Annotated in this window: 60 protein-coding genes and 1 tRNA gene (1 of these 61 running past the window's edge); 34 read left to right on the top strand and 27 right to left on the bottom strand. The window is 40.3% G+C overall.

The genetic code is table 11. The features are described 5' to 3' along the window. Positions 1-258 precede the first annotated feature (258 nt). The 4 genes from R2800_14930 (at position 259) to R2800_14945 (ending at position 1,734) form a co-directional block, all read left to right on the top strand. Positions 259-486, top strand: coding sequence for a hypothetical protein (locus tag R2800_14930; GenBank protein MEZ5018352.1), 228 nt, complete (start codon positions 259-261; stop codon positions 484-486). A 123-nt stretch (positions 487-609) separates the two neighbouring features. Further along, positions 610-828, top strand: coding sequence for a hypothetical protein (locus R2800_14935; protein ID MEZ5018353.1), 219 nt, complete (start codon positions 610-612; stop codon positions 826-828). A 188-nt stretch (positions 829-1,016) separates the two neighbouring features. Continuing rightward, positions 1,017-1,343, top strand: a complete 327-nt coding sequence (locus R2800_14940; GenBank protein MEZ5018354.1) for a hypothetical protein — start codon at positions 1,017-1,019, stop codon at positions 1,341-1,343. A 97-nt stretch (positions 1,344-1,440) separates the two neighbouring features. Further along, a complete protein-coding gene (locus tag R2800_14945; GenBank protein ID MEZ5018355.1) occupies positions 1,441-1,734 on the top strand; it encodes a hypothetical protein in 294 nt (97 codons plus the stop codon). Positions 1,735-2,065: 331 nt separating this feature from the next. Here the strand turns inward: R2800_14945 and R2800_14950 are convergent, their stop codons facing one another. The 3 genes from R2800_14950 to R2800_14960 form a co-directional block, all read right to left on the bottom strand. Next, a complete protein-coding gene (locus R2800_14950) occupies positions 2,066-3,076 on the bottom strand; it encodes a T9SS type A sorting domain-containing protein (protein MEZ5018356.1) in 1,011 nt (336 codons plus the stop codon). Between the two features lie 138 nt (positions 3,077-3,214). Further along, entirely contained in the window at positions 3,215-5,383 is a 2,169-nt protein-coding gene (locus R2800_14955; protein MEZ5018357.1) for a hypothetical protein, read from the bottom strand. A 12-nt stretch (positions 5,384-5,395) separates the two neighbouring features. Then, a complete protein-coding gene (locus R2800_14960; GenBank protein MEZ5018358.1) occupies positions 5,396-5,983 on the bottom strand; it encodes an RNA polymerase sigma factor in 588 nt (195 codons plus the stop codon). Between the two features lie 226 nt (positions 5,984-6,209). Here R2800_14960 and R2800_14965 point away from each other — a divergent pair, with 226 nt between their 5' ends. Beyond that, complete coding sequence (locus R2800_14965; GenBank protein MEZ5018359.1) at positions 6,210-10,925, top strand: SBBP repeat-containing protein; 4,716 nt, start codon at positions 6,210-6,212, stop codon at positions 10,923-10,925. A gap of 350 nt (positions 10,926-11,275) precedes the next feature. Then, the gene (locus R2800_14970) at positions 11,276-12,049 is read left to right on the top strand and encodes a hypothetical protein (GenBank protein ID MEZ5018360.1); all 774 of its coding nucleotides are present in this window, start codon (positions 11,276-11,278) and stop codon (positions 12,047-12,049) included. Between the two features lie 4 nt (positions 12,050-12,053). On the opposite strand, the gene R2800_14975 is transcribed toward R2800_14970, so the two are convergent. The 7 genes from R2800_14975 to R2800_15005 form a co-directional block, all read right to left on the bottom strand. Continuing rightward, entirely contained in the window at positions 12,054-12,743 is a 690-nt protein-coding gene (locus tag R2800_14975) for a hypothetical protein (protein ID MEZ5018361.1), read from the bottom strand. 3 nt (positions 12,744-12,746) lie between these two features. Continuing rightward, positions 12,747-15,038 (bottom strand): hypothetical protein, encoded by a 2,292-nt coding sequence (locus R2800_14980; GenBank protein ID MEZ5018362.1) that lies wholly within the window; start codon positions 15,036-15,038, stop codon positions 12,747-12,749. An 18-nt stretch (positions 15,039-15,056) separates the two neighbouring features. Next, positions 15,057-15,836, bottom strand: a complete 780-nt coding sequence (locus tag R2800_14985) for a hypothetical protein (GenBank protein MEZ5018363.1) — start codon at positions 15,834-15,836, stop codon at positions 15,057-15,059. Between the two features lie 356 nt (positions 15,837-16,192). Continuing rightward, the gene (locus R2800_14990) at positions 16,193-17,554 is read right to left on the bottom strand and encodes a replicative DNA helicase (protein MEZ5018364.1); all 1,362 of its coding nucleotides are present in this window, start codon (positions 17,552-17,554) and stop codon (positions 16,193-16,195) included. A 12-nt stretch (positions 17,555-17,566) separates the two neighbouring features. Further along, the gene (locus R2800_14995) at positions 17,567-18,424 is read right to left on the bottom strand and encodes a DUF4373 domain-containing protein (protein MEZ5018365.1); all 858 of its coding nucleotides are present in this window, start codon (positions 18,422-18,424) and stop codon (positions 17,567-17,569) included. A gap of 15 nt (positions 18,425-18,439) precedes the next feature. Further along, positions 18,440-18,640 carry a hypothetical protein gene (locus R2800_15000; GenBank protein MEZ5018366.1) on the bottom strand — a complete coding sequence of 67 codons (201 nt, stop codon included), beginning with the start codon at positions 18,638-18,640 and terminating at the stop codon, positions 18,440-18,442. 46 nt (positions 18,641-18,686) lie between these two features. Next, positions 18,687-18,959 (bottom strand): hypothetical protein, encoded by a 273-nt coding sequence (locus tag R2800_15005; protein MEZ5018367.1) that lies wholly within the window; start codon positions 18,957-18,959, stop codon positions 18,687-18,689. A 130-nt stretch (positions 18,960-19,089) separates the two neighbouring features. On the opposite strand from R2800_15005, the gene R2800_15010 reads away from it, so the two are divergent. Next, the gene (locus R2800_15010) at positions 19,090-19,509 is read left to right on the top strand and encodes a hypothetical protein (protein MEZ5018368.1); all 420 of its coding nucleotides are present in this window, start codon (positions 19,090-19,092) and stop codon (positions 19,507-19,509) included. Between the two features lie 4 nt (positions 19,510-19,513). Here the strand turns inward: R2800_15010 and R2800_15015 are convergent, their stop codons facing one another. The 4 genes from R2800_15015 to R2800_15030 all read right to left on the bottom strand — a co-directional run bounded on the left by R2800_15015 (position 19,514) and on the right by R2800_15030 (position 21,481). Next, positions 19,514-20,230 carry a hypothetical protein gene (locus tag R2800_15015; protein MEZ5018369.1) on the bottom strand — a complete coding sequence of 239 codons (717 nt, stop codon included), beginning with the start codon at positions 20,228-20,230 and terminating at the stop codon, positions 19,514-19,516. Further along, the gene (locus R2800_15020) at positions 20,230-20,496 is read right to left on the bottom strand and encodes a hypothetical protein (GenBank protein ID MEZ5018370.1); all 267 of its coding nucleotides are present in this window, start codon (positions 20,494-20,496) and stop codon (positions 20,230-20,232) included. The genes R2800_15015 and R2800_15020 overlap by 1 nt, the downstream gene beginning before the upstream one ends. A gap of 112 nt (positions 20,497-20,608) precedes the next feature. Beyond that, positions 20,609-21,019, bottom strand: a complete 411-nt coding sequence (locus R2800_15025; GenBank protein ID MEZ5018371.1) for a hypothetical protein — start codon at positions 21,017-21,019, stop codon at positions 20,609-20,611. A 42-nt stretch (positions 21,020-21,061) separates the two neighbouring features. Beyond that, entirely contained in the window at positions 21,062-21,481 is a 420-nt protein-coding gene (locus R2800_15030; protein ID MEZ5018372.1) for a hypothetical protein, read from the bottom strand. Positions 21,482-21,715: 234 nt separating this feature from the next. Here R2800_15030 and R2800_15035 point away from each other — a divergent pair, with 234 nt between their 5' ends. The 6 genes from R2800_15035 to R2800_15060 all read left to right on the top strand — a co-directional run bounded on the left by R2800_15035 (position 21,716) and on the right by R2800_15060 (position 25,539). Then, positions 21,716-22,447, top strand: a complete 732-nt coding sequence (locus R2800_15035) for a S24 family peptidase (protein ID MEZ5018373.1) — start codon at positions 21,716-21,718, stop codon at positions 22,445-22,447. A gap of 66 nt (positions 22,448-22,513) precedes the next feature. Further along, a complete protein-coding gene (locus R2800_15040; GenBank protein ID MEZ5018374.1) occupies positions 22,514-22,753 on the top strand; it encodes a hypothetical protein in 240 nt (79 codons plus the stop codon). Beyond that, on the top strand, positions 22,750-23,367 hold the full coding sequence (locus tag R2800_15045) for a hypothetical protein (protein MEZ5018375.1): 618 nt from the start codon (positions 22,750-22,752) through the stop codon (positions 23,365-23,367). The genes R2800_15040 and R2800_15045 overlap by 4 nt, the downstream gene beginning before the upstream one ends. A gap of 85 nt (positions 23,368-23,452) precedes the next feature. After that, a complete protein-coding gene (locus R2800_15050) occupies positions 23,453-24,016 on the top strand; it encodes a hypothetical protein (GenBank protein ID MEZ5018376.1) in 564 nt (187 codons plus the stop codon). 93 nt (positions 24,017-24,109) lie between these two features. Further along, positions 24,110-24,769: a hypothetical protein gene (locus R2800_15055; protein ID MEZ5018377.1), complete on the top strand. Its 660-nt coding sequence runs from the start codon at positions 24,110-24,112 to the stop codon at positions 24,767-24,769. A 62-nt stretch (positions 24,770-24,831) separates the two neighbouring features. Further along, complete coding sequence (locus R2800_15060) at positions 24,832-25,539, top strand: hypothetical protein (GenBank protein MEZ5018378.1); 708 nt, start codon at positions 24,832-24,834, stop codon at positions 25,537-25,539. Positions 25,540-25,650: 111 nt separating this feature from the next. Here R2800_15060 and R2800_15065 read toward each other — a convergent pair whose 3' ends face one another. Further along, positions 25,651-27,828 (bottom strand): T9SS type A sorting domain-containing protein, encoded by a 2,178-nt coding sequence (locus tag R2800_15065; GenBank protein MEZ5018379.1) that lies wholly within the window; start codon positions 27,826-27,828, stop codon positions 25,651-25,653. A gap of 307 nt (positions 27,829-28,135) precedes the next feature. Between R2800_15065 and R2800_15070 the strand changes: the two genes are divergently transcribed. The 12 genes from R2800_15070 (at position 28,136) to R2800_15125 (ending at position 36,122) form a co-directional block, all read left to right on the top strand. Beyond that, positions 28,136-28,576, top strand: coding sequence for a helix-turn-helix transcriptional regulator (locus R2800_15070; protein ID MEZ5018380.1), 441 nt, complete (start codon positions 28,136-28,138; stop codon positions 28,574-28,576). A gap of 123 nt (positions 28,577-28,699) precedes the next feature. After that, on the top strand, positions 28,700-29,533 hold the full coding sequence (locus tag R2800_15075; protein MEZ5018381.1) for a glutaminyl-peptide cyclotransferase: 834 nt from the start codon (positions 28,700-28,702) through the stop codon (positions 29,531-29,533). Positions 29,534-29,651: 118 nt separating this feature from the next. After that, entirely contained in the window at positions 29,652-29,900 is a 249-nt protein-coding gene (locus tag R2800_15080; protein ID MEZ5018382.1) for a hypothetical protein, read from the top strand. 109 nt (positions 29,901-30,009) lie between these two features. Next, the gene (locus R2800_15085) at positions 30,010-30,483 is read left to right on the top strand and encodes a hypothetical protein (protein ID MEZ5018383.1); all 474 of its coding nucleotides are present in this window, start codon (positions 30,010-30,012) and stop codon (positions 30,481-30,483) included. Between the two features lie 61 nt (positions 30,484-30,544). After that, positions 30,545-31,129: a hypothetical protein gene (locus R2800_15090; protein MEZ5018384.1), complete on the top strand. Its 585-nt coding sequence runs from the start codon at positions 30,545-30,547 to the stop codon at positions 31,127-31,129. A gap of 3 nt (positions 31,130-31,132) precedes the next feature. Further along, positions 31,133-31,912 carry a histidine kinase gene (locus tag R2800_15095; GenBank protein ID MEZ5018385.1) on the top strand — a complete coding sequence of 260 codons (780 nt, stop codon included), beginning with the start codon at positions 31,133-31,135 and terminating at the stop codon, positions 31,910-31,912. Between the two features lie 14 nt (positions 31,913-31,926). Further along, complete coding sequence (locus R2800_15100) at positions 31,927-32,574, top strand: response regulator transcription factor (protein ID MEZ5018386.1); 648 nt, start codon at positions 31,927-31,929, stop codon at positions 32,572-32,574. A 2-nt stretch (positions 32,575-32,576) separates the two neighbouring features. Beyond that, positions 32,577-33,113: a hypothetical protein gene (locus tag R2800_15105; protein ID MEZ5018387.1), complete on the top strand. Its 537-nt coding sequence runs from the start codon at positions 32,577-32,579 to the stop codon at positions 33,111-33,113. Positions 33,114-33,165: 52 nt separating this feature from the next. Beyond that, on the top strand, positions 33,166-33,498 hold the full coding sequence (locus R2800_15110; GenBank protein MEZ5018388.1) for a metalloregulator ArsR/SmtB family transcription factor: 333 nt from the start codon (positions 33,166-33,168) through the stop codon (positions 33,496-33,498). Between the two features lie 278 nt (positions 33,499-33,776). After that, complete coding sequence (locus R2800_15115; protein MEZ5018389.1) at positions 33,777-34,616, top strand: arsenite methyltransferase; 840 nt, start codon at positions 33,777-33,779, stop codon at positions 34,614-34,616. A gap of 22 nt (positions 34,617-34,638) precedes the next feature. Then, a complete protein-coding gene (arsB, locus tag R2800_15120) occupies positions 34,639-35,727 on the top strand; it encodes an ACR3 family arsenite efflux transporter (GenBank protein ID MEZ5018390.1) in 1,089 nt (362 codons plus the stop codon). 2 nt (positions 35,728-35,729) lie between these two features. After that, positions 35,730-36,122, top strand: coding sequence for an arsenate reductase ArsC (locus R2800_15125; GenBank protein MEZ5018391.1), 393 nt, complete (start codon positions 35,730-35,732; stop codon positions 36,120-36,122). An 80-nt stretch (positions 36,123-36,202) separates the two neighbouring features. Here the strand turns inward: R2800_15125 and R2800_15130 are convergent, their stop codons facing one another. The 7 genes from R2800_15130 to R2800_15160 form a co-directional block, all read right to left on the bottom strand. Further along, positions 36,203-36,601 carry a hypothetical protein gene (locus tag R2800_15130; GenBank protein MEZ5018392.1) on the bottom strand — a complete coding sequence of 133 codons (399 nt, stop codon included), beginning with the start codon at positions 36,599-36,601 and terminating at the stop codon, positions 36,203-36,205. A 31-nt stretch (positions 36,602-36,632) separates the two neighbouring features. Then, complete coding sequence (locus R2800_15135; GenBank protein MEZ5018393.1) at positions 36,633-37,412, bottom strand: MbnP family protein; 780 nt, start codon at positions 37,410-37,412, stop codon at positions 36,633-36,635. A gap of 48 nt (positions 37,413-37,460) precedes the next feature. Next, the gene (locus R2800_15140; protein MEZ5018394.1) at positions 37,461-37,865 is read right to left on the bottom strand and encodes a hypothetical protein; all 405 of its coding nucleotides are present in this window, start codon (positions 37,863-37,865) and stop codon (positions 37,461-37,463) included. An 11-nt stretch (positions 37,866-37,876) separates the two neighbouring features. Further along, positions 37,877-38,794 (bottom strand): hypothetical protein, encoded by a 918-nt coding sequence (locus tag R2800_15145; protein ID MEZ5018395.1) that lies wholly within the window; start codon positions 38,792-38,794, stop codon positions 37,877-37,879. 65 nt (positions 38,795-38,859) lie between these two features. After that, positions 38,860-39,246, bottom strand: a complete 387-nt coding sequence (locus R2800_15150; protein MEZ5018396.1) for a hypothetical protein — start codon at positions 39,244-39,246, stop codon at positions 38,860-38,862. 219 nt (positions 39,247-39,465) lie between these two features. Beyond that, complete coding sequence (locus tag R2800_15155) at positions 39,466-39,882, bottom strand: hypothetical protein (GenBank protein MEZ5018397.1); 417 nt, start codon at positions 39,880-39,882, stop codon at positions 39,466-39,468. Between the two features lie 163 nt (positions 39,883-40,045). Then, complete coding sequence (locus R2800_15160) at positions 40,046-40,213, bottom strand: hypothetical protein (GenBank protein ID MEZ5018398.1); 168 nt, start codon at positions 40,211-40,213, stop codon at positions 40,046-40,048. 314 nt (positions 40,214-40,527) lie between these two features. Here R2800_15160 and R2800_15165 point away from each other — a divergent pair, with 314 nt between their 5' ends. The 3 genes from R2800_15165 (at position 40,528) to R2800_15175 (ending at position 43,361) form a co-directional block, all read left to right on the top strand. Then, positions 40,528-41,082 carry a hypothetical protein gene (locus R2800_15165; GenBank protein MEZ5018399.1) on the top strand — a complete coding sequence of 185 codons (555 nt, stop codon included), beginning with the start codon at positions 40,528-40,530 and terminating at the stop codon, positions 41,080-41,082. A 183-nt stretch (positions 41,083-41,265) separates the two neighbouring features. Then, positions 41,266-41,967 carry a hypothetical protein gene (locus R2800_15170; protein ID MEZ5018400.1) on the top strand — a complete coding sequence of 234 codons (702 nt, stop codon included), beginning with the start codon at positions 41,266-41,268 and terminating at the stop codon, positions 41,965-41,967. A 50-nt stretch (positions 41,968-42,017) separates the two neighbouring features. Next, entirely contained in the window at positions 42,018-43,361 is a 1,344-nt protein-coding gene (locus tag R2800_15175) for a zinc-dependent metalloprotease (GenBank protein ID MEZ5018401.1), read from the top strand. Here the strand turns inward: R2800_15175 and R2800_15180 are convergent. Beyond that, complete coding sequence (locus tag R2800_15180; protein ID MEZ5018402.1) at positions 43,348-44,160, bottom strand: hypothetical protein; 813 nt, start codon at positions 44,158-44,160, stop codon at positions 43,348-43,350. The genes R2800_15175 and R2800_15180 overlap by 14 nt on opposite strands. 100 nt (positions 44,161-44,260) lie before the next feature. Between R2800_15180 and R2800_15185 the strand changes: the two genes are divergently transcribed. The 5 genes from R2800_15185 (at position 44,261) to R2800_15205 (ending at position 49,705) form a co-directional block, all read left to right on the top strand. Next, positions 44,261-45,274 (top strand): tetratricopeptide repeat protein, encoded by a 1,014-nt coding sequence (locus R2800_15185; GenBank protein MEZ5018403.1) that lies wholly within the window; start codon positions 44,261-44,263, stop codon positions 45,272-45,274. 19 nt (positions 45,275-45,293) lie between these two features. After that, positions 45,294-45,719 (top strand): hypothetical protein, encoded by a 426-nt coding sequence (locus tag R2800_15190; protein MEZ5018404.1) that lies wholly within the window; start codon positions 45,294-45,296, stop codon positions 45,717-45,719. A gap of 115 nt (positions 45,720-45,834) precedes the next feature. Beyond that, positions 45,835-46,470 (top strand): hypothetical protein, encoded by a 636-nt coding sequence (locus R2800_15195; GenBank protein MEZ5018405.1) that lies wholly within the window; start codon positions 45,835-45,837, stop codon positions 46,468-46,470. Positions 46,471-46,562: 92 nt separating this feature from the next. Then, entirely contained in the window at positions 46,563-47,216 is a 654-nt protein-coding gene (rpe, locus tag R2800_15200; protein ID MEZ5018406.1) for a ribulose-phosphate 3-epimerase, read from the top strand. Between the two features lie 29 nt (positions 47,217-47,245). Beyond that, positions 47,246-49,705 carry a carboxypeptidase-like regulatory domain-containing protein gene (locus R2800_15205; GenBank protein ID MEZ5018407.1) on the top strand — a complete coding sequence of 820 codons (2,460 nt, stop codon included), beginning with the start codon at positions 47,246-47,248 and terminating at the stop codon, positions 49,703-49,705. On the opposite strand, the gene R2800_15210 is transcribed toward R2800_15205, so the two are convergent. Next, positions 49,702-51,276, bottom strand: a complete 1,575-nt coding sequence (locus R2800_15210; protein ID MEZ5018408.1) for a T9SS type A sorting domain-containing protein — start codon at positions 51,274-51,276, stop codon at positions 49,702-49,704. The genes R2800_15205 and R2800_15210 overlap by 4 nt on opposite strands. Before the next feature lie 138 nt (positions 51,277-51,414). Further along, positions 51,415-54,357 carry a T9SS type A sorting domain-containing protein gene (locus tag R2800_15215; protein ID MEZ5018409.1) on the bottom strand — a complete coding sequence of 981 codons (2,943 nt, stop codon included), beginning with the start codon at positions 54,355-54,357 and terminating at the stop codon, positions 51,415-51,417. A 311-nt stretch (positions 54,358-54,668) separates the two neighbouring features. Between R2800_15215 and R2800_15220 the strand changes: the two genes are divergently transcribed. Beyond that, positions 54,669-54,741, top strand: a tRNA-Lys gene (locus R2800_15220). A 592-nt stretch (positions 54,742-55,333) separates the two neighbouring features. Here R2800_15220 and R2800_15225 read toward each other — a convergent pair. Beyond that, entirely contained in the window at positions 55,334-57,235 is a 1,902-nt protein-coding gene (locus R2800_15225) for a DnaJ domain-containing protein (protein MEZ5018410.1), read from the bottom strand. After that, on the bottom strand, positions 57,225-57,671 hold the end of the coding sequence (locus R2800_15230; GenBank protein MEZ5018411.1) for a DUF4407 domain-containing protein. Its footprint extends 588 nt past the window's final position; only the last 447 of its 1,035 coding nucleotides appear in the window; its start codon lies beyond the right edge, outside the window; its stop codon occupies positions 57,225-57,227. The genes R2800_15225 and R2800_15230 overlap by 11 nt, the downstream gene beginning before the upstream one ends.

A 57,671-nucleotide genomic window follows, 5' to 3' on the forward strand; every position in this document is an offset into this window, starting at 1 on the left:
GGACTTGATCACTGACGGTGACCGTGGTGGTAACCAAACTTTCTCTGTAAAGTACAAAGCTACTCCTGGTTTCGCTTACCCTGCAGGTACTTACACTGTAGATGTAGTTTACACTGCTACTCAAGACTAAGAAGTCTCTCTCTCAAAATATAAAAGAGCAGTCCATATGGGCTGCTCTTTTTGTTTGAACAGTCGGCTGGGAAGCAATACCTTTTTTCAGATCAGATAACCTACCTTTGTTGCTCTATAACAGCTAGTATGAAATATATATTATCAGTTGCCATAATACTATCAGTAGCTTTTGCTGCCTGCAAAAAGGACAGCTTTTCTTACACCTGCAAATGTGTAGATGCTACCAAACAGAGAGTAGATACTTTTATCAACTACCAACTACCCACATCGGGCGAGGCCTATTACGAGTGCAGGCGCTTTCAAGACACTGCCAATAAGTATGGCAGGCCATATGAATGTGATTTGACGAAGTAATTGGCGTTTTCCTCCCCTAAATGTCATATTTAATAAAAGCATTCTAACTTTTAACAGTTTTTTTTACCTTTACTAACTACATCTGTTTAATAACAGTAATACACAAAATTCAATTGGAAAAAGATGAAGAAATTAATATTCATTGCTATTGCTAGTTTGGCTATCACATCTTGTACTAAAGAGTATAAGTGTAACTGTGTTGACCCTGATAATTCAGCGAATAACGGCGTATTGCCTTTGAAAACTAACAAAAAGAGTGAAGCTACTCGTTTTTGCGACGATTACGAGTCTAAAGTACGTGGTGCCGGTATCTCTACCAAGTATGAGTGCAAAATAGACTAAGTACCACTACATTATATTATTGAAAGCCAGCTGCAAAATATATTTGTAGCTGGCTTTTTGTATTTCAGTCGGTCTAGTATTAACGACGGTATTCTAATAATTGTGCATAAGTTGGTAATAATTACTTAACGCTACAGCGGGGAAAATGAGGCTAATGACATAAATTGCAATATTGAAACTTTGAAGATATGACCACACCATATACTTACTCCAAAGCGTTAGATATTTGCTTAGAATACCAATATCTGGTAGACTGTGCCTTAAGTAGCGAGTACAGAGATCTGGGGCGTATTGAACATGTAGCGATATCACCGGCCAGCGAAAAAGAGAAAAATGAGTTTATAGAATACTTTAAAGCCTTCAACGATGTAGAAAAAGCACTTAGCTTTTTCGATACCAAAGAATATGATGTTGTACTGATCAGCCGAAACAAGCAAATGCAAGTGTCAGTTAGAGACCTAAGCGCCCATATTGCCTATCAAAAAGATAATAGAACCCAGATAATACTGGATTAATAAGCCCTATCCACAGCTGTTCCCGCACCATTATTGTTATACCGTTTGGACTTATTACAGATTAATGGTAAATTAAGTCATATATATTACGTTATATATGCCGCAACCTGATTTACAACAAAAATTAACCTCATCTTTCAAAGATCTGGTAACAGCAATTGCTGACCAGAACCTTGCGGAGATAGATATACTCGTAACCGTAGGAGGAAAACGTCCTGAATTTGACGATCTGATGCTACGCCTCAAAAAAATGCAAGGAATACTCACCGAAAAAGCTGTTGAACTCATAAAACTCTACAGAGCCAATGGTGGAGAAAATGAACAGCAAGTAACTGATGAGTGCAAAAGCATTATAGAAGAAACCATACAACGGTTCGTTAAACAGATATAGCCACCACATATTTATCGCATTAACATAAAAAGGATACAAACCTTTTAAAAGTTTGTATCCAGTGAGTTGACATGGATAATGTGTCTTAAAAGGGCTGGCGGCGCTTTACCGAAGTAATTAACCTAAAATTACTATTGTTTATTGAAACGAAAGGGAGTGTTTTCACCCTTTTTTATAAAAATCTAATACTTCAACTACTGATTATCAACAGTTTTCAAAAAACACATAACAAACATTTAAAATACATCGCCCATTCAGCAAGCTATAAACAAAAAAGAGAGGTGACTAGTCACCTCTCTTTGGTTTGCCATTCTCAACACCTATTAACCACCTATTTGGTAAGCTTAAACGTAGCAGTACCTTCTGTAGTTTTCACTTGCATCAGGTAAAGACCACTAGCCATGTCACTAGTAGACAATACTACATTAGCCCCCTCTGAGAATGTGTTAGTATAAACCACTGCTCCCGAAACATTAGTAATAGTTACCAGCTTATCACCAGCTATATTTTGTAAACCTGCCACTTTAACTTCTCCCTTCATTGGGTTAGGATAAACTGTTAAGTTGCTTAGGTTACTGTTTACGTTGGTCACATTAGTTGCCCATACAAAACGACCAGAGAATTTAGTGCTGGTTTCCTCAAAAACTATATTGTTGATGTTTTGATTGTTTGCATCTACAGTTATAGTAAGTGCAGGGTTGTCTTTACCCCATTGGTCGCCAAACAATTTGTACACACCATTAGCCAAGCTGCTGAAGCTGAATTTACCTGTTGCATCAGTAGTTGTAAAAGCCACGGCATTGTCCTTCATGTCTGTTAGTAACATAGTACGCCCTTCCAATGGATCGCCGGCAGCAGTACCTTTATTAGCACCTTGCAATACTGAACCACCTACAAAACCAGGACCACCAGGATTAGTACCTTGTACCATAGTAAAGTTCCAATAAGTTGGATTAGACTGCGTTGCAGCAGTTACAGGTGCAGCCCCAGACCATAAAAGGCTACCTACTCCTGATGTACTACCCGAATAATAAGTAGGCAAATAGTTATTATAATGCGGTGAGTTTGTCTTAAATGCTGCTTTAACTAACAACTGGCAGTTAGTACCTATTTGAGGATTAGGGAAACTAAATGCATGTATACTGTCGGCAATATCAGCACTATCAATGGCTGTAAGCGTGTAGCTGTTCCCTACTTGGCATTTTTTAATTAGCCATACTTTCATGTCCAGTATATTACCCTGACCAGAATTAGGAGCTACTGTCCCCCAAATATAAGACTGTGCATAAGATGCAGTAAGTGCACCGAACAGTACAGATAGTGTAAGAATTATTTTTTTCATCTATTAAAGTTTTATTGTGATTATAAAAAGCTGCGCAACTGCTTGTCAATTAAATTGACGAAACCAAGTGTAAAAATGTTAGTGCGAAAAACTAAAAAACTGTAATAAGTATCAGCTTTTTAACCAGTAGTTACTATATCACTTAAATATCTTATACCCAAGCGTAATGCGCATATATGGCTGGCTATATATTTTTTGCAACTCGGGGTCGGTAATAACAGTTTTGTTAACTGCAGACTGTTGCAACAATACATCTACCATATACCGCTCTGCAAAGGTGTAACGGAAGCCTAGCATAAATCCAACACGAGTAAAACTGTTTTGTGTATTGTTCGTATATGGTTTGTACTGACTTATAGGGCTGCCATAATTAGCAAAATAACTAGCAGGGTCTTGTGGTGGAGCAGGCAATGGTGGTGGAAGACTAGCAGCATACGTTTGCTTCGCCACTATAGTGTCCATGATCGTCATCCCTGTATAATCCAGTCTATTTTGCTGCACAGACAATACCTTACTAAAGTTAAAAGACACACCTCCATAAACAGAAAAGCGGGATGAAATATCATATTGCAATATCAATGGCAATTCTATATTCCAAAGCTGTTTTTGTTTTAGTTGATAGCTAACACGGGTAGAATCATACACCTTACCATAAATATAAGTTGCAATAAGGGTATCGGGTTTAAAGTCTATAGTATCTCCCTCTCTTATCACCAAGGTAGAATCAAAAGAAGTGCTAACAACGTTGTAATAAACTTCATCTGGTTTTGCAGAAGTGAACTTTGCATTACCCCATAGATAACTAGGCTGAAACACTAAAGAAAAGTGCGGTGCTACCATATATTGTAGATATGGTGACAACACAAACTTATCCGCTTTTGCCTGAGTATTAAAGCCGTATTCATAGCCTGCCTTAATACCTATCTCCCATCGGCGTGGCTTAGGAGGTGGGGGCGTTAAAGTATTGAATTCGTTAATGCCTAAGTTATCTTCATTTGCTGTTTCTTGTTCTTCTTTTTGTTTTTTCTTCCTTTCTTTTTTGAGTTGCTTCTTATTCTTAGATAAATAAGCCAGCTCGTTCGTTTTTTCTTCTTCCGCTGTCGTCTCTTCTGCTACTTCAAGCGATTGGGTTTGTGGAGTTTCTTCTTCTTGTTTCGTTTCTTGGGGTTGTTCTTTGGCTGCAGCTATTGCTTCTTCACTTGCTGTATTTTCTTCTGTATTAGTTTCTTCTTGTTTGTTTTCAGACTGGTCTGCTACAACTTCTTCTTCCTTCTTAATAGTCTCTTCAGTCTTCGTTTCTTCTTTTACAGGCGCAGCAACTTCTTGTGCTTGTTCTTTTGCGGTTGCTACTACTTGCGGCTCTTCCTCTTTTTCTACTACTTGTTGTTTCTCCTCTTTAGCTGTTGTTTCTTCTTTTTTAGTATCTGTTTTTTCCTCTTCTTTTTGGAGTTCTTCTTTTGGCTGTTGTTCCTGTTCTTTTTCTTGGGTTAGTTGGGGGCTGGCTTCTTTAGTTACTTCTTTCACCTCTGCATGCTCTTCTTCTACTACTTTTTCTTGTTCTTGTGCTATTACATTACTTGTCTGTTTTGTAGTACTCTTGTCCTCCACCTCTTGCAGAGGCGCTTGTTGTTGAGTTACCGTTTGTGTAGTAGTAACTGCACTTGCTTTTGGTGTTGGTGCTATTGCTACTTTTGCATCTGCTTGTTTCTGAGCCGTAGTTGGTGCAGCTACTTTATGCTGCACCTTTTGACTAGAGCTTTTACTTACTACTTCAATAGCAGATGTACGCTCTTCAGTTTCAGTGGTCGTCTTAGTAGCTGGTTTACTTTTTGTTTTGGCTTTGGTAGTAGTGTTTGTTTGTTCGTTTGTGTTATCGTTATTAGGGGGTGTAGTATTATCGTTGGTTGGCAAACCTTTTGGTGCTGCATCACTTTTCGCCTCCTGTTCAGCAGGTGTACTAATATCATTTGTAGCAGATGTGCTCACCTCTGCGGTAGCCTTATTTCTTGTATTAGCATCGGGAGAGGTAGTTACAGCCGTAGTTTGCTCTGTTTTGAAACTGACGAACTTACCAATACCCACAGTAGTACCTATCAACAATAGCAAGCCCAGCAATGCCCACCACCAGCGTATCGGGAAACGCGGGCGGCCGTTATCATTGCCACTGTCGCCAAAGCCACCACCCTTATCGTCCTCTTCATCGAGGCGGAGGGCTAGCGACTCCCACACAGATGCCGGTGGCATCTCGGAGTAGTCTCCTAGTTGCTCTTTGTACAGTTGGTCGATATGTTTACTGCGTTTGCTCATGCTATAGCTCTACTAGCTATGGTTATTAATTTTTTTCATCAATTGCTTACGGGCACTATTCAAATGCCATCGGCTATTACCTTCAGTTATGTTTAATAATGTTCCTATTTCTTTATGGCTATATTGCTCCATCACATGCAGGTTGAACACCACTCTCTGCGTATCAGGAAGCTCATGTATCATAGCCAGCAGCTCTTTATAGCTTATCTGCTCTACTATCGATGCACTTACCTCAACGTTATCTTCGATCTCTCGAGTATCTGACCTGTCTTTTTCTTTTATGTATTTCCTTAAATGGTCGGTAACGGTATACACCACTATCTTATACAGCCAACCTTCAAACGAACCTTTGCCTTGGTATTGGTCTATCTTGGTCAATATCTTAAAAAAGGCATCGTTCAATATCTCATCAGACATCTCCTTGTGGCTAGTATATCTACGTATAATACCATATGCTTGTGGGGCGAATTTGTCGTATAAAGCTTTTTGTGCACTCCTTTTACCGGACATACAGCCGCTTATAAGCACACTCAGCTCATGAGGTGCCACGTACGAAGCTTCTTCGTCTTTAGCCGCTGTATTTTTATTGGTATCGGGCAAGTAACTATTTAGACTTTACACAAAAGGGCTTTCACTATCTATAATGACGACGCCACATGATAAATCGTTAGTTAATCTTTTGAATATTTTTTACTGTTATACATCCCACTACTAACCACCCTTTTAAAGACATTAAAATAGAATGAAAAAGCGCTTATTATTGGCGTTACAGCAATGCTTACAACCTTATTTGAGCTAACTTTAATACCTAGGCAATAAATATTATATGAAGAAAATGTTACTTAATCATAAAGTGACTGGATTTCTATTGCTTTTTCTTTTTGCCAATATCAGCATTACAGCTCGTGAGGTAGAAACAAAAGGCATGCAGAAAACACCTTTTAGTTTTATAGAAAATAGAGGACAAATAACTGACCAACATTATCAAGAGAGAAAGGATGTACAGTTTAAACTACAAACTAATAGTGTAGCTATTTTTATAGGTAATGGTGCTATACACTATCAGTGGAGCCGCCTAAGCAACCCTGAGGAGGTAAACGCCAAACCGCAAAACCCTTGGAACCAATCAGCAGCAGTTGATGATGGCAGCGACTTTAGCACGCCTACAGCAAAATACGATGCCTACAGAATGGACGTAGTACTTCTTGGTGCTAACCCCAATGCCACACTAATAAAACAAGAACAACAAGACTACTACGAGCAATACTACCTTGCCTCTACCACTGCTAAGGCGCGCAGCTTTAATAGAGTTGTATATCAAAATATTTACCCAAATATAGACTGGGTACTCTATACCAACGACGATGGATTGAAATATGACTTTGTAGTGCGCCCAGGAGGTAATATCAACGACATCAAGATACAATACAAAGGAGCTAAAGAACTCAGCATAAAGGATGGTGCTATTATTGCAAAAAACGATTTTGGTAGCATTACCGAAGCAGCACCTTTGAGTTATATGCAAGAAGGCAATACCGTTGCCTCGGCTTATACACTTGAAAAAGACATTATCAGTTTTGATGTAGCAAAATATGATGCACAAGCTACTTTGATAATTGACCCTTCACTAGAGTGGGCTACCTACTATGGCAGCACCAGTGCCGACTATAGCTATGCCTTGGTTGCCGACTCGGCAGGCAATGTATACATGGCAGGCTCTACATACAACTCCAGCAATATTGTTACCGTTGGGTCTTACCAAACCAGCTATGCAGGTAATAAAGATGCCATGGTTGTAAAGTTTACCGAAGCGGGCATACGCATATGGGCTACATACTACGGTGGCACAGGCGAAGATGATTTCTTCTCAGCGACTACTGATGATAGCCATAATATTTACCTAGCAGGCCTTACAGGCAGCACATCGGGTATGACGACTGTGGGCGCACACCAAACTACTTATGGTGGTGGTAGCTCAGACTGCTTCTTAGTAAAAATGACCCCATCAGGTGGTAGACTATGGGCTACCTACTTTGGTGGTGCAGGCAACGAAAAAACAAACGTAGAGTATCAGGTATTTGTAGGTTGCGACTCTTCTAACAACCTATACATGGTGGGCAACACCCGTAGTACTACAGGCATTGCTTCATCTGGAGCACACCAAAATACCAATGGAGGAAATATTGATGGCTTTGTGGCCAAGTTTAATACGAACGGTGTTCGTCAATGGGCTACCTATATTGGTGGTGCAGATAATGACAATATGCGTAAACTAGCATTCGACAATGCAGGCAATGTATTTGTAGCTGGAGAAATGCGCAGTGGTGGTAAAGCAACAACGGGGGCACACCAAACCGCAATAGGGGGAAACAACGATGCTTATCTTATCAAATTCAACAGCTCGGGTGTAGAGCAATGGGCTACTTATTACGGAGGCTCAGGTAGCGACTCCCCGCAAGGACTAAGCCTTGACTATAGCGGTAGCTACATCTTCATGTCGGGCTCTACCAATAGCCAATCTGGTATTGTTACCTCGGGTGCACATAGTACTAGCCTTAATGGTGGTAACAATGCAAGTGCGTCCGATGCATTCTTGGTAAAGTTTACTAATGCAGGTGTGAGGCTTTGGGGTACCTATTTTGGTGGTGCAGCGGTAGACCATAGTGGCGACTTAATTATAGACGGCGCTGGCAACCCCGGCTTTACCGGTACTACCAGTAGTACTTCGGGCATAGCTACAGCTACAGCACACCAGCAAACCAGCGGAGGTAATAGCAACTTCGATGCGATGTTCGTTATCTTCACTCAAGCTGGTACATTAAGCTGGGCTAGCTACTATGGTGGTGGTAGCCAAGACTATGGTTACGGCATCAACAATGCGGCTCAAAACATCATTTACATTACAGGCTTTACCAGCAGTACGAATAATATTGCACTAAGTGGACATCAAAACACCATGGCTGGCGCCTCAGATGCTTTCTTGGCCAAATTTACGCCAGACACAACCTCTTTCATCTTCCAACCATTTACAGACACCGTGCATTGTGTTGAAGATACTTTCACTGTACAATATGGAGTTACTTCAAAGTTTTACAACAATAATACTTTTACTGTACAACTATCTGATGCGAGCGGAAACTTTAGCTCACCAGTGAACATAGGCACAAGAACCGACTCCATTGGTGGTAATATTCTTTGTACCATACCAAGCAATACTACAGGTGGCAGCGGCTATCGTATTCGCATTGTGGGCACAGCGCCGGTAGATACATCTTTTGACAATGGTAATACTATTGACATAAAACCCAAACCTGTAAAACCAATAGCAACGACCAACTCTCCAGCTTGTGATAACGACACTTTGAAGTTGTATGCCAATTCTACCACACCTGGTGTCTCTTATTTATGGACAGGGCCGTTTAGTTTCTTCAGTGGGCAACAAAACCCGATACGTACTAATATTGTAACCGCCTATTCAGGCAACTATATTGTAACTGCCAATCTCAATGGCTGTACCCGTGCTGATACTGCAGTAGCTACCATAGTGCATGCTGCAAATACACCAACCGTTACCGCCAACACACCTGTATGTGGTGGAGACTCTATAAAGCTTAGCGTTTCGAGTACTTCAGCGGGTGTTACCTATTCATGGACGGGGCCGGGAGGTTATACCTCTACCAGTGCTACACCTGCCATACCCAATGCAACAACAGGCATGTCTGGCACTTATATAGGCTCGGCACTTTTAAACGGCTGTACCAGTAGTGCATCGGTAAATGTTACCGTGATACCAAAGATCACGTTCTCACCATCGATACTCGTTACACCCGGCACAACAGTATGCCCTACTACCGACCTAGTATTTAATGTCAACAATGTACCATCGGGCTCTACTATATATAGCTGGTCCGGTCCTAACGGATTCAGCTCTAACCTGAGCAACCCTACCAGATATAACAGTCAAAAAGTAGACTCGGGCTACTATAAGGTAACCGTTACTAAAAATGCCTGCTCTATAGAAGAGGATAGTGTTTTTGTAGCTATTACCGATACTATTACAGCGCCTAACATTACCTCTAACTCACCCGTGTGTGAAGGAGACACCTTAAGCATTATAGTAACTAGCATCTACAGTAATCCTAATTATGTGATCACTGAGGCTAATGGACAGATCAACTCTGGTGTACAAAACATAACTTACAGCAAAGCCACAATGGCTAATAATGGTAGACATACCGTGGTGCTGACAGTAAATGGCTGTACTGCATACGATACCACTTTTGTTACCATAAAACCAACTCCGCCATCACCTACCGTTATCAACAACGGGCCTGTATGTGAAGGGCAGACCGTACAACTTACTGGCACTACTGGAGTGGGCGGCGTTAGCTTCGACTGGATGGGACCTAACGGATTCAGCTCTACCATTGCCAAGCCTACAGTTAGCAATATTACTGCAGCTGGTGGTGGTATTTATACTTTAAGAACAATACTTAATGGTTGTAAATCAGATCCTGCAAGTACAACAGTAGTGGTCAACAACAACCCTAAGCCTAATGTAAGCAGCAATACTCCTGTGTGCGAAAATGCTGCTATTAACTTTACTAATACAGGTGGTGCTGTAGGAACTACCTATACGTGGACAGGACCTGGAGGGTTTACCTCGAACGGTACAGAACCTATACGTAATAATGCTAAGACAGCAGACGGAGGTAACTACGTAGTGACGGCAAAAACTGCCGAAGGCTGTGAAGGTAAAGACACTACTTATGTAGAAGTAGTAAAACTGCCGGAACAACCAAAGATAAGTACCAATAGCCCAGTGTGTGAGGAAGACGAACTGATACTTAGAGAAGAAGCAAATTCTGCCACAGACATTACTTATACATGGACAGGACCAAATAACTTTTCTACCACAGGTAAGATAACAAGTCTTAACCCAGTACAAGCACTTGCGACAGGTAGATACTTTGTAGCAGCTGGCAGAAGAGGCTGTATTTTGACTGACAGTGCCGATGTGTTCATTAAACCAAAACCATTAACGCCAAAACCGTTAAGTAATGCACCGATAACACTGGGGCAAGAAATATTCTTATCTCTAGACAACGAGCAGCCCAACACTACATATACATGGACAGGACCAGGTGGTCTTAATGTAGATGGTACTACAGCAAGCATACCAAAAGCGATCACTTCTTCCGAAGGAACATATACTATTACGGCTACATTGAATGGCTGCACCTCTTTAGCTACGATATATGTAGATGTACTGCCAATCAAACCGAATGAAGATGATCTTATACTGTACCCTAACCCTAACCACGGAAGGTTTAGAGTAAGAGGTGAGCTTACCTTTGATCAAAAACTAAGTATGGAAGTGATCAACTCCTTAGGCATGGTGGTACATAAAGAAGAGACCGAAAGTGTGAACAAACAAGTAGACCATGAAATAGTGGTGGAGGGATATCTTGCCAGTGGTGTGTACTTCTTCCGTACTAATATTAACGGAAAAAACATCACTATCAAATTCACGCTATACTAAGTAGTTCAAATTTTAAAGACTTCCTATAAATGTTAAACCCACTCTGGAAAGAGTGGGTTTAATGTTTTTCATGTGGTATCATGGTTGATGATAGGTGACAGGGAAAGCTGTTCTCACATAGCTTATAATAAATAGTCATGGTTTTGGGTAACTATAGCATTTAGGTGTACTACTTATCAAACCTGCAAGATGCTAACCTTTGTATTACAAATTTAGGAAAGTCTAAATCCACCAGAAAGGGTGTTTTAACCCAATTTTTATTGGTAACAATAGCATAACCTAGGTGATAAAAGTATTTTACTACGGCTTTTTCCTTATTTTTATTGCTAAAGCAAAAAAGAACGATCAATATGCGCCGTACCGTAGTAGCTACCATGATGGTAGTAGTAGCACTAGCTGCTGGATGTAAGAAAAAAGATATAGATAACTCTGAAGTAACCTTTATCAACAGGCTGGACAAACCCATTACTCTGGATATTTACAGCAGCTTTGATGCATACAGTAAAGGCGGTACACCATTGCTACGCAAATCGATGTTGGGCAAAGAAACCACTTACCTACCCGGTAATACTTTCCCTGCAGGCTCTACTTATTATATGGACTGGTATAGCGATGATTTTTATAATAACAACTGGTACAACGATAAGTTTGAAACCAATAAGGTAACCGAGTTAAAACCGGAACCGGGCAACAACACTTACTATATGGACCCGAGACTATATGGTGATGCACGCAAAGCATTTTTAAACAATACAGATGCTGCTACACGTTGGATAGCTATTGGCGCTTATCTATATGCATCAGGGGCTTACACAGACCAGTGGAGCAGTCTTACACCAAATGAACGTACTAAAGAAATAACTATTACCAGAGGTTTTAAAGCCAACTATAAATACAGAAACGCTAACGGGCAAGAACAAACTGCCATCTACGATTTTATGGTACACCAAACAGCAACGCCATATATAGAGTTTAAAGACGGCTCGGGCAATAGCGCAGGTAATATGACCGGAGGTAAACTCCCTACAGCTACTCCTCCCGACTATGTTAGCAATAATACCGACACACTTATGGCATTGTTACCTGGCAACGACTATCTGTTCATGATGGTGAAGCAGAAATAATGCACTAAACAACGGTGTGTAATCGTATACCTACATTATTGAAATACGCCACTGGCAAAGCAGCCATATAGGAAATGTAAGAGCACTCCTGCCCTTCTTCAGTTTTTCCGCCTATGAGTATGCCTATGACATTATGGTCGTAGCTGAATACCAAGCTACCGGAATCTCCACTACAAGAGAAGGGGTTATAGTTAATGCTATGTATCTCATAAAGGTTTTGATAGTAGACAGTAGTACCGTGAAAAGAAAAGATCAAAGGTGCAGCTACCTGCTGCACTATTCTACCTAAGCGCGACGGCATGGCTGCACCTCCTCCCGCATCTTCATAAATATTCATGTACACATTTTCACCAACCATAGGTGCACGCATACCTGTGGGATTAATGATATGTGCGGGCATATTCCATGCGGCTTGGTAGTTGTTATTCAACTCAAAAAAAGCAGCATCCAGCGTATTGGTTTCGTGCAGCTTTAAGTTGTACCACAGAAACAAACTACCAACTTCCGATTTAGCTGCATTGTTGATGCAAATGATATCTCCCTGCGCGCAGTTGTTCAAATTGGCAATAACATGATTGTTAGAAATACCAAAGACCTTATCCTGTTGCCCATGCATGGTAAAAAAGCCACCTACCCTGCCGGCATATCCGCCAGCTTGTCTAAATATTCTCGTGCTGTTATAAAGTATACTCATAATTTAACGAGACAACTTTAGATCGGCCTTAGAAATAAACAATGGTATTACTGTAACATCTACCGCTAGGAAAACTCCATAGCGCAGGGCGTTGGCTTCGTAAGTGATATTGTTATCGGTGATGCTACGTAGCGATGGTGTATAGTTAACACCTCCTCCTACTACTATAGGAGAGTTGGGTAAGTGAACGATCAATGATGCACCCGGTGATATCAATTGCTGAAAACTCACTTCGGGATTATTAGACTCTGTAGAGTCTGCATTCAATCGGTAGTTCATCACAGCACCCAGATCGAAAGCCTGTAGGTATAATCCCAAGCTCATGTTCTTTGTTTTGCTTACCGAAAAGCCCCAGTTGAAATCTACCCCTATCGGCAAATAAAAACTCAAGGATGATGCCCAGTTAACTGTACTGCTACTTTTGTTGAGCGCACCGTTTTGCACAGCATATTTTTTCAACCCCTCAGCACCATAAAAAGCACCCGGATATAAACTAGCCGTAATGGTAAACTCTTTAGAGAACTTCAATTTGTACAAACCTTTAGGCACTATCTCATCCAGCGCTTCTTCTACATCGTCACTATCTTTTGCATCTATCACATTCACCATAAAGCTGCCATACTTGGTTAGGTATTTTATCAGGTTATTATACGCAGTTTTATCACAGGTTGCCCCATCAAGGCTGGCACAATAGATTTGATGTGCACGGTTGATGGTATTCAAACTACCATCCAACACTTTACCATATTGTTGTGTGGTCAATCCCTCACCTATCTCCGCTAGATTAAACAATATAGGCTGTACATTTTTTTCGTACTGCGCTATAATAGCTGCCAGCTTACTGTCTTCTTTGCCAAATATTTTCAAGTAGTCAATACCATTGTCGACTACCTGTAGTTGCAGATCGTAAACACGGGCTACATCTTCTGGGGTTACTTCTTTTATATCTTTAGGCAGTATGGTATTGTAGCTGCTCAATAGGTTCAGGCTTTTGTTGACCGCCAATATCAATTGATTTCTTACACTTTCTTCTTTCAGGTCTATTAGCTTTAGCGCATGCTCGCCCATTACATTATAGATGGCTTCTTTATTGCGCAGGTATACTAGCTTGAAGAATATATCCCAAGCATCGGGTGTCATTTTTTCTAAGCTCTGTAGGCTTGCCATTTTATAACCGTCGCTCGACATATAGCCCAATGCATCGGTTACTATATCAGACATCAACACCACACGTTTGAATACTGGCAGGTTGGCATCTTGCTTAGGGTCCACATAATCGCCCGCCATGTCAGACAATATTTGTATCAGGTTCTTTTTCAGGTATAGGTTGTACACTATCCTATCCCCACCGCTGATAACGGGTGCTAGTTGAAACTTTACATCATCGGCAATTTTCAGTCTGGTAAGTATGGTATCTACCAGCCATTCTTTTTGCATCACTACAGGCATGTTGCGCAGGTCTTCCTGAAAAGCAGCCTTCCATAAACCGCCATACTTGGCCATGCTTATAGAGTTGTCATTTATAAATGCCTCCATCTTGCCCAGCGTGTGGGGTATCAATTGTTTTAGGATGGCATCTTCATTCATCTCTTGGTATAGATATTTCAAGTGTGCTTCCAGTATCTCTTCCTTAGCGCGCGAAATGGCAAAGTCAGTAATACCGTAAATGATCTCAGACTCCAAGCTACCCAAGCCCGCAGGACTCATCAGCGAGCCACCCTGCAATTCATTAACACTACTTCTTTGGGTGAAATATTGATTAGTAGCCGTGAGTATCTGTGTCAGGTTGCTAAACTGTTGGGTATAGTTCTCTACGTCTTTCAGGTCGCTGGCATCATCGGCATAGATGATGGCTAGCAGGTCATTCATTTCTTTTTCTACAGCGCCACTATTCACCAAGCCATTGAGCTGCTGCAAAGAAGGCCCTCCTTTGTACTCTGTTTTAGTGTCTACTGGAGGCTGTTGAGCACCGCCACCTGTGATGGTTGTACTGCCATCGGGCAAAGGTATATTCGTCTGTTGCCCACTTACTTGTCGCTGTTTATTCATTTCAGCTATTACCGCCTGTATCAGCTGGTGCGCTTTAGCACTATCTTTTACTATAGCATTGCCTTCACCATCCATACGCATATCCAGCTCTTTGGCTTTGAGTATTTTTTCTACCAATACTTTAAAGCGGGCTATGGCTATAGACTCGTTGATGTAGTTATCCGACACTGAGGCTGTGCCCGTTTGTGCAGCTATTGTTCCTATACTTAAGCAGCTTATTACCAAGCCGAAGAGTAGCTTTTTCATATACGTGTTTTATGGTGCTTATTGTTGTGGTTGCTGTTGCTCGCCACCTGTAGGCGCTGTAGCAGGTGCTACAACCGGTGGTTCATTTCGGTTTACCTGTGCAGCTGTGGTCATATAATTTACCTGTTGCCCACTAAAAGGATTGCGTGTTACCGAGTTGCCATTCCCTTTTAGCTTGCTGGTCATATATGGTACTATGCCTATGCCCAGAGATATCACCAAACCTATCACCGAAGAAAAATCGGGCATGCCCTTTCCCATCAGGTAGCCATAGATACTACCTGTAACAATACCTAAAGAAATAAGTATAGCTGTGAAGCTGGAGAAGAACAGGATAAGCCTACTGGCACTTTTAGGATAAGTATGCTCCATTTGCATTTGCGGTACATTGTTTACATGCACATGCCTGCCCTGCTCGTCCAGCACGGGTTTTTGAGTAATGGCAATGGGTGCTGCTTCTTTATCGGTCAGTATTTCGGAAAACACTTTGCGCCAGCCCACACTACCTACTATGATAACGAAAAACAAAATGAACAATACCGTTGGCAGCATACTGATGGAATACGCCGCCCATTGTTTTACAGGAAGACCACTATACACATACCCTGTCGGCACGGTTGCCGCCGGAGGCGTGCTTACTTGCTGCACGGGTGTGGTAGCAGGCACCTGCTGTTGTGGCTGCGCTTGGCCGCCTACAGGCACATCAGGCTGTGGCATTTCGCCACCATTAACGGTTTGGGCAAAGCTTTGTGTTAGTACAAACAAACACAATAGTATGGTTGTGGCTATAGCTCTCATAGCATTATGATTTTTAGGTGTTACACATTAAAATGGTACTCATACAAACCTAAGGGTTACACAATGCTTATGCAAGGGTGAAAACACCCTAATTACAAGTTGCTTTTCACGTAGATACACGCAACAACAAGGCAAAACACCCAAGATGTTGATGCCAAAGCTTTATCAGTTTGATGTACAAGAGATTAAAACATTTTTAGGAGATTTTAACCCATAAGCATTTTTCTGTTTTGTACATTTATAACCGATAGTTAAACCTACTATCAAATACTAAGAGTTGACAATCATATAGTGACAAAGCCTCCTTCTGGGGGCTTTTGTTATTGATGGTCTTTCTTATATCTACTTTTAATACGCTACGCCCGCAACTCCCATTCATTATCCTGCCATTCGGTAAAGCGCATCAGCTCTGCATCAAAATGTAGTTTCAAGTTCATGGTAGTGCCGTTGCGCCATTTGGGTATCAGCAGGTCGGCTTGGTGCTCGGTGCTATTACCCTGCTCGTCTTCATACTTGCCCACGCGCCAGTCGCGGTGCAGCAGCATTATAATATCTGCATCCTGCTCTATGGCACCACTCTCGCGCAGGTCAGCCATGCTGGGCTGTTTGTTGGCACGGTGCTCACTCTCACGGTTCAGCTGCGAGAGTGCCAGCACGGGTATCTGTAGGTTCATGGCTATCATCTTCAGTCCTCGGCTTATTTGCGATACTGCCTGCTCCCTACTCCGCGAGCCCTCCACCTCTTCTATCAGTTGCAGATAGTCGATGATGAGCATATCCAACCCATGTGTTCTTTTTAGCTGCTCTGCCTTGGCGCGTATATCAAAAATGGTGACCTGTGCCGCATCGCTAAAATAGATGGGCAGCCCTGCCAGTTGGTTCATACCATTGTACACGGCGGTACGTTCTGCATTTTCCTGCACCCGACCACGGTCTATATCAGCAAAGGGCACACGGCTCTCGCTACTCACCATCCGCCCGAAGATATCTTGTGCCGGCATCTCCAACGATATGATGCCCACCTTGTAGCCCCTGCGTGCTGCTTGTGTGGCAATGCTGCCCATCAGCGCACTCTTGCCCACCGACGGGCGCGCCCCTAACACCACCAGCTGCCCTTTGCGCAAGCCACCGTTCTCTCTGTCTACACTGGCAAAGGTGGTGGAGATGCCTATGAGCTCTTGCCCCTGCACCTCGTCCATATGGTCGCTAAGGCGTATGGCAGCCGTTGAGGCATCTATCCAGTCGTTGGTAGTGCGCACCTCTAGTGCTTTTTGTAACGCCTTTTGTATCTCTTCGGCAGCTTCCAGCACATCCATAGCCTCATCGTAGGCATTGTTTTGCAAGGCTATCATCATACGCTTGGCAGCCAGCTCGCGCAGTAGCAGGCACCAGTGTTGCAGGTGTGCCGAAGACACTACTGTAGCGGTGAACCTCAACAGATAGTCAGCAGGGTGCGTACCGCCTATTACGGCAGTTCCCTTATCATTGAGCTTGCGTGCAACGGTGAGCAGATCTACAGGCGCACCATGCTCCCACACTTCTTCTATAGCTTTGAAGACCAAGAGGTGTTCAGGCACATGAAAGCACTCGTCGGTAAGCAGGCTATACACACTACTAAAGGCGCGGGGCTCTATGAGGCATACGCCCAGTACCGACTGTTCCAGCTCGGGGTCAAAATCTCTTTGAATACGATAGGCTATTTGTCTTTGTGCTTTCATGTTGGTGTGTGTTTATCCTTGTTTTTTCAATAAGCTTTTTCTTTGACGCTCTGCCGCCAGCTGTGCAGGTGTTTTCATAAACTTGGCTACAGGCACAACCTTGGGTAGGGCTACATTTTTAGGTATAGGCGAATAGTCTTCGGGGCGCTGGTTGGCCACATCTCTAAACTTGAACCACGCCGCAAAATGGGTACGGTAATCTTTCTCGGTCTTCACCACATCGCCTATAAAAGACAGGTGCTTGTTGAACGCTCCCAACCATGCTGCCAGCTCTTCTTTCTCCAGCCCGCCTGCACAATAGGGGTAAACAAACCGCCGCTCATCAGCAAGTGCATTTTGCCTTAGCTTTTCGAGAAGTTGTTCTTTGGCAGCAGATACTTCCTTCCCTTCCAGGCTAATGACTACCGCACCTACCGATGGCGCAGACGGTTGTTTTTTTGTTTGTTTCGCGCTCTTATCCCCTTGTTTGTTTTGTTTGGCAATAGCGCGTTTGGCATTGGTTACTGCTGCTCCCTTTCGCCCGCGCTCGCTCATTATAGCTCGCTTCCTATCCAGATGTTCCATTCTTGCATTCAGCCCGGTAGACCATATGCTTACTCCATCTGTTTGCAACAGCTCATACTCTTCTATACAAGCCGCGATAAATTTTTTTGCTCCCTCATTGCTACAGCATAGCTCTTGTGCCAGCACGTTGTAGGCAAATTTGGTATTGATGTTATACTTATAGTTTTGCTCTTTGCGCAGGCGCTCTAGCAGCACCCACCATCTGCCATACCCTTCCATCCCATACTGCTGCATCATGGCTATTATCTTCGCATCGCTACGGGCATTGCTGTCGTGGGCAAACCAATAGCTTTCTTTTTTGTTCATCTGGTGATCTTTTTTTTAACTGGTAATTATTATAGGGTTTGGTTTTGTCATCGCTCTGTACAATTCTTTATAAAAAAAGCCCGATAGCTTATAGAAATACAGACTTGGTATCGTTTTTGTTTTACTACTTAGTAAGATGGAGATGATAGGATTCATAACAACAATGATCGTTTTAATGATGCTTGCAGCACCCTTTATACTTAGTGGTGCCGCCATCTGTTACAACCTATCTCACTACAGCACACTAAGTGCCAAAGCTCGTTTACCGCATTGGGAGATGAGAACCTTGCACATACTCATATACTACCCAATTATCTCTTTCGTGTTTTTGGTTTTGCTCTACTTTATAATACCCGAGCAAACTACTTATATGATGAACACCTACTGCATTAGCCACGCGCTCTTGAGTACGCTGGGGGCAGCCGGCGCGTGGTATTTGCGTAGGCGTAATAAAAGTTATACCCGTTACTTCCTGCTCAACCTGTTGAGCGGTTGTATCTACTTCGCGATATTCTTTTCGTTCATTTTTAATCATAATGCTGTACTCTAGTTATATCTGTTTTTGTTGTTAATAACCCCGCCCTTACGGGCAGCCCTTCTTTTCAGGAGGGCTTTTTTATTGATAGTATTTCATAATCGCTATCTTAGGAGTCTACTACACAACTATGAGTATTGTCTACTTTCTATTTTCTTTGCTGCCGCTATTGCTCAGCATATTTGCCGTAGCAATACTCTACTTCTTACTATTGCAACTAGGCAAAAGCAGCTACCCGTTAACCAAACTCCGATCGAGCCCCGCGCTAACCCAAAAACGCTTACAGCTGATCAGCAGAGCTGTTGCAGGGTATCTACTTTTGTTTCTTTTGTCTTTTATAGTGTATTGCTTTCGCAATTCATTTTATACTTTTTTTGACGTTGGCATACTGTGGGTGTTTGTCCATTTCCTCTTCAGCGTTCCTGTATTGCTGTTGCTTCGCTATCAGGAAAAAGAACTTACCTACCGCATCACCAAACTGCTTTTTGAGTTCCTATTCGGCTTCCTGATCATGCAGGCTGCCATACGCACCTCAGAGCAGTGGTTTTAAAAACCTATGCGGCTATTCTTTGTCGCAACTCTTTTTTCTTTTCCGTGAATGCCGCCTTCAGTTCCGGTAGTTGTTCTACACGCGCTGCATTGTCTTGATACAGTTGCAACAAGTCCTCTTCACTAGTACAAACAGCTACCCGCTTCTTCAATCCATGCGTGCCTAGCAGTATCGATTCGGGAACACCTCCTTCAGTCACTTCCTCTGTAGTATTCAGCTCAAATGATATTGGCTCTGCATCATTCATCAGATCTGTTTCACTCTCGTCTAGCATGCCCAGCCCAAGAAGGTCTAATGTAGCCCTGCGCTTAGCTTTTGTTTCTGCCTTCATCATCGCATTACACAACTGCGCCCCTTGCAGATTGTGTATAGGCACCGCACCAATACTTTCCGTATGCCTTCCTTCCTTGGTATTGGCCTTAGCTGTTACTACATAGCAACCATTGGTCACCTCACGCATTTTTATTTCGTGGCTCACTTTATGCAGCTTGTTCAGTTGCTGTGCACCACCTCTATCGCAATAGAGAATTTCCTTTCCCCTCAGCCTTAATATTTTAAAGGGTTGCGATAGTGGGTCTAACCCCAACTTATCGCATACTTGTTTGTAATAGTTTATTTTTTGTGCCGTTGTCAGCCGGCCGATGTCTCCATTAATTACCAGAGATGATAGAATATCCATAAGTGTGTGTTTTTTATACTTCCCTTTCGGGGTAGTCTTCATTAGCTTAATAATTTTTCTACGAGTTCCTGTTTTAATCTTTTGCTCTCGGCAAATGCCCCTAAATGAAAAGAAGCATAAGCCAGTTCATTAGCCGTTTTCAACTTTACCGACAACACTGCTAGTGCATCGGGATAAGTATTGGTTGCTTCGTGGCTCTGGTCTAAAAGTTCGTTGATCCTGTCTTCTCGGTCTTTGGTAATACCCAATGCTCCTGCAAATGTTTCGTCAGCACTAGGTACGGCCGTTACCAATAAATATTTCTTCATAGCAAATTATTGTACCCACTGCATCGCCTCTGTGAGGGAGAAGCAAGCAGTAAGTCATTTTCGTGATAATAAGGTTATAAGTACAGCTTTGGGTGATAGGCTTAGCTAAGGTTTAAGCTACCAGCGAATGTGCAGTAAGCACATCCAACGGTTGATGCTCATCTATAGGGGCTGACTGTATCAATTGGATCCTGAAAAAAGCAGAACCTTTTATCAGTCGCACATCAAAACCATACTTGCGTAGTTGAATGATCTTGTTCACCGCACTATAGCGAGTAGTAAACACTTCAGGGTAGCCGTTCTGATCCATTAAATATCTGATGTCATCATTCCATTTAGCAAACCAAGGTGTTTTGTTCAGGCAAGCTATCTTACGGTCGATCTCTCTGTAGAGTCTTTGCTTCACCTCTTCGGGTTGTTGGCTATTGTCTACAAAACGGCGCAACCAAGAAAGAGGTCCCGCATCGCGATAGCTGTCTATCCATCTTTTTACTTGCTCGTAATACATTTCGTTGTTCATCATCTTTATATAATTTTTAGTTGTTTAAAAAATTGTGCCTGGTCACTACACTAGTTGTTCTTGCAGTATGTAGGCTTTTAAATCTTTTAGCTTCACTTCAAAATCTGCATGATCCCAATAATCTTCCGATAACAAAGTGCTGACATCCTGAACATATTCGCCGGAGTAGTCTATCGACTCTTTGCACCAATCCAGCCTTCCCGTATCATTCAGCCATTGCTCAAAACAAGGTTTGCACAAAAAAAGTGCTTCGGCTTCTGTGGCGTTATTCCAATACCAGTCGACACTGATGTTTAACAACCCTGTTCTAAAGTCTTCTATTATTAAGTTTTTTGTTATCTTTGTATCGTATTTTTTATTTTTTGTTTTGAAACGCCCGCTTGTGTCTACAGTGGGCATTTTTTTTGCCCCTAACTCACGGGCTGTATTCCTTATTCCTAGCTGCTTTTCTCTTTTACTATTCATATTGTCTTCATTTGGGTGAGGTAATCTATTGCCTGCATACCACTCTGGTAGCCTGCATCTTAGTTCACGATCGGTTATAGAAAAATGTTTTACTCATAGTTGTTAGTGTTTAATATTTTTTATACATTTGTGCAACAAGCTGCATTATTTATTACCATTGTTAAACAAATGTACAAACTATGAACAATTGTACAAATTTATTTTAAAATATTATTTATTATAATACATAGCACTATGCAAATACATCAAGGAGAGGCATTACAAAACGCCGCAAGGATGAGTAAAATGGGCGTACACGGCCTGGCAGAGGCGCTAGGCATACCACGCAGCACACTCTATTACAACTTCAAAAAAGAAAAACTGGACGAAACCATAAAGCTCAGAGCTGCAAAAGCAATGGGCATTACTACCGACCAACTATTTGGCGGCGCCTACAACAACCCTGCTGAGCACTACCAGCATAGCACACACACTACAGGCGATGAGCTGCGTTTGCAAAAAGCACTTGGGCTTAATGTAGAAAATGGATTGAGCGTAGTACCTATTATGGCACAGGCTGGCTATAGCAAACACTACCTAGACCCAAAATTTGTAGACGAGCTAGAGGTAATGAACATACCCAACATGCCTTATCGTGGAGATAAATATCGTGTATTTGAGGTGAGCGGTGATAGTATGGAACCTACTCTTAAAGAAGGCTTCCATGTAGTGGGCGAATCTGTAGAGCCAGAATACTGGAACAGTACGGCACAGTTCTATATATATGTAGTAGTGACAGAAGATCGTATTATGGTAAAACGTCTTTACCGAAAAGAAGGCAACGAGATATTTGTATGCATTAGTGATAATGAAGAGTTCTATCCACAATTTGCCCTACACCGTAGCGAGATAAAAGAACTATGGTTGGTAAAACGTAAAATAGACTGGGAGATGCCACCACCAAAGCGTTTTGAAATAACTGTGTAAATATTTTCGGGTTAGTAACCAGAATGCACCCCACCGTTTATCGGTGGGGTTTCTTATTTTAGCCGCATGATGAAATACTTGTTATCCATAACAATTCTTCTACTACTAGCTGCGTGCGGCGGCAGTAAAGAGTACACCTGCCTGTGTATAGATAAAGGGAACAATGACAAAGAAGTGGCAAAAATCACTTTAAACACAAGCACTAAAGAGACCGCGGCATTTGAATGCCGTCAGAAAAACATGGGCTACCCAACAGGAGAGTTTTATAAAGATGTACGTTGCGAACTGAAAACAGAAGAAGAATGAGAACCTTTCTAGTTTTTATATTAGCTGCCATTACCATAGCAGGTTGCAGTAATAGTGATAGCAGTATTACCGAAGGTGCAAATGGAGAAATGATATTCACCTACCAACCGCTGAACTGGCAAATAAACACTCCCCAAAAATGGTATATACTCAACGATGACGAGCTAAGACATAAGACCTATGCCTCTCAACAGTTTTATGAGCACGACAAAGAAGAAGATAGCGATGCCAACAAGATCATATTTGGGATGAACAAAGAAGAAGGCAAACAAGCTAACTCACTATATGCCTTTATAAGCGGTAATGTAACGGATCATAAAGTGGCGCTTAAAGCAATACTGGATCAACAGTATGCACAATATACCGAACCACTAAGCGGTTATGATGACTATACTGTAGATTCCACTTTCAGACAAAAGGAGATAAACCAGAAAACATTTTACATTGCTACACTAAAAGTACAAGCGCCTAATGGTGGTTATTATGAATACATCACCTATTCTACGATGCTAGACACGCTCAACTTTGGCGCAAGTATCATTTGCACCAATGAGCAAGACAAGCAACTACTGCAAGACCTGTGGCAACGATCTATTGCCACAGTAAAGCCATAAAACACGAGTTTTAACATTGTTATAGAAAGCCTAATAAATAACACGGGCAATAAAACGGTACATTTGTTGCTTGATAATAAATACTATGACTAGACTTTTAACTATACTGGTAGCCATAATACTACCTACAATGATCTTAAGCCCGAATGCACAGGCGCAAACGGTTAGCAAAAACATTAAGACGAAAAAAGCAGCCATATATAAGAACAAGGCTTTAGGCTGGAAGTTTGCCATACCTGCCAGTTGGGAAGAAGTTGAGGTAGATAAAAAGAACAATCAAATACTGGTATTACAAAAAGACAAAAAAAAGAATTTATTCAAGGCATCGCTACACCCTACCCCAAAGGCTGACGACAACACCATAAAGAACTACATAGGTTTTCTGAAAAGAAACATTGAAGCCAATGTAAATCAAATAGACTTGACAACCACTTTTAAAGATGGCGAAAAGACTGTTGAAGGCAAAAAATTCCAATACTTGGACTATGTGGTAACAGATGGACAAGGGCAAGTAGTGGGACTATACAATTCTTATTACAGACTAGTAGACGGAAAAATATTTGAGGTAACTATAAATAGTGAAGACAAAAAAATACAGAACGAAATTGTAGCAGCTTGGACCAAGTCGGTGAAATCGATGAAGAAATAACCAACAAACTCTCCATTTTATAGAAACTACACAAAATAAACTTACTTTTATTTCTGTTATATAATAATACACACAACGCCTAACAGACATAAAATGAAACGTATTGCCCTTATCCTATCCTTCATCATCTTAGCTATATTTAGTGCCTGTAAGAAAAATGAACCCGATGCATCTACGGTAAAAGGCACTTTAGACTTTTGGATGCAAGGTAAAGGGTATGTGTACGAGTATCTATATTTCAACTCCAACCAGCACGAAAGCCTTCCTGTATACTGGAGTTTTAGTGATGGCTACCACAGCTATAACCGTACCGGCACACATAAATTTAGAGACACTGGCACCTTCTACGTTGTGCTAGCTAAAGCTGCTGATACCACAATACATGTAACGAAACAAATACACATTTCGCTAGGTGCTACCCGAATGCAAAAAATAAAGAAATGGCACCTGAGTGGTAGTAAAAAGACAGGTAGCACTACTACACCTATAGCAGAAGATATAGACAACTATCCTATTACAGTATCGAACGACAATAAGTTAACATTACCTCCTAATCAAAATGTAGAAGCCATAGACCCTATAGAGCTACAATTAGACCAGCGAGTAGGAGAACATTACCAATATACAGGTACCGGTAGCAATGACACCGTCACATTACTTTACCTACCCAAGCACGATTCTATTAGTATACAACGTACTCGCACTGTAGGTAACACTACATATACCATCACCTACCAGTCAGAAAAATATTAGAAGAGAAATCCTTAAACATATTGTAATAACTAATTGATGAAACACAATACTATATTTGTATTGTGTTTCGTAGTCTACATTTTACCATACTGCTTATTATACTACCATCAGTTGCTATGGCGCAGAGTTGTGATACCCTGACATGGCCTGTAGTAGTACCTGTAGAATACATGAATCTCTATGACTTGCACGGCGTAAAGACCTATTTTTTCAACGCGGCAAAAAACAATCAGAAGCAAGAAGCCATAGAAAGGCTTAATAAACAATACGACACCCTTACTACAGTAACAATAGGCCATGTAATACGTAGAGAGGTGGTGAACAATGAGGATGAAACCTATGCTGACTCTTGGTTTTGGTGGCTCGTAAAAGAAACAGATAAAACTTACTTAAACTGTTACATACTATCTAATGCTTTAAAGGGTGCTCCTAAAAAAAGTTATTATGAATTGCGCTTTGTAGGAGACACCACTACATACCGATGGGATGAACCCCGTTATAGCCCTTACAATTTTTCTGATGTATTTCTATTACTCAAAGGACAAATGGAGGTAGCAGATGTAGATAATGGTGGCAAAAAAAGAAGCATTAGCCCCAACCAACAACTACAGAACAAGATAATGAACACGCCTATATATATGCTCACTAAGTATAACGGGTATGGCACAGACAACAGCCCTGAAAACACTACTTTCTACCGCAGCCTGCAGTTCATCTTTACCGAAGAGGAGAGCAACCTATTACTAAAGACCTTGCAGTGTATGCAATAACTAATTGTATACACAGAACTGTTTAAACAAAAAATAAACTTTGTAAAAAAAACAGCCTCTAATAAAGAGGCTGTGTCATATTTATATAGGGCGATACGGCTAGTCTTTAAATTATTGTTTTACCCACTTCACTTTATAATCATGGCCACCTGCACCTTGTATATGTATAAAGTATACACCACTTGCTATCTGCGTAGCAGGCAATGCTATCTGATTATTTCCTGCATCAACCATGCGGCTTTCCGTCCATATTAATTTACCAGTAACGTCTACAACATTTACTACCAATTCATCTTGCTCTGCCAGTTGTAAGTGCAGGCTTGCTGTATTGCCTGAAGGGTTAGGCACTACATATGCATTGCTTACTGCTCCCGCTACATTGGCTACCGATTGTTGTATTTGAATAATACCTGTTGTATCTGACATGTTGTAAAGCGTTATCGGCTTACCATCTTTATCTATTAGTATCGGATTTTCAAAACTGAACACAATAGACTCTCCTCCGATCACGCTAGTAGGAATAGTGAAGTCTACCGTTGCAATGGTACCATCACCACTCACATTTTGATGATCTATTCTTGCATATGCCCAGTCTACAACGGTATTACTAATATCTTTATTAAAGTTGAGCGTATTAGTACTATTACCCATCCAGCTGGTAGCTGTATTTATAGCTATTGGGCTAAGCGGCACAGATGTTACCAGTTTTACTCTCGCAGCAAAACCATAGATATCTTTCATTTGGTTTCCTGATGTTCCCATCTTAATAGGTACAGATACATTAAACCCTGCTACCAAAGGCGTACTACTCAGGTCAAAGAATATTTCAGGAGCACCTGTGATTTTATTAGCGGAGTTTCCTTTAGGGTGTGTCAATCCATAATTGGCAACTATCGGCGCAAGGTCAGATAGGTTTACAATACTATCTCCATTACAATCCGCATGCTTTCTGTTTACCGATGTCAATGGTATATTACTACCCCAATCAGGAGCATATTGCGCTACCCAATTATTAGAAGCGTTTGGCCTTGAAGGTCCAATGCTATTATAAGATAAAGCTACAGCCAGTGGATCGAGCAGGTTTACTACATTATCACTGTTCGCATCGCCGGGCCATACACTATCCGCAGAGCATTGTCTTGTTTTTACCAATATAGCATAGGTAGCAAAACCCGTCATAGGGCATCCGTTATCTTTCACTTTAAGGTCTATATAGAAAAATGGCAGGTTCAACGGATTAAGATTGGCTGGAGCTGACCACCATACCGTAGCACTACCTGTAGGGCTGCCCGCCATAGTACTGTTATTAAATGTCCACCCTGCTATTACAGGCGTGTCCACTTCAACAAAAACGGTATCGGTACTGGTAGGGTCTATAAACCAAGTATATGCAGTATCCATACTACTTGGGCAAGAATATACCGTTGTGGTACTGCTTGCTGATATCATAGGATAAGTGATGACGTTATTACTGCTTGCTGCTAATACAGCAATGCCAAAATCTCTTATATAAGAACCTATCAGATTACCATTCCTGTATTCCCTTACTTTGAAAGCCATGGCAAAGAACCCTTGCATGCCGCCTCTTACCGAATAGGTTTGGTTAGCGGCATTGATAGAATATAAACCATTAGCACCAAAAGGATTGGTAGGGCTAAACCCTCCTGCTGAATAAGTAGCATTGGACGTAGCAGATAGTTTTGGCGCTACACGGTCGTAGACAATACTATCTCCATCGGGGTCTATGGTTTGTAACGGCACTACCGTAGGCGTAGTAGATGTTGTGATATAAAAAGACGGAGTATTAGGAATATATGGAGTAGAGTTATGACCGTTGACATTGTTCAACGTTGCCTCCAAATATAGGTTGCCACCCGAAGCTAAGTTGTTAGACGTATTTCTGGCGCTAAGCGAAACAGAAAACTTCCAGTCTGCAGCAAGAACGTTAGGGATATTGATCGTGGCTTTGTATTTAGCCACTCTGTATCCTGGTATTACGGAACTGGAGCTATGGCATTTTGTAGGTGCTGTAGGGCAAGGGGGCGTAACGATCTCCAATGCCGTTTGTGGCAATGTCAGCTGTGCGCTCAAGCTTTTCGACGCCGAGGCTACATCAACTATTACAAATGTGGGCATATTAACCCCCGTACAGTCTCCATACAAAGTAAGGAAGACCGTATAGTTTGTTCCGTTATATTCATACCTAAGTTCTCCACCAGCTAGGTGACTGGCATTGGCATATGGAGCAAAAAAGGCCAATAAGAGCAGAGTATAGAGCGCTTTTTTCATGGAATATGATTTTATTTCATATAAATACTAGGCGTATTTTGTCACAGAAAGGTTGGGTAATATTTAATTTTTCTAAAATTATTAATCAACAGTTATCCTATTGCAAGCGTTTATTAACTGCTTCATTCTCACCAATATAAATTCCAAAAGACATTGACAACAAGCCTACAAATAAGCATTGTAAAGGGGTTTAGAACAAAAAATAAGAGAGTTCACAAAAAAACAACAAGAATTAACACACCAATTTTACATTAAATATTGTTATTTCATGCGTCAGTACCTATCTTTATAACAAATAGTTCCTGATATGCCACCCAAAGCCAAACATGTAAAGGATGTAAAGCCATTGCAATTAAAGCAAGCCGCTGCTATACTCATGAAGCGACGCAACATTGCAACCAAAGGTGAAATGGCGGAAAGAATAAAAGTGACTCCGTATTATTACTCCAAAGTTATTAATGGGGAGACACCACTTACAGAAGCTTTTTTAGAGAAGTTTTTAAAGTATGCTCGTGCTGGTAGCGTCAACGAGATACTGGCGTCTAAAAAACCACCACGTAACATGTATGAGGTGATAGCAGAGGGGTTACAAACCTACATGGAATCTAAAAAAGTAACACAAGCAGAGCTGGCAGTGCACCTAAAAACAGACCAACAGATACTAAGCCGTATACTGCATTGTAAGAAGAAACTCTTCACACCGGATATGATGATAGAAATACTAAAGCTGATCAAATACAAGCTATAAATAGATATATACCTTATTCAAGCTCTATGTTCTCCTTACATAGGGCTTTTTTATTGCAATACCTTTTTACTTTAAACGGAAGCCACTATTTTCGTCCTATTCTAAAATCAATATACATTACCCATGCGCCAATACCGCATTTACATATTGCCTCTTCTGCTACTTGCTGCTGCTTGCGGTAGCGATCCTAAACCTACGGAAAGTACTAACACACCTAAAGAAGACACCAACCCTATACCTGCCCCCAAGCATATCTCCTACCAGCTTGTCAACCAATACCCGCACAGCCCATATGCTTACACCGAAGGCCTACAGTTTGTAGATGGCTATTTATATGAAGGCACAGGGCAGTTTGGCACATCTATACTTACTAAAAACGAACTGGAAACGGGGAAAGTGCTACAACAACACAAGTTGGAAAATAAATATTTTGGTGAAGGTATTACCGTAATGGGTGATAAAATATACCAACTCACCTATCAGGCAAAAACAGGGTTTGTATATGATAAGAAAACATTCAAACTACTAAAGACCTTTTCTTTTGATAGTAAAGAGGGCTGGGGAATGACCAATGATAGCACCCATATTATATATGGTGACGGTACCGACCAGTTATATTTTTTAGACCCCGAAACATTACAAAAAGTAAAGACCATAAAAGTAGTGGACCGCTATGGGCCTGTTAGCTTCATCAACGAGCTGGAGTATATAAAAGGATACATCTATGCCAACCAGTGGCAGACTGAACTAATTTTAAAAATAGACCCTGCTACAGGCTATGTAGTTGGGCGTGCCGACTTGAAAACCTTACGCCAACGCACAGGCATACCTGCGGTCTCTAATAATGAAAGAGCACCTGAAGTGCTCAACGGCATTGCTTATGATAGTAAGGAGAATAGAATATTTGTAACCGGTAAAAACTGGCCTAAGCTTTTCGAAATAAAGCTGGATAATTAATATAGCCATCCATATCTTAAAACACCATACCCAATGGCACGGATAATAAATACCGACACGTGGGTATAAATACGCAGCTTATAATTATAGACTTTTATAATTGTAAATAGCTGCCCTGATGCCTCAACAAGAAAAGAAGCTTACAGCATATCCTATTTCGTCGGGCGATGAACTCAATGTCTTTGCCGGAGGGGTAATGACGCATGTGCGTATTATGGATATGCAAGGTAATGTGCTGATAGAAGCGGAATGCGATAATAAAAAAAGTTATACGCTGAACATAAAACACCTGAATAATGACACCTACCTTGCCGAGGTTGCTTTTAAAGATGCCCATACCGAACGAAGCATATTTGTAAAACTATAAGTACGTGTTTCTACGCATTATTTGCGGGTATCTACTTATATATACTACCTGTACTTCTATTATTACAACCTGACCATTATCTTTAATACAAACAAAACACCTGACTATTATGAGAAACAGAAATGCCGCAAATCTAAACCTACCACAAGCTAGCTGTTTTGATAGAGCAAGCTGTGGCGACCCTGCCTGCCAAGGCTATCTAGCCAGTTATCATCAAATATCGCAACAAGACTATGACGATATGGTCAATGCTTTTTTTGGCAATACCACTACAGCAGTACTCTCGGTAGCTGCCAGTGCTATAGATGTAAATGTAGACTGCCAAAGTCACCGCGTAAAATACATGATGGACGAAAACAATATTGGCGACAACAATGAGGTAACAGTAACGGTAGAGCAAGGTTATGAAATAGAAGGAAAGTATTCTATCGCCTTATTTAAAGGTATCATTACTTTGTACAACCCCGACACTTTTCATTTCTCTAAAGCAAAAGAAGACAATGGCAACTATACCCTAGCCTTCTATGCTACTGCCAATAATCAACCCGTTTATTTTGGCGACCTCTCAAACCTCTACCCATAAACTATAGTATATCAAAGAACTATTACCTTATATAAACACAACTATAGTAGCCCTACCAGTTTTGGTAGGTATCTATAAAAAAAAATATTCCCTACTTTGGTGGTACACCTTAGTAGGGTTTGTTGCTAATTTGCTGGTTGCCATTATCTTTTATGGTAGCCCTGCACGCTTCCCTGTTGCCAATACCTATATTATAGCAGAGTTCATTTTGTTATTCTTTTTTTTCAAGCAACAATTCAATACAAAATTTCAAAAGGCATCGTTTATAGTACTCCCTTTTTTCTGCATTGGTTTGGCCAATATATTTTATACAACCGAGGCAGGCATTAGCCTACAACACTATAAAGATTTTGACGCCTTTAGTGCTGCAATGTTTTCTCTTAGCTATATACTGCTCTGTATACTAGGCTATGTCAAGATATTACAAGAAAAAAGCACGCTCCACATAGAACGGTCAGCCTTCTTTTGGGCAAATACGGCCATATTTATCTATACATCAGGAATCTTTTTTCTATTCCTTTTTACCCGTTACCTGCTCACTCACGAAATGAGTACCTACGTAGGACAGCTATGGCAGATAAACGACACATTGCTTATCTTAAAGTCAGTAATGCTATCGACCTCATTCTTTTGCAAAAGACCTTAACTATTGGATACACATCTTACCACATTGATAATAATAGGCATTGCCGCCATGCTCCTTTTAGCATTAGGGGTTATATTATTTGTTGTATTGTATCAACGTAGGGTCATTAAACATCAGGTAGAGTTGGAACGTATCAACCTACAGAAGCAACAAGAATTATTACAAGCCTCTATACAAAGCGAAGAAGAAGAGCGTGCTCGCATTGCTTCTGAGCTGCACGATGATATAGGTGCTACACTTTCCTCCGTCAGGCTCTTCTTACACAATGCTGCCACTGGTGCCGATAATGAACACTTAGAACAATCGAAAAAACTACTGGACGACAGTATAAAGAAACTAAGAGATATATCTCATAAACTACAGCCTGCTACCCTTTTCCATTTAGGGTTGGAACAATCGATACTTGCTACCGCTGATGTGATCAACAGATCGGGCAGCATGAAGATCAAATTCACTTCCACTAACACGCTACCACGTTTTAATGGACAAGTTGAGCTTTCTGTCTACCGCATATTACAAGAGCTGCTTAACAATATCATGAAGCATGCCAATGCTACAAAAGTGGATATAGAGACAGTTTTGTCTGATAAAAGATTGACCCTATCCCTTACACACAATGGCACAGGATTAACTGAGGACAGCTACCATGAGCTTATTTATAAAAAAGGAGCTATAGGGCTGAAGAATATTGAAAACAGGAGAAAGTCGATACAGGCAGCTATTAGTTTTTATACAGATAATGATGAATACGGTATTTTACTAACAGTTCCCGTAGAAGTATAGTAAATTAGCGTAAGATGCCTACCATAAAATACGCTATAGCAGACGATCATAAAATTTTCAGACAAGGCTTAAAAATTGCCCTTAGCGACGATACTCAACTCGCACTAGCCGGAGAAGCGGGCAATGGACTAGAGCTGTTAGAACTGCTAAAGACCAACGATATAGACGTAGTATTACTGGATATAAAAATGCCGGAGATGGATGGCATTGCGACAACTAAGGAGATAAGAGCACAATACCCCGACCTAAAGATCATCATCCTTACCATGTTTGATGAGGAGCACTTTATCCTGCATCTTGTACAGGCTGGCGCCAACGGTTATTTATTAAAAAACGCAGAGCCTTCAGAAATAAAACTGGCACTACATGCAGCTGTAGAAAACGGCTTTTATTTCAACGATCTGGTGAGCAATACCATGCTGAAAAATGTGGTACAAAAAGCACAAACCCCTACTATTTTTAAACAAGTAGAGCCACTTAACGAAAAAGAGCTTAACGTGCTTCGCCTCATTTGCGAGCAGCATACCGCCGCCGAAATTGCAGAGAAAGTATTTTTAAGTCCGCGCACCGTAGAAGGGATACGCTCTGCCTTGCTAGACAAGATAGGTGTACGCAATACTGCTGGGCTAGTGATGTATGCTGTAAAAAATGGAATAGTGTAGCAATGGTTAGACCTATCTTACTTGCAATACTGGTAACATGTTCCAACTGGTGCTATGCACAAGAACAAGAGCTTTCTCCTCTAGAAGAGGTTACCGAATTTCTACAAGGTAAAGTATGGGTAAATAATATGACCTGTTATGGAGATAGCTGCATCAATCAGAAATACTACGCGTCTTACTATTATTGGGATGGTACTTTGCAAGACTATATAAAAGATGGTATCAACTTCAATGCTTTACAACTGAGCGAAGTAATTTATACAGAAGACTCTATTACCAATCAAAAAAAACCTACTATCAATATGTCTACTCCTATGTTGGTAGTATTGAGCAAAGATGAACAGGAATACCCCACCTACAACTGCCTGTATAAGTCTGAAAGTTTTTCAGGTTTTGTAGAGTTGAAGATGAATAAAAACCTTTTTGTACTAAAAGGCTTGTTTAACGATGATGATACTATAGTGACCATGCAATACAAGAAAACTACCCCACCACCAAGAATAAAAAAAATGATTCAATTTGCCCCTGCAGAAAAATAATTTTTGGCTGTAAAGAATATTCATCGTAATATTACAATGAATAGTACAAGCAATGGGTATTACAAAATCAGATTTATTTACTAAAAAGCAGAACGAACTAGCCAATATGGCTAAAGCACTGGCGCACCCTGCACGTATTGCTATACTTCAGTATCTACTGAAAACAGATAGCTGTGTATGTGGCACTTTGGTAGATATTTTGGGCTTAGCACAACCCACCATTTCGCAACACCTAAAAGAGCTCAAACAGGTGGGGCTGATACAAGGCAACATTTCAGGTACCAGTGTTTGCTATTGCATCAACCCAAAAAAATGGGCTGAGTATAAAGACTTCTTCGGTAGTTTCTTCAAGGAATTGCCAGAGTCGAATACTAGCTGCTGCTAATATTTTTTTGCCGCTATTCATCGCAATATTGCAATTAACAAATAAAAGGAATAGACTATGACACAGATTCAAATGAACCATAACTGTTGCGATACACACGACAACGACTGCTGTGGCGGACTTGGTTGTGGAGAAGGAACAGGCTGTTGCTAAAACAGCAATTTATAATACTTGATACCCTCAATTGCTTTGGGGGTATCATTTTGATAACATTAAATTAATGCAGAATTTAAACTGCTCAATCGTAATATTGCAATAACGGATTAAATAAGCATAAAATGCCTACTGATCAAGAACTGAAAGACATTGTAAAACAAAAATATAGTGAGATAGCACTACAAGACAAAGAGACCAATATGAGCTCTTGCTGTGGTAGTGGTGGCTGTAGTACCGAAGTGTACAATATAATGAGCGACGACTATGCCCAAATGGAAGGGTATAATGCAGATGCAGACCTAGGATTGGGTTGTGGCCTACCTACGGAGTTTGCACAAATAAAAGAAGGAGATACGGTTATAGACCTAGGCAGCGGAGCTGGTAACGATTGCTTTGTAGCACGCTCGGCAACAGGTGTGGCAGGTAAGATAATAGGAATAGACTTTACCGAAGCCATGATAGAAAAGGCTAGAGCCAATGCCGAAAAAATGGGCTTTAACAACGTAGAGTTTAGACAAGGAGATATTGAGAAGATGCCTGTAACAGCAAACGTAGCTGACGTGATAGTGAGCAACTGTGTGCTGAATCTTGTACCTAATAAAGACGGTGTACTAAAAGAGATATTCAGAGTATTAAAACCTCTAGGGCATTTCAGTATATCAGACATAGTGCTTGTGGGCAACCTGCCAGACAATTTGCGTAGTGCTGCCGAGATGTATGCTGGTTGTGTAAGTGGTGCTATACAACGTCAGGATTACCTGAACCTGATAGACCAAAACGGGTTTAAAAATATCACAATACAAAAGGAGAAAGAAATAGTTATACCTAACGATATACTGAACAAGTATTTAAGCGAGGAAGAAATAGACCAATTTAGAGCTAGTGGCACAGGTATATATAGTGTAACCGTATTTGCTCAAAAACCAGAGGCTGGTTGTGTACCGGGTTCGGGCTGTTGCTAAACTAGTTGATAAAGCACGAAACATGTCTGCAAATAATTGCGCTCCCGCGGTCGAAAGAAAAAAGCTAGGATTCTTAGACAAGAATCTGACGCTATGGATATTCCTGGCTATGGCATTAGGTGTAGCCATAGGTTATTTCCTACCTCAATCTGCAACATATATCAATTCATTATCCAGCGGCACTACCAATATTCCATTAGCTATAGGGCTGATACTGATGATGTATCCTCCCCTAGCCAAAGTGAAGTATGAGCAAATGGGTAAAGTGTTTAAAAATCTAAAAGTTTTAAGCGCTTCTCTATTCCTAAACTGGATAGTAGGGCCCATACTTATGTTTGTCCTAGCCCTATTGTTTCTAAATGGCTACCCCGAGTATATGGTGGGGCTTATACTGATAGGACTAGCACGCTGCATAGCTATGGTTGTGGTATGGAATGAGCTGGCTGAAGGTAGTAGAGAATATGCAGCAGGGCTTATTGCACTTAATAGTATTTTCCAAGTTATCTTCTACAGTGTTTATGCTTATATTTTCATTACCGTTCTGCCACCATTGTTTGGCTACGAGGGTATTGAGGTAGCCATCACCATAGGTCAGATAGCCGAGAGTGTAGCCATATACTTAGGCATACCTTTCTTGGCAGGTATTGTGAGCAGGTATGGTCTTATAAAACTAAAAGGAGAAGAATGGTTCAACAAAAAATATGTTCCTTTCATCTCTCCTATTACACTTATAGCATTACTGTTTACCATTATTATCATGTTCAGCCTCAAGGGCGAGCTGATCGTACAAATACCATTGGACGTTTTAAGAATAGCGGTACCACTGGTCATCTACTTTGTGTTGATGTTTGTTGTAAGCTTCTTTGTAGGCAAGCGCATGGGGGCAGACTATTCTAAAAACACATCTATAGCCTTTACTGCTACAGGAAACAATTTTGAACTGGCAATAGCAGTAGCCATTGGTGTATTTGGTATTAATTCAGGACAAGCTTTTGTTGGTGTTATAGGCCCTCTTGTTGAAGTGCCTGCATTGATAGCATTAGTAAATTTAGCTTTCTGGTTTAGAAAGAAATATTATAACACAGCAATACAAACTACAGCAACTAAATAAACATGAAGAAGTTATTATTCGTTTGTATAGAAAATAGTAACCGCAGCCAAATGGCTCAAGCATTTGCCAAGATACATGGAGGGGATGCAGTACAGGCTTTTAGTGCAGGTTCAAAACCTTCGGGTATTGTTAACCCTAAAGCTATTGCTGCAATGAAAGAGCTGGGGTATGACCTGAGCACACACGATAGCAAATCTATAGATGAGGTGAAAGATGATGCTCCATTCGATGCGGTAGTAACTATGGGCTGTGGTGATGCCTGCCCTTGGATGCCTGCCAAGCAACACATAGACTGGCAAATACCCGACCCAAGACATATGGAAGGTGAAGAATTTAATACAATAAGAGATCTAGTAAGCCAAAAGGTAAAAACACTTTTATCTGAGCTTAGCTAAAAGGTTTTAATTATGAAAGCCAAATAAAAAGGGAGTGTATGTCTATACACTCCCTTGCTTTTTGTATTGATAAGTAGTTATTACAAATGCTGTCCTTCTGTGACAGGCACTGTTATATTTTGTGTGTTTTCTACCGTTACCGTATAAGGAATACCACCTACCACGTCTTGACCAATACTACTGTCGTAGCCCTTAGCATAAATATAGTAGTTGCCTTTTTTAAGACTTGTAAATGTAGCTACAGGCTTGCCATTCTCATTAGTAGTGCTCACCTCTTCATCGTAAGCTGATGGCAGCTCTTGAGTATTGTACTTTATCATCACTTTACTATTGGGGATGTCTTTGCCATGATGCTGAGGTGTAACTTTCAGCGTTGCATTACCGCCTTTGCCACCTACTTCTGTTTCATCTGGTCGGCAACAGGCAAACATGGATGTAGTCACCAATAATACTACCGCTATATTTACTAATCCTTTCATTGTATGATATTCCTTTTTATGAAGTTAAGTATTATTCATTTGTTGCGCTAGTAACGCTGAACATATGTTTGTAGTTATCTGCAATTTTTGCAGCCATAGCACCAGGCGCCATCAAACTAGGTGTTGTCGCTATTGACACGGGATTGGTAGGGCCAAAGAATTTAGCTGCATCTGTTTTTATTTTGAAAGAGCCTGCCTTATCTCCGATAGTTACCGTATTAGGCAAATCAAGTGTTACTTGTCTAGGAGTTTCCGTTCCTGCAGCTACGCCACCAATATGGTATCTATAAGCATTGCCTGTCTCTGTAGACTTGCTGGAAGTACCTTCTATTTTCACTTGTATATAACCTGTTGACCATGTCCAATACATATCACCATTTACATTTGGGTCTAGTGCGCCTGTTTGTGCACCACTGGTATTGCGCGGCACATCTACTCCTACCATAAACTTAATACTCTTATAAGTACCTGCAGGTACATTAGCTACGTGAAAATGTAATGAACTGTGCTTATCTCCTTTTAATACTCTGTAGCTTTCCGGCTCGGCATATTCCGTACCATCTTCCTTTACAAAAATGATATTGGTGATCCAGTAGTTAAACTTAGTAATGGTAAGATCCTCCCCTTGCAGGTTGGTATAGTTACCTGTATTCAGCACTATTTCCTCATTGCCAAAGTAGTTCTCAAACATGAAGTGCATTTCATTAGTAGTTGCAGGTGGCTGAACTACAGGTTCTTCAGGCTTGCGACAACCAAACAATACAACAGTAAAAAGACTTAATAGTAATATATTTTTCAATGACTTAATCATGACAATTTATTTTCAAATAGTTTAATAATAAAGACGTTTAATTAACTTTTACGGTTGGCTTATAAAGCCTAGTTTTTCATGAGTCTCATTTTGCTCATGGTCCAGCACAGCAGTTATTTCCAGCTGCAGTGGGGTTTGGGTAGCTATACTATCGGTCCACTGCTCATTGATATTGATGATATCTCCGTGTGCATGACCTTCTGTTTCATAATATAGCTTACCTGTTTCTTGGTTAACAATTTTAATAATGTAGCCGTGCATTTGGGTAATGTATCTAATATTCGCGACTATAGATAACGTTTCCCCTTTTCGCACTACTTGCCCTTCCTTTGGCGATGTAATATTTACTACTACCTTATCGGGCTGTACGGCTACTTCTTCTTTTTTCTGACAGGCAATTGTGCCCATCAAAAAAATACTTGCAATGGTTGTCAAAAGACTTCTATTCATCATTCACAGTTTCTTTACTCAAATAAGTAAACGAACCCAATGTCTGCCCTGCTATTGGCAATAACATTACCTGATGCATATTGCTGTGTCATTGGCTTGTAGTACGATAATTGAATACCAGCCTTCCCATAATAAACCTGTGCACCAGCAGAGGCATATATTATAGTGCCTCCTGTCTGGGTATTCAACCATTTGCGCTTATAGTTATCATAGTTGTGCAGCGAGTACTCGTAACGCATACCTAATTGCGGGAGCACAGTAACCTTACCTTGTTGCCACTGGTAGAAGGTTGTGAGTTGTGTACTCAGCCTGTCTCCAAACTTATAGCTGTCACTATTGGCGGTAGTAATGGTATAATTTGCATCCAGATTAGCTCCTACGCGTTTATACTTTATGGTATAGTTTGCATTTACGGGAAAATCCCAAGAAGCTGAACCTGGCTGTATATTAGGCAAGCCTTGCTGTTCCAGTTCTGTAATACCCTTATAGCTACCCAACGGCATTTTTACTCCAGCACCTGCTTGTAGTGTATGTTTCCATTTTGCCGTGTCGGCAGACTTGAGCAGTATCACATTGGCTAGAAATGTTGCATCGCCAACTCCTTGCATTATGGTATTAATACCATCTACTCTACTGGCGTTGCTATGGTAGGGCAAGAACCCGAACAACTGTATTTTTTCACCTACCGTGTATCTTCCCCATAGCTGCATGGTCTGAAAATATTGTTCAGACGTTTTAGAAGCGCTAGCATCGGTGAGCCCTTTTTGCAAACTACTAAAGTGGCGATACTGATACTGCACCCCCACAAAGTGGCGATGGAGTTGAGGCAACATACCTAAACTCTGTCCGCCGGTAGATGCGCTGCATACATCGCAGGCACTAGCAGGCACTGATGCCGATAGCAGCAACAGCCCATACATTAGGCGTTTCATACTTATTTGAAATTATGGATAAGAAATATACTGTAGTGCTTTACGCTACAATATTTATTGCGTTCTTATACCAACGGCTGGGGAGGATGAAATACAGAAGTGATATATTGAGTACCACGTGGTGCATTGTACTTATCGTGAAAAGTAACAATATCTTTTGAAGTATAACAAACACATAGCACCTGTGTTGTTAATACATACTCAGACAGTTCTGTCTTCTTATTTTTTGTGGGTAGATTTTTATTAGTAGCATCACCACTATCCTCCACTTTGTCTATTTGCTTTTTCAGATAACACTTACCATTACATTGCAATTGAGGCTTGTCTTTGTTTTCGCAAAGCTCTGCCGCAATGTACTCTTTATTGATCTCATACCATGCTATCACCCCCATCTTGGCGACGAACTGATAGCTAATGCTGATCAATAATGCTATGGCTAATATATGTTTCAAGCGTTACAAAGTTAAGGCAAAAACCGCACCAACAATTATAAAAAATCTAAAACTCCATTTTTTATCATTGAACACACAATAATGCTTTACCAAAATATCAGACAGTATTTATTCTTCTAAAGTTTGGTCGATACTGTATGCGTAGCAGCACTGCTCAATAAAAAAGCTGCCATAAGGCAGCTTAGTCTTTTTCTTTTTTTTAATTGTATTTGAAACACCTTAAGGATGTAAATCTAATAGTACAGTATAAGATGTACCTGGAATAGAGTCCACTACTTTAAATGTAGCACCTCCTCTTAGTACCCAATTTCTTGAAGCGTCATAACCTTCGCCGTAGAAGTAGTAATCTCCCAGCTTTAAACCTTTAAAGCTTGCTGTAGGACGACCGCCCGATGGTTTGGCCACCATATTGTTGTTATATTGAAATATTGACTCAGGAGCTCTTTTTGAATTGTAATAAACATATACTACACAACTATCTATATCCTTGTTTAGATATCTTGGTATGATGTTTATGGTAGCATTACCACCTGTATCTGCTACTATCTTTACAGGTTCAACAACTTGATTCTCACGTGTGCAAGATGCAAAAATGCCTGCTAGTAGCAACGTCGCTATAATATATGATATACGCATAATGCTTTAAAGATATAATTTGTCGGTAAATTATAAAATAGCTGACAAAAAAATACTGGTATCCTCACTTATTATTATGTCTATAGACACAAAAAGCCCTATAGCTATTCACATTTAGCTATAAGACTCTATTATATATTGTTATAATACTGTAGGTAAGCGGTTATGCCGTTTGCCACTCGGCCTTCTTTACCAAGCCAGACTTCTTTATCCTAGTTGGCTTAACCGCATTTTTGTCTTGATTCTCTTTTTGGATCTTGACAAGTACTAATGCGCATAACATGTATGCTTTTAGTAACAGCCCCACGGGGTAAGTGATCAATACTTTCATGATTGTGCTTTTTATTGTTTTTAAATTTCGTTGGTACAAATATGGCTGTACTGCTCTCCTCTTTTCAAATAAACGGAGGAGCTTAACAGCCAGTTTGTATTTAGATAACAAGTGGTTTGCAACTACTTAACAAGCGGTTCACATTCCCTAAAAGCGATTTCCTAACCAATAGTTAACTGATTACAAACACCTAGTTAAGCCAGTCTATTTTTTTGGAAGAGGGGGACATCTCGTTGCATCTTTGTGTTATCAAAACAAAAAATACACAAGCAAGTTTCAATCGTTTTAAACAAAAAGTAAAAGACACACGAAGAATGAAAAACACAACAACGATTGCTGCACTGCTGGTTTTCATCAGCAGTACAGCACTTGCCCAAAGCACATCATCTTCAGCAGGGCAAAACATTATCCTTACACTTACCGATGCTATCGAGTTCAGCTTTATAAACACAGGCAATAGTGTAGGTAATGATGTCACCTTGCCTTTTAGTAATGTCAATGCTTATGCTAATGGCGTTGAGTCTACTGCACAAGAATTAAAAGTTCGTTCCAATAAAGGTTTTACTGTAACTGTAAAAACAACGGCTACTAACTTTTCTTATAATGGTAGTGCTACCCCCGTACCTGTTATGCCTATACTTCAAGTGCTAGGCTTGCAAGTAACCGCTAACGGGACAGGAGGTAATATTGCTGCACCATTTGCCAATTCGAGCTACAACACATTAAGTAGTACCAGTCAGAATTTAATTAACTACGGCCATCGTGGTGGCAACCAAACTTTTTCAATTAAATATAAAGCCACTCCAGGCTTTGCATACCCTGCGGGCACTTATACAGCCGAAATCGTATATACCGCTACGCAGACTTAAACCTCTTTTGTTTTATGTGTGTTTGTTAAGCTCTCTGGCGGGAGCTTTACCTAGGGTGCAGTATTATTCTGCTGCACCCATTTTTTAAGATCAAGATGTGATATACACCCCTTCTTGGTATATAAGCTGAGAGTAAGGTGCTACCTTGATGGTAGCACTTTTTATTTCCCTTAACTTAGCGGCATGTTAAGACTGCTACTTACTTGCTTAATACTTATCACAAGCATTAGTACCCGTGCACAACTTTTATTAGGAGTTGGTGCTCAGGCCGACTTCCCAATGATGTTCAACGAATTTGTAGGTGGCTATCATCACCAAACAGGCAATCCCGGTTTTCGTTTAGCAGCATGTTACGAATCCGAGCAGAGTAATTTTTCTCCTGCTGCCACCGTTAGTATCTCTACAGCATCCTTACCGGTACAGTGGGTGGCCAATGAGTTTGTGCTCAGCATGGACTTTGTGCACCTACAGGCAATGCTTTTTGGCAGGTTAAAAAAAGAAGTGAACAACGGGCTATTATACTATGGTGTAGGTATTGGCGTCTCTCATTTTTCAGGAGATGGTGTCACCATCGGCGGCAGTGATAATGTGCAGCTACAAACTACCTTATCCGACTCCTCAAAATATATTAAAATGCTAGCACCAACAGTAGCCTTCAATATAGAATACATACGCCCTATTGCCAATAGCAACTTCTCGTATAGTATAGGTGGTCAGCTCAACTATTTTTATTTCTACGACAAAACCACCACCTACCGCATAGACATTGTAGATACAAAGGGGAGATACTTTAAAACCTCACCTCAGCTATCAGGCCATACGCTAAACCCCATGCTGTTCGTCAACCTATACTATCGTTTTGGAGATACTCGAGGCAGGTACTAGTTGATAGCACTATCTATATTATCCGTATTTTTAAACGCAATTGATTGTTTATGAGAGGAGTATTATTGGTTTGTAGTTGGCTACTGATAAGCACAGGCAGTATAGCACAACAAAAATGTGGCACAGAGCTACTGGCTAAACGCCTTGCAGAAAAGCACCCCGAAGTGCTGCAGCAGGTAGAAAAAATACGTGAAGGAAATACACCCCAAACAGCGGCACAACAGAAAACCAATGCACAAAACCCTATACCAGTTGTTTTTCACATAGTACTCAATGAGCAACAGCAAAAACAAATAGGCGGACTGGCTGGGATACAACAACGAATAGACTCTCAACTGGCAGTACTCAATCGCGACTTTAATGCACGCAATGCAGATACCAGTTTAATACCTAATGCCTTTAAACCTTTTGCAGATAATCCTAATATCAGTTTTGCATTAGCGCGTACTGCACCTGACGGTAGCGCTACTAATGGCTATACCATCAATACTACCAGCCAGTTAGGCTTTCTTCCCGAAGGAGGTATTGGCTCTGGCTTCGGTTTTAGCGACGCAAAGTATACTACTACAGGAGGCAAAGACGTATGGGATCCTTCCAGCTATTTAAACATTTGGGTTATCAACCCCATTAATGAAGCAGGCAGCAATACACTACTACTGGGCTTGGCCATACCATACTACTATGTGGTGGGCAACTATGGCGTGTCTATGAACGAAATGGGTGTGATACTACACTACCGTGCCTTTGGCAGAAGAGTAAGCCCTTTGGACAATTATATAGCAAGTGCTGACCTAGGTCGCACCTTAACCCATGAAGTAGGTCATATGTTTTACCTCTTCCATATATGGGGAGATGATGAAGGGAAATGCCCTTTCAATGGAGGCAAGGATGATGGTATCTATGATACCCCTATGCAAGCCTACTCTTCTAACAGGTGCCCTAGCTTTCCTTTTACGGACGGCTGCACGCAGTCATCACCAGGTATCATGTATATGAACTTTATGGATTATACCGATGATGTGTGTGTCAACATGTTTACCAAAGGGCAAGTAGAGCGCATGCGCAATACCATAAGACAAGGAGAGGGTATGTATCCCCTCACTCAGCATCCTGAACTTTTAGTACCACCCATTGGCAACACTACTACAGATAATAACTTTACCATATACCCCAACCCTAGCGACGATCATATAAACATACTTTTTGCAAAACAGACCACTAACCTAAAAAGCCTGCATGTGGTAAGCTTGCTAGGGCAGGTAGTAGCTACACATAAGGTAGAAGTACAAAGCAGTTACTATCACTTCAACCTACGTAGCCTGCAAACGGGCTTTTATATATTGGTTATGGATTTTGGCAATGAAAAGAAAGTAACCAAGATCATGGTGCAGTAGTGGCAAAGTCTATTGTGGCAGAATAGATGTATTGTGTGGTAGTATAATCGCCCCAACTTATATCATATTTATACTTTTTTACTGGTTCTTTATTATCATGTTTATCTAAATAGTTTCTATACTTTTTATATACTCGCATTGGTTCTTCTGCACCTCGAAAAGTGGTATAAACAACATCGCCTTTCTCAATAGTCAATGGTAATATATATTTTATAGTATTGATGCAGACTTGTATCTGCTTCAAGGTGTCTGGTTTAAAATCGTCATACTTAAATATTCGTTCAACTTTATATGCTTGAAACACCATACTATCATTCTCCATTTTTGAATACACTCGACCGCCATAAGTTGTATCTACAAGCCTATTCTTATACAGTTTCCATTTATTGATACGGATGGTATCTTCTTTTACTTGATCTATGTTGAGCAATTCTAAACTACTACTCTTATTGTCAAACGAAATTGAAACACTTATATATTCTATTCCAGGAATTTGTTTCACTATTGCTATTAGAGATTGATGCCCGTTTTCATTTAACTTACTTACACATTGAATATATTCTTCTTCTAAACAATCAAAGAAAAACGGCTTGCAGTATATTGAAATCAAATTACAATGATTATAATACGGAAATAATTCTCTAATATGACTCACAGCTTTGTGATGTACATCTCTGGGCATAGGTTCTCTCTCTATCGTATCGATCACTATCACCTTCTGCTTAGTCTCCTGCGCATAGACTTTAATGCTACTTAGCAGCACAAAGACTATTAGGGGAATAGTGTAAACCGATCTCATACATTATCAAGATACAATATTAAACCACGAGTAAAATCACAGTTGCGTCAATCATTATTTTTCCTTCAACGCATCCTTCAAATTATTTATGTTTGCAGTTATGAATAGCGTTTGGAATAGATTATTGACTCTTACGATCATTACTACTTTTTTTGCTGCCTGCGGCGATAACGATAGTGGCATTAGTGCCGATAGCATCTTTGCCAGCCAACCTGCGCTTAAGGAAGTAACACAAGCTATCAATAAAAACCCTGAGAAAGCAGAGCTATATTTTGAGCGCGGTGCTATCCTAGACCGTATGGAGCTAGATTCTCTGGCACTACTCGACTATCAGAAGGCCATATCACTCGACTCTACTCAGGCCGACTACTACAGCACCATTGGTGATATGCTCTTCGAGCACAAAGACATCAGCGGTAGTGTGGTATGGTTAAAAAAAGCATTGGAACTTAATCCTAGTGATACAAAAGCTCACCTCAAGATCGCGAAGATGTTCGTGTACTTGGAAGAGTATACCAGCGCCTTTAGCGAAATAAATACCGTGTTGAAACAAGATGTATACAACCCCGAAGGCTATTTTCTAAAAGGGATGATCTACAAAAACCTTGACGATACGATGAAATCTATCTCCAGTTTCCAAACAGCGGTACAGGTAGACCCCGAATATCGTGCAGCGGTAGAACAACTAGGGCTGATGTACAGCAAACTGGGCGACCCTTTAGCACTACAATATTTCGATAATGCTTTCCGTATGGATACCTTAGATGTATTCCCGCTATATGCACGTGGTGTTTTCTATCAAGACCTGAAAGAATACGCCAAAGCAAAGGAAGAATATAAAAACGTTATCATGCACGATAGGCAGTATGAAGACGCCTACTACAACATGGGCTATATACTACTGCAAGAAGACTCTATAGAAAAAGCATGGCGCCAATATGACCTGCTGACCAACATCAACCCTGCAAGCCCCAAAGCCTACTACAACAGAGGTGTATGCTATGAGCTAAAGAATGATATGGAGAAAGCCATAGCCGACTATCAGCAAGCGCTGGTCTTCGACGAAAACTATGCCAATGCAAAAGATGCCCTCAAACGCTTGGGAAAGCAATAGGCATTTAGTATATTTTAATATGAAAAGATATGTACTACTCCTTTTGCTGCTACTGGCTGCAAACGGCATACAGGCGCAGTTAAGCGAGTTTTACAATGCCATTCCTACCAGCAAAAACATAAATATCACCCTAACATACTGCGATAGTACTACGTTACCATACTATAATCTCTATTCTTTTGATTATTTTGATGGCACGGATACGGTAGCTGCCGAAATGCTAGTGCCTAAGAAGGAAGATATGTTCCATAAAGAGTTGATGGTTGTAAATACACAACTTTGCAGGATAACGACCTTCTACAACACGATCAGCAAGGATAAACACGTACCACTAAAAGTAAATGATTACATAGAAGTGATACGCAACCAAGGGAAGGATACATTATTCTTGAACTTCGACCCGTTGCTACCGCATCCCGTATTAACCCCTTGCAACAGCAAGTAATACTTATTAATAAAACAAACTGAAGCAGAACCAATATATATTACTTGTTTGCCTAAGCATTATACTATCATGCTTTGCCCTGCCTGCGTCTTCGCAATCAAAAAGAGACACCGTAATGGTGATCAGGAAGAACGAATCGGCAACCAGAGCCACACCACAACCTGTAATGCGCAGTAAGGTAAAGGTCATTAAGCCCGGCGATACGGTAAAAAAAGAGCCTATAAAAGTTATTGGAAAGATAAGACCTATAGACACAGCCATCATTATCAAGAAAGGGAAAACACCTGAAGAGATACGCAGAGAGGAAGCAAGGCTGGCCAAGTCTGAAATAAAGCGTAACCCTGCATTTTGCGACTGTGTAGAGATGAGCGTATATGCGGCGGATACCCTCATATTCCCCAACTACCTCACATACACCTTTACAATAAAGAACAATTGTAAAATACCCATATGGATCAGTACCAAGCATTTTCGTTTTGAGCCACACAATTATTTCGGGCATAAGGTACGCGTAAAGCGTAAGCTGGGTTTTGTGGTAAGGCACGATTATAAAGACTTTGAACAACTGGCACCGGGCAACCAACAGTCTTTCAAATACTCAGACGATGCCTTCTACGAGTACGCCATTGCCAAAGGCAACACCTACAAATTTCAGTTCTTGCACTACAACACCAGAGAACGGTATAGGAATGACCCTACAAAGACCTTTTTATGCGTAAAAAAGGATGAAGTGACCATATATGTAAAGTAATTCCTCTATAAGGCCAAATACATACCTCCTTTTACCTTATAAAACCTATGATTATTTTATCTTGCAGCTATTATAAATACAAACTGTAACAAATGGCTCTTATAGCACCTTCCGTATTATCTGCTGACTTTCTGAACCTTGGCAGAGATCTAGAAATGATTAATAATTCTGAGGCTGACTGGTTTCACGTAGACGTAATGGACGGACGTTTTGTTCCCAACATTAGCTTTGGTATGTCTATCATAAAGCAAATGAAAAAGGTAGCTCAAAAACCTTTGGATGTGCACTTAATGATCGTAGAGCCTGAAAAATATTTTGAAGACTTTAAAAATGCCGGTGCCGATGTACTAACAGTGCATTACGAGGCTAGCACACACCTGCACCGTAGCCTACAGGCCATCAAGGCATTGGGCATGAAAGCGGGCGTGTCTCTTAACCCACATACACCTGTGCATTTATTGGAAAATATCATCACAGAAATAGACTTGGTGCTTATTATGAGCGTAAACCCGGGTTTTGGCGGACAGAAGTTCATCCCTCAGGCTATAGATAAGGTGCGTAAGCTAAAGCAAATGATCAATGATGCAGGTTGCGATACTCTTATAGAAATAGATGGAGGCGTTACGCTAGACAATGCAGCAACCCTTATAGAGGCAGGAACGGATGTTTTGGTAGCGGGTAATACCGTATTTTCATCAGACGATCCTATGGCAACCATCAAAAAGCTTAAGAACGCAGGAAAATAAACGTAACTTATTGACGTTTAATAGTAGCTATGTCGAAAAAACTACTCAGCCTAACGGTTTTCATATTACTATCAGCCCTCACGGTACAGGCACAGTCTGTAGCATATATAAAAGGGCGTGTTACCAATGATCGCAACCGCGGCATGAGCGATGTGACCGTAGCAGTAGAGGGCACCAGCATAGGTGTCACTACCGACCGCAAGGGCTACTATACCATAGAGATACCTTCTAACATTACTGTAACTGTAGCCTTTAGCTTTGTAGGTTATAATGTTCAGAAAAAGACCTACACGCTTATACCCGGGCAAACTAAAGAGGAAAACATAGCTCTTGTAAAAAAGAAGACCACTTTAAAAGAAGTAGTCAAGAAAGGTGAACGTGATAGAGAGGCAGGTAATATTAAAATAGATGTAAGCAAGGCCAGCGAGCTACCGAGTACCAACTTTGGTAGTGGCATAGAGGGCATTATCAAAACCTATGTAGGTAGTAATAATGAGCTTACCTCTCAATACAATGTACGTGGTGGTAACTTCGACGAGAACTTGGTTTATGTCAATGACTTTGAAATATATCGTCCGTTCCTTACCCGTAGTGGCCAGCAGGAAGGCATGAGCTTCATCAATGCCGATCTGGTATCTGGGGTCAACTTCTCTGTAGGCGGTTTCCAGTCTAAGTTTGGCGATAAGATGAGTAGTGTACTTGATGTTACCTATAAGCGCCCTACAGAGTTTGGTGGTCGTGTAATGGCTAGCCTATTGGGTGCAAGCATAGCTTTTGAAGGGGCTTCTAAAAACCAAAAACTAACCTACTTGGTAGGTGTTAGACATAAGAGCAACCAGTATCTACTGAATGCACAGCAGACCAAAGGTATCTATAACCCACAGTTTACAGATGCACAGGCATTAGTAAACTATCAGATCAATAAAAAATGGGAAGTAGAGGTAATCGGTAACTATGCCCGCAACCGTTTCAGCTTTATACCTGAAGAGCAAACCAGTAGCTTTGGCTTGGTCAATAAAGCCTTCCAACTTAGAGTATTTTATGACGGTAATGAAATAGACCAGTTCGACTCTCGATTTGGTGGCATTTCTACAACCTACCGCCCTAACAAGAAACTAAAATTAAAACTCTTGGCCTCAGGCTTCCAAACCAATGAGCGTGAGACCTATGATATACTAGGAGAGTACCTGCTTGGTGAGCTTGAAACAGACTTGAGCAAGGAAAACTTTGGTCAGGTAAAAACCTTCTTAGGTACAGGTGTAATACATACCTATGCACGTAACAAACTAGAGGTAAATGTTGGTGACATAGGACATAGAGGTTCTTATGATGCGGGCAAACACTTTTTTCAATGGGGCGTGGGTGCTAATGTAACGACAATTACCGATAAGCTTCGCGAGTGGGAAAGAAGAGACTCTGCAGGTTTTACACAGCCAGTAACAACCAACCAACTGGAGCTAACAAGAGTATACGCATCAAATGCCGCATTTGATTATATGCGTTATACAGGCTTTATACAAGACAATTTCCGTTTTAGCGACTCATTAGACCTTACTGCTTCTATCGGAGCAAGATTCAACTATAGTACGCTAAACAATGAACTATTGATAAGCCCTAGAGCACAGTTTTCTTATAAGCCTAAATGGAAGAAGGACTGGGTATTTAACCTAGCAGGTGGCTTGTACCAACAACCTCCCTTCTATAGAGAAATGCGTGACCTGAACGGTAACGTGAACAAAAATCTTAAAGCACAGAAATCTTACCATATAGTATTAGGCTTCGACCACGACTTTGTTGCTGCCAAGAGAGCATTTAAGGTAACTACAGAAGTTTACTACAAAGGACTATGGGACATTGTACCATACGAGTATGATAATGTGCGTATCCGTTACTTTGGACAAAACAATGCTGTAGGTAGAATATATGGTGGTGAAGTGCGCTTGTTTGGCGATATAGTAAAAGATGCTACATCTTGGATAAGCGTAGGTATACTCAAAGCAGAAGAAGACGTAACAAACGATCAGATCGTTTTCAAAGACGTAAATGGTGCTGATAGCGGTGCATTCTCCCCTGGCTATATACCACGCCCTACCGACCAGCGTTTTATGCTAGGTATGTATTTCGAGGATTATCTGCCACGTAATAAGAACTTTAAGATGCACCTGAACTTGATGTATTCTACAGGTTTACCGTTTGGCCCACCAGACCAAAGCAGATATGGAGACACCCTACGCTTACCTGACTATAAACGTGTAGATATAGGCTTCTCTGCCCTATTACTAGACGGTAGTAAAATGAAGTATCAAGACAAGAAGTTGATAAGCGGCATTAAGAAAATATGGTTCAGTGCTGAGGTATTTAACCTACTAGGCATACAGAACACACTTTCTTATAGCTGGATACAAGACCAAACTAGCGGACGTACTTTTGCTGTTCCTAACCGACTAACCTCGAGGTTGATCAACGCCAAGCTTGTCGTCGATTTCTAGTGTTGTATTATAATTTGTTTGGCTAGCCAACCATCTTCAGCACGCACTACTAAAGTATATATGCCTGCCGTTATAGTGGCTGTATTGATGCTATGATGTGTTTTATTATCAATATTACTTGAGTATAGTAGTCGCCCTTTAACATCTAGTAGTTGCATTGTCCCTACAACCTTCTCTTTTAGTTGAACATTCAGCAATTCATCACAAGGATTAGGGTAAACAGAGAAATATATTTCGTTTAGTTGGGCACGCTCCACACTCGCAGCAGGGTTACTTAGCTTTACTATCCAAGCATCTGTATCACCAGCGTTACTGGTTACATCCCCATTCTGTGATTTGCTACCACCCGCCAATACAAAGCTAGCATCGGGTAATTGTATAGCTGCATTACAAAAATCCTCATCAGTACCGCCTAAGCATTTCTGCCATAGAATTTTTCCAGTATCATCTATTTTCACAGCCCATGCATCTCTTATATCTGCAATGGAATGATTACCCGTTACCATACCATCGTTGGATGCTGTAGTGCCAACAAATAAATACCCTCCTTCTATACAAGGTATTATTTCCCTTGCTACATCGGCACGGCTACCGCCGTAGGTTTTCTGCCACTCCAAACCACCAGAGCTATTCAGCTTCACTATCCAAACATCATTATCTCCATAATTAGTATCTACATCTTTATTACTAGACTTGGAATATCCTGCCAATATATATCCACCATCCAGAGTCTGCTTTATACTATTAGCTACATCGGTACTATCACCACCATATTTCTTTTTCCATGCTACATTTCCATGCTTATCTAGCTTAGCCGCCATAGCATCTGCGTATAGGCTAACTGTATCGGACTCAAAACCTGTCAGGATGAACCCTTCATCTTTTGTTTGTTGAATATCCTCAATAGCAACCCTAGCACTTGGCCATTTTACCACTATGCCTGTATCTCCATAAATTATCTTTTGCCATTCTATACTTCCTATACTACTTGTCTTTACTATCCAGTTATTATACTTACCAGTAGGGTTTATTACATCCCCATCTGTAGAGTTTGTTTGACCGGCATATATATACCCTCCATCTTTTGTAGGCATACCTGTTTTATAAAAATCATATCCTGAACCTCCTAAAGTTCTATCCCAAACTATCTTTCCGTAATAGTCGGTTTTAATACTCCAAAAATCATTTGAGCTGTCATAACGAGTCACATCTTTCCCACCTCCTGTTATATAGCCCGCAACAAAAAAGCCTTTATCAACTTCATACAGTTTACCCATAACAGAACTGCTAGACCCTCCATATACCTGCGACCAATTCAATGCACTATTATTCACATCAATATTTAGCAACATAAAATCTGTGTACTTCCCCTTTCTTATATTGATATAGAAATTCTTGGAGCTTGTATTACCACACATTACAAGATTACCATTGATGGTATAGATAATATCTGTAGCATAGTCTCCAGCCTCTCCCCCATAGCTAGCCTGCCAAATGATAGAAGGTGCTGTTTGTGCTTGTGCGCTTGTTAGGCATAAAAAGCAAAGTATATATAGGGGCAAATACTTCATATAGGGCTGCTTATTACATGTAAATTAAACATTATACAACTAAGCACGCAATACAGTTTGTCATTATTCAGCCACAAAAAGAAAGCCCCGCAAATAATTGCGGGGCTGCTTCACATTTACCTATGTATTTACAGTTCCTTATTGGTGGTTTACCACCACTTTAGTATTCTGTATTGCTTTATCTGTTTGCAATAGCACCATATATGTACCACTAACTAAGTTTGCTGTGTTTATTGTATAGCTGCTCTTACCAGCTTGCATTTGCTGTGTTGACATTACACGACCTGTAATATCTAACAACTGTAAGGTTCCATTACCACTATTAGGCACTGTAATGGTCACCTGCTGGTCAGCAGGACTAGGATATACCTTAGCTCTCAATTGCTCAGGGCTATTGGCAATGCTAGTAGGTGCGCCATCATAAATGAAGAAATCATCTACTGCAGCTTCTACCAGATTCTGTCCGTCGTTAGGGCGGGTAGTAACTAAGTCTGAAGCAATAAAACGCATTTGAATTTTCTCTGCACCAGGGTAATATTCACTTACTTTGAAGACTTTTCTTCTCCATCTACGATCTGACTGGTAAGTCAATTCCACGTCTCTCCAAATAAAACCTAGTGTATTGTTGATCTGTACATGCCAGTAGTCAGAACGAACATTACTTGGCGTGCTTCCTGCAACATCGTTAGTATAGTATCTATAATACTCTACTATAGGATCGTAAAAACCAGAAAGATCATACACCGCAGATTGTAATGTAGTACGTCCTCCATCTACATCAGCAGTACCAGCACTTACAAACTGAGAACCAGCATTACCAGTTACCATACATTTGCCACTACCTGAAGTATGGTCCTGACCAATTTGTACTTCAAAACCACCATAGTTACTAGATGTTGTAGAACGAACAGGAACTTCCTGTACCCAAACACCACCAGTTGCATTGTCGTTCTGAACGCCAAGTTGCCAATCAGGCTCCGTCGTTTCAAAGTCTACTTTTATTCTCTGATTTACACCTACTGCAAACTGATAAGGCAATGTCACCTGCTGCGATTGAGCAGGATTAGGATTGTACCTATCAGGTATAGTATATGAAGGTGTATTTAAGAAATCGTATATAGCAAAATAATACTCTACTACTGTACCATGTGCTTGCGCTGGTATTTGACCAGTGTAGTTATTACCTGTAGTATTACTCATTGAAACGGTATCCCAGTTTTGCCCGCGTTGGCGGTAGATCAATTTCAGATCTTGGAAGAATGCAGGGTTAGTTAGCGTCAATGATGTATTGATAGTAACTGCACTACCCTGCGCTTGGTGCGCTACCTCGTTGTGTAGCAAACTAGCATCGCTAGTAAGGAATATACCGTGACGTGCAAAAGCTTCTGCTATCTCTTTGAAGTGAGGGGTACCATTGCTCAAATTAGCATCGTTATCATCATCCATCAAAGCACTGATCAATACCTCGTGGTATATCTTACCTTCTGTGCCTAAAGGACCATCAGGCAAGTCCGTATATCCTTTTGAGAATATTTGAATCATTGTATCTACACTACCGATGTTTATAGATACATCCCACCATGCTCCGGCAATGATCTCCCCATCAGCATGAACCTCTCCTAATATATCGTTAGGATACACCTTAGGCGCACCTACATATGTTCTTATTTGTCCACCAGTGATATATGAACCGTCTCCTACAATACCATCTTGACTGATACCTAATGCCCAAATATCTGCATATCCTTCATTTAGAGAACCGTTGCGCATAGCACCTGCACCATTATCACCATAGTATTCACGGTTGATACCATGACCATACTCGTGGTAAACGATATCACCTACTTCTGCAAACGAACGACAGTTGCCAGATGCTGCATAGAAATTGATAGAACTTCCGTTGTAAAACGCATTACAAGTACTATTGGTCAGATCTGTATTGGTTGGCAATGAAAAATCCATACCAGTGAATGTTGGTAGGTATTTTTTCATGAAGTCATGTATCACGTTTACGTGATAAAAAGCATTAATATCACTGACATTAGCACTACCTGCAGTAGTGAATGTATAAGTATTACTTGCATTGCTAAAAGCCATTGTAGCTGATGGCGTAGGGCCTCCACTACTACCTTGACGAACTCTTGACCATGGGCCTCTCAACTCCATTGTTGCCGTTTGTGGTGCGTTCAAAGAACCAAATATAGCTGAACCTGTCGCATCAGTGTTCATACTAGAACCACCTACCGTGATTCTCATATCAGCCATAGGCTCCATAGTAAGCGGGTTATTTCTAGATGTTTTGTACACCTCTGCCTGAACCTTTACCTCAAAGGTCTCCTGTACGTTATTCATACGATATAGCAGCTCACCAGTTTGTGCATCTACATAACCTTCCAATATTACAGGGAACTCATCTACCTTAAAGGTTCCTATCACGTCAAATTTGTATGCAGGGCGCATTGTATACCCTGTTTGAGATGGTACGGGAAACCATACCCAGTTAGCATCTACATTCTTAGAAGTAACTGCAATATCATGTAGCTCAGTAGTAAGAGCTGTAGACTTTAAAGCATCGTTGCTACTCATGGTAGGCGCTACACCTGCTTCGGGCTGCGCAAAACTGTGCATTTTCACTCTTACAAGCTCGCCTGTAGGTGTGAAACGGAAAGACAACTTAGAGAATACCACCTCACGCCCATCAATAGCTTGTTTAAAATCAACATAAGACACATGACCATAATCTTTATTACGAGTAGTGGTCCACTCACTCGGATTAATGCCTAATTGCTTCAACCTGCCATTCATTAGCTGGTAAGCTTTATCTGCATTATTGCTACCAGGCACCACCAAGGCTGTACCAAACATATCGTTTACTGTACTGTTAAGCTTATCAACCTCTGCACCCCAACCAGGGAAAGCAGCTGCTACCTGTTGGTGTGTTTTATTGATGGCATTAACATCTGCCATTTTGTAATGTCTGTAGTTCTGAAATACAGAAAACTCGTACGAGTGGTTGTGATCTTCGGCTTTGGCTCCATTAGCAATGGCAGCTAAGCCAATTAGTAATAATATTTTCTTCATCTCTTTGTTTAAAATCCGTACAACTTGGCGGTTGCGGCGGCTTTGTTTTTAAATAGTTAACCAGAGTAATAGAGGAGGGGGAAAAGGCTTGCCGAAAATAAGCATTAAAGACCTATTAAAAAAAGTTTCACCCCATCAAATGATACTAAAATGACAATAGGTATATAAATATTATTTAATAGTTTAACCCCAACCCTACAGCTTAAAATGCCCCAAAAACATATAACAATAAAAAAAATCAAGAAAAAGCTTTTGATTAAAAATCTGATGTCCTATCTTTGCAGCCCGTTCTACGGAAAAACAAAGTAAAAGATCCTGTAGCTCAGCTGGTAGAGCAATACACTTTTAATGTATGGGTCTTGGGTTCGAATCCCAACGGGATCACAAAAAGCCGCTCATTGAGCGGCTTTTTTGTTTTATAAATGGTTTATTTTCAGTAAAAAATGGTTTAAGTACTAGTTTTAATGGAGATTAATTGTTACTGGCGTAGTCCACGAAAATAACGTCGACACTACTACATAAATAATTATAGCATACCCTACCGTTATAGAGCTTGACAATATTGAGAGTGAGATATTACCTTCTGATATTTCATTGAACGTTTCCTTTTCGCTAGTAAAAATCTGAATAGTTATAATTGAAAACACGTAGTACAATAGACATGCAACACATAGGCTTAAGAAAACAATTCCTGACTTCTGGAATGTGATTGAGAACAATTCGCCCAATCCTAAATTTTGTGATCTATAAAATTTATAGGTCTCTAAAGTTGGCTTTATAGATGAAGAACATATAATAAACACCCCTACTATAAAGAATGAAACCCAAAGAATTTGACTCCATTCCATACCATTATAAGGCGAGATCAAATGTTTCCTCCACTTAAGTAGACGAATAAATAATATTACTACTAAGCAGCACACTATTACACCAAGCAGTATTGGCAAAATGGTATCATATGAATAATTATTCATTTTTAGTTATTTATTTGGTTAGATAATAATGCTATTTTCCAATAAGACATATTTGCCATATGAATAGGTATATTGCCTGCTTCAAATCCAGTGTCGGTTGTCTCCCATAAATAGTACTTTTTCCCATCAATATTTACAGCCACTACTCCATTAGGTTGAACTCCTTCTAAATTTACAGCAATTAATGCGTGTTGGTAATGAGCGCTTACTAACAAAGCAACATCATAATCAAATTTCCTAAACAAATTATACAACAAGAGGGATCTTGTATCACAGTCGCCTTTCATGTCTCCTAAAAACTCTATTGGCGATCGTACTCCATATTTCTGGTGACCTATACAACATTCACTTACGCAATGAGACAAATACCATTGTACATATTCATCACTATAATCATCCTTATTACAATCACCTTCTAGAACAATATAAAACGGAATGTTTTGTACGCAAGAAACCATAAGATTTGCAAAATCAAACCTATCGAGAGAGTTCTGTACTCTAATGCTATCAAATGCACTATATACATAACTTAAGTTTGTATTATCTGTTTCAGAAAGCTGTTTGTAAACATTACCTATATCTTCTTCTTTGAATACCTGAACATCAATATTTGCATGTCTTAACACTGCTATATTCATTTTTTTTCTAGAAACAGTTAAGTCAATCTGGTAATCATTATCGTCATAAGACCTCCAGTTAATTCGATGTGTTATTAAGGTATCAACAACTTTTTTCCTCTTATCTGTATGTACAGTTTCAGACACAGTAATACTATCATTGCTAGGAGCTGATGGTGGTGCAGGCATTACTTTATCTGTTAGGCACCCTCTTAATCCGATAATTATTAAGACAACAATCAATAAATATCCAATGTATTCAGCGACTATAGCTACAACTGTTCCAAGCAAGACTATCAATAGTAAGAAAGCAATAGTTGCTACAATTAACCCTACTGTTTTAAACTTAATTATCAAGATAAATAGACCTAAAAACAAAGAAAGCCAGACAGGTATATTACCAAAATGTCCAGAACAACCGCTATTAAAACTTAATGTATCGGTTGTTTTATTTACCTTCCTTATGCGCTCCCACGGGCCCCAGTAGCTTGAGCAATCTTTATGGAAATATTCTTTACGTATGTATTCATACTGTCTATCTTCTTTTTCTTCTATATTGCCTGTTTCACCAAAACACTCTTTAGTGTATTTCTCTTTATACTCCTTTTTATTCTCTACAACATACCCATAAAAATCACCTCTTATTGTACCATAACTACTATTCCCTTCATATACTACATCCATTATTTTAGGGCTAGCAACTTTAATATCAAGTATTTTAATATTGTAGAACTTTTGCCCTTCTTTAGTAATAATTGTTGTTCTGATAGGTTGAGGTAGCGGAACCTTGAACAACTTGGTTTCACTAAAGGCCTTTTTAAAATGCGTAGTTAATTTATCATATGAATATATATCTTCTTGTTTTACTACTGCATAGACATCTATTGGATCAAGAAGGAAGTCTGAATTCCATGGCAAATCAGAAAAACCTTTTAAAATTCGATCACCTTTGTATTTTACAATTATAGTCCCTTTTAAATAGGTACGATACTCCTTATTTACCTTTACTTTACTTTTCTTATACGTAACATTAGGTTCATCTTCTTCTACTTGCTCATCTGCATAACTACCTTTTAAATACTCATCATAAATGTGCCTATTCACTTCATTACCTAAAATACCATACGCCTCATTGATTTCTTTTATTTTATCTTCTGAAGTAGAGTCTTCTTTGTTTTTATCTGGGTGATTTTTTTTAACAAGAGCTCTATAGGCAGCCTTTATTTCTTCTTTTGTAGCAGATTTCCCTACCCCTAGTACGCTATAATGATCCTTGTTAAAGTTCACTTTGATTATTGATAAAATCTTTTTGAAAATCTGATTGAGTATTTACCTTTTGCTCAAATCTTCTGTTAAAGGGATCTTCTTTTGCCGTATATCTTTTCGATATTCTTACATCAAACTTTTCTTTAAATATATTTATATACTTCTCATTAGTAGCAACACTATGAAAGTCAATAAGCTCATTAGCATACTTGCGTTTCAATGCATAATAGTCGTTATCATTAGAGATAAAGTATATAAGAAGTATTGGCAGAATAAATATTGATATGATGAGAAATGATATCAGGTATGAGACTAACTGCGAAGAATAGATAATATTTATTCTTTGAACAAAAAAATACGCAGAATATACTTCATTACGAACTTGACCAACTAATTGATTTTGTTTGTTACGAACATCATTTAACTTTTGTTCAATTCTTGATATAGGCTCTTTTAC

The sequence above is a fragment of the Flavipsychrobacter sp. genome (assembly GCA_041392855.1).
Classification (GTDB): Bacteria; Bacteroidota; Bacteroidia; order Chitinophagales; family Chitinophagaceae; genus UBA5543.

Coding starts and splice junctions, on each gene's coding strand:
- R2800_14930 (MEZ5018352.1), top strand. CDS start 259: ATGAAATATATATTATCAGTTGCCATAATACTATCAGTAGCTTTTGCT.
- R2800_14935 (MEZ5018353.1), top strand. CDS start 610: ATGAAGAAATTAATATTCATTGCTATTGCTAGTTTGGCTATCACATCT.
- R2800_14940 (MEZ5018354.1), top strand. CDS start 1,017: ATGACCACACCATATACTTACTCCAAAGCGTTAGATATTTGCTTAGAA.
- R2800_14945 (MEZ5018355.1), top strand. CDS start 1,441: ATGCCGCAACCTGATTTACAACAAAAATTAACCTCATCTTTCAAAGAT.
- R2800_14950 (MEZ5018356.1), bottom strand. CDS start 3,076: ATGAAAAAAATAATTCTTACACTATCTGTACTGTTCGGTGCACTTACT.
- R2800_14955 (MEZ5018357.1), bottom strand. CDS start 5,383: ATGAGCAAACGCAGTAAACATATCGACCAACTGTACAAAGAGCAACTA.
- R2800_14965 (MEZ5018359.1), top strand. CDS start 6,210: ATGAAGAAAATGTTACTTAATCATAAAGTGACTGGATTTCTATTGCTT.
- R2800_14970 (MEZ5018360.1), top strand. CDS start 11,276: ATGCGCCGTACCGTAGTAGCTACCATGATGGTAGTAGTAGCACTAGCT.
- R2800_14975 (MEZ5018361.1), bottom strand. CDS start 12,743: ATGAGTATACTTTATAACAGCACGAGAATATTTAGACAAGCTGGCGGA.
- R2800_14980 (MEZ5018362.1), bottom strand. CDS start 15,038: ATGAAAAAGCTACTCTTCGGCTTGGTAATAAGCTGCTTAAGTATAGGA.
- R2800_14985 (MEZ5018363.1), bottom strand. CDS start 15,836: ATGAGAGCTATAGCCACAACCATACTATTGTGTTTGTTTGTACTAACA.
- R2800_14990 (MEZ5018364.1), bottom strand. CDS start 17,554: ATGAAAGCACAAAGACAAATAGCCTATCGTATTCAAAGAGATTTTGAC.
- R2800_14995 (MEZ5018365.1), bottom strand. CDS start 18,424: ATGAACAAAAAAGAAAGCTATTGGTTTGCCCACGACAGCAATGCCCGT.
- R2800_15000 (MEZ5018366.1), bottom strand. CDS start 18,640: ATGGCGGCACCACTAAGTATAAAGGGTGCTGCAAGCATCATTAAAACG.
- R2800_15005 (MEZ5018367.1), bottom strand. CDS start 18,959: ATGATTAAAAATGAACGAAAAGAATATCGCGAAGTAGATACAACCGCT.
- R2800_15010 (MEZ5018368.1), top strand. CDS start 19,090: ATGAGTATTGTCTACTTTCTATTTTCTTTGCTGCCGCTATTGCTCAGC.
- R2800_15015 (MEZ5018369.1), bottom strand. CDS start 20,230: ATGAAGACTACCCCGAAAGGGAAGTATAAAAAACACACACTTATGGAT.
- R2800_15020 (MEZ5018370.1), bottom strand. CDS start 20,496: ATGAAGAAATATTTATTGGTAACGGCCGTACCTAGTGCTGACGAAACA.
- R2800_15025 (MEZ5018371.1), bottom strand. CDS start 21,019: ATGATGAACAACGAAATGTATTACGAGCAAGTAAAAAGATGGATAGAC.
- R2800_15030 (MEZ5018372.1), bottom strand. CDS start 21,481: ATGAATAGTAAAAGAGAAAAGCAGCTAGGAATAAGGAATACAGCCCGT.
- R2800_15035 (MEZ5018373.1), top strand. CDS start 21,716: ATGCAAATACATCAAGGAGAGGCATTACAAAACGCCGCAAGGATGAGT.
- R2800_15040 (MEZ5018374.1), top strand. CDS start 22,514: ATGATGAAATACTTGTTATCCATAACAATTCTTCTACTACTAGCTGCG.
- R2800_15045 (MEZ5018375.1), top strand. CDS start 22,750: ATGAGAACCTTTCTAGTTTTTATATTAGCTGCCATTACCATAGCAGGT.
- R2800_15050 (MEZ5018376.1), top strand. CDS start 23,453: ATGACTAGACTTTTAACTATACTGGTAGCCATAATACTACCTACAATG.
- R2800_15055 (MEZ5018377.1), top strand. CDS start 24,110: ATGAAACGTATTGCCCTTATCCTATCCTTCATCATCTTAGCTATATTT.
- R2800_15065 (MEZ5018379.1), bottom strand. CDS start 27,828: ATGAAAAAAGCGCTCTATACTCTGCTCTTATTGGCCTTTTTTGCTCCA.
- R2800_15070 (MEZ5018380.1), top strand. CDS start 28,136: ATGCCACCCAAAGCCAAACATGTAAAGGATGTAAAGCCATTGCAATTA.
- R2800_15075 (MEZ5018381.1), top strand. CDS start 28,700: ATGCGCCAATACCGCATTTACATATTGCCTCTTCTGCTACTTGCTGCT.
- R2800_15080 (MEZ5018382.1), top strand. CDS start 29,652: ATGCCTCAACAAGAAAAGAAGCTTACAGCATATCCTATTTCGTCGGGC.
- R2800_15085 (MEZ5018383.1), top strand. CDS start 30,010: ATGAGAAACAGAAATGCCGCAAATCTAAACCTACCACAAGCTAGCTGT.
- R2800_15100 (MEZ5018386.1), top strand. CDS start 31,927: ATGCCTACCATAAAATACGCTATAGCAGACGATCATAAAATTTTCAGA.
- R2800_15105 (MEZ5018387.1), top strand. CDS start 32,577: ATGGTTAGACCTATCTTACTTGCAATACTGGTAACATGTTCCAACTGG.
- R2800_15110 (MEZ5018388.1), top strand. CDS start 33,166: ATGGGTATTACAAAATCAGATTTATTTACTAAAAAGCAGAACGAACTA.
- R2800_15115 (MEZ5018389.1), top strand. CDS start 33,777: ATGCCTACTGATCAAGAACTGAAAGACATTGTAAAACAAAAATATAGT.
- arsB (MEZ5018390.1), top strand. CDS start 34,639: ATGTCTGCAAATAATTGCGCTCCCGCGGTCGAAAGAAAAAAGCTAGGA.
- R2800_15125 (MEZ5018391.1), top strand. CDS start 35,730: ATGAAGAAGTTATTATTCGTTTGTATAGAAAATAGTAACCGCAGCCAA.
- R2800_15130 (MEZ5018392.1), bottom strand. CDS start 36,601: ATGAAAGGATTAGTAAATATAGCGGTAGTATTATTGGTGACTACATCC.
- R2800_15135 (MEZ5018393.1), bottom strand. CDS start 37,412: ATGATTAAGTCATTGAAAAATATATTACTATTAAGTCTTTTTACTGTT.
- R2800_15140 (MEZ5018394.1), bottom strand. CDS start 37,865: ATGATGAATAGAAGTCTTTTGACAACCATTGCAAGTATTTTTTTGATG.
- R2800_15145 (MEZ5018395.1), bottom strand. CDS start 38,794: ATGAAACGCCTAATGTATGGGCTGTTGCTGCTATCGGCATCAGTGCCT.
- R2800_15155 (MEZ5018397.1), bottom strand. CDS start 39,882: ATGCGTATATCATATATTATAGCGACGTTGCTACTAGCAGGCATTTTT.
- R2800_15160 (MEZ5018398.1), bottom strand. CDS start 40,213: ATGAAAGTATTGATCACTTACCCCGTGGGGCTGTTACTAAAAGCATAC.
- R2800_15165 (MEZ5018399.1), top strand. CDS start 40,528: ATGAAAAACACAACAACGATTGCTGCACTGCTGGTTTTCATCAGCAGT.
- R2800_15170 (MEZ5018400.1), top strand. CDS start 41,266: ATGTTAAGACTGCTACTTACTTGCTTAATACTTATCACAAGCATTAGT.
- R2800_15175 (MEZ5018401.1), top strand. CDS start 42,018: ATGAGAGGAGTATTATTGGTTTGTAGTTGGCTACTGATAAGCACAGGC.
- R2800_15180 (MEZ5018402.1), bottom strand. CDS start 44,160: ATGAGATCGGTTTACACTATTCCCCTAATAGTCTTTGTGCTGCTAAGT.
- R2800_15185 (MEZ5018403.1), top strand. CDS start 44,261: ATGAATAGCGTTTGGAATAGATTATTGACTCTTACGATCATTACTACT.
- R2800_15190 (MEZ5018404.1), top strand. CDS start 45,294: ATGAAAAGATATGTACTACTCCTTTTGCTGCTACTGGCTGCAAACGGC.
- R2800_15195 (MEZ5018405.1), top strand. CDS start 45,835: ATGGTGATCAGGAAGAACGAATCGGCAACCAGAGCCACACCACAACCT.
- rpe (MEZ5018406.1), top strand. CDS start 46,563: ATGGCTCTTATAGCACCTTCCGTATTATCTGCTGACTTTCTGAACCTT.
- R2800_15205 (MEZ5018407.1), top strand. CDS start 47,246: ATGTCGAAAAAACTACTCAGCCTAACGGTTTTCATATTACTATCAGCC.
- R2800_15210 (MEZ5018408.1), bottom strand. CDS start 51,276: ATGAAGTATTTGCCCCTATATATACTTTGCTTTTTATGCCTAACAAGC.
- R2800_15215 (MEZ5018409.1), bottom strand. CDS start 54,357: ATGAAGAAAATATTATTACTAATTGGCTTAGCTGCCATTGCTAATGGA.